General features: G+C 69.8%; 45 protein-coding genes and 2 pseudogenes. 27 read left to right on the top strand and 20 right to left on the bottom strand.

Features of this window, described 5'->3' with window-relative positions; all coding sequences use genetic code 11:
- Nucleotides 1-340: 340 nt before the first annotated feature.
- Complete coding sequence (locus ABZW11_RS39295) at nucleotides 341-1,468, top strand: hypothetical protein (RefSeq protein WP_355429177.1); 1,128 nt, start codon at nucleotides 341-343, stop codon at nucleotides 1,466-1,468.
- Nucleotides 1,469-2,454: 986 nt separating this feature from the next.
- Here ABZW11_RS39295 and ABZW11_RS39290 read toward each other — a convergent pair.
- The 4 genes from ABZW11_RS39290 to ABZW11_RS39275 all read right to left on the bottom strand — a co-directional run bounded on the left by ABZW11_RS39290 (nucleotide 2,455) and on the right by ABZW11_RS39275 (nucleotide 6,617).
- Entirely contained in the window at nucleotides 2,455-2,655 is a 201-nt protein-coding gene (locus ABZW11_RS39290; protein ID WP_355429174.1) for a hypothetical protein, read from the bottom strand.
- Between the two features lie 112 nt (nucleotides 2,656-2,767).
- The gene (locus tag ABZW11_RS39285; RefSeq protein ID WP_355429171.1) at nucleotides 2,768-3,238 is read right to left on the bottom strand and encodes a phospholipase; all 471 of its coding nucleotides are present in this window, start codon (nucleotides 3,236-3,238) and stop codon (nucleotides 2,768-2,770) included.
- A gap of 228 nt (nucleotides 3,239-3,466) precedes the next feature.
- Nucleotides 3,467-5,365 (bottom strand): alpha/beta fold hydrolase, encoded by a 1,899-nt coding sequence (locus ABZW11_RS39280; protein ID WP_355429168.1) that lies wholly within the window; start codon nucleotides 5,363-5,365, stop codon nucleotides 3,467-3,469.
- Between the two features lie 91 nt (nucleotides 5,366-5,456).
- Nucleotides 5,457-6,617, bottom strand: a complete 1,161-nt coding sequence (locus ABZW11_RS39275; RefSeq protein ID WP_355429165.1) for a serine hydrolase domain-containing protein — start codon at nucleotides 6,615-6,617, stop codon at nucleotides 5,457-5,459.
- A gap of 204 nt (nucleotides 6,618-6,821) precedes the next feature.
- On the opposite strand from ABZW11_RS39275, the pseudogene ABZW11_RS39270 reads away from it, so the two are divergent.
- Nucleotides 6,822-6,965 (top strand): annotated as a pseudogene (locus ABZW11_RS39270) (transposase); the annotation flags it as partial.
- 22 nt (nucleotides 6,966-6,987) lie between these two features.
- On the opposite strand, the pseudogene ABZW11_RS39265 reads toward ABZW11_RS39270, so the two are convergent.
- The 3 genes and pseudogenes from ABZW11_RS39265 to ABZW11_RS39255 all read right to left on the bottom strand — a co-directional run.
- A pseudogene (locus tag ABZW11_RS39265) lies at nucleotides 6,988-7,476 on the bottom strand (sugar ABC transporter permease); the annotation flags it as partial.
- A 411-nt stretch (nucleotides 7,477-7,887) separates the two neighbouring features.
- Complete coding sequence (locus ABZW11_RS39260; RefSeq protein ID WP_355429162.1) at nucleotides 7,888-8,556, bottom strand: response regulator transcription factor; 669 nt, start codon at nucleotides 8,554-8,556, stop codon at nucleotides 7,888-7,890.
- Complete coding sequence (locus tag ABZW11_RS39255; RefSeq protein ID WP_355429159.1) at nucleotides 8,553-9,587, bottom strand: histidine kinase; 1,035 nt, start codon at nucleotides 9,585-9,587, stop codon at nucleotides 8,553-8,555. The genes ABZW11_RS39260 and ABZW11_RS39255 overlap by 4 nt, the downstream gene beginning before the upstream one ends.
- Before the next feature lie 111 nt (nucleotides 9,588-9,698).
- Between ABZW11_RS39255 and ABZW11_RS39250 the strand changes: the two genes are divergently transcribed.
- On the top strand, nucleotides 9,699-10,319 hold the full coding sequence (locus tag ABZW11_RS39250; protein ID WP_355429157.1) for a hypothetical protein: 621 nt from the start codon (nucleotides 9,699-9,701) through the stop codon (nucleotides 10,317-10,319).
- Nucleotides 10,320-10,787: 468 nt separating this feature from the next.
- On the opposite strand, the gene ABZW11_RS39245 is transcribed toward ABZW11_RS39250, so the two are convergent.
- The 3 genes from ABZW11_RS39245 to ABZW11_RS39235 form a co-directional block, all read right to left on the bottom strand.
- Nucleotides 10,788-11,159, bottom strand: a complete 372-nt coding sequence (locus tag ABZW11_RS39245; protein ID WP_355429154.1) for a hypothetical protein — start codon at nucleotides 11,157-11,159, stop codon at nucleotides 10,788-10,790.
- A 375-nt stretch (nucleotides 11,160-11,534) separates the two neighbouring features.
- Nucleotides 11,535-11,906 carry a beta/gamma crystallin domain-containing protein gene (locus tag ABZW11_RS39240; protein WP_355429151.1) on the bottom strand — a complete coding sequence of 124 codons (372 nt, stop codon included), beginning with the start codon at nucleotides 11,904-11,906 and terminating at the stop codon, nucleotides 11,535-11,537.
- 164 nt (nucleotides 11,907-12,070) lie between these two features.
- Nucleotides 12,071-12,769: an SDR family NAD(P)-dependent oxidoreductase gene (locus tag ABZW11_RS39235; RefSeq protein ID WP_355429148.1), complete on the bottom strand. Its 699-nt coding sequence runs from the start codon at nucleotides 12,767-12,769 to the stop codon at nucleotides 12,071-12,073.
- Between the two features lie 245 nt (nucleotides 12,770-13,014).
- On the opposite strand from ABZW11_RS39235, the gene ABZW11_RS39230 reads away from it, so the two are divergent.
- The 17 genes from ABZW11_RS39230 (at nucleotide 13,015) to ABZW11_RS39150 (ending at nucleotide 31,396) form a co-directional block, all read left to right on the top strand.
- The gene (locus ABZW11_RS39230) at nucleotides 13,015-13,944 is read left to right on the top strand and encodes a helix-turn-helix transcriptional regulator (protein ID WP_355429145.1); all 930 of its coding nucleotides are present in this window, start codon (nucleotides 13,015-13,017) and stop codon (nucleotides 13,942-13,944) included.
- A 790-nt stretch (nucleotides 13,945-14,734) separates the two neighbouring features.
- Nucleotides 14,735-16,813, top strand: coding sequence for an alpha-amylase family protein (locus ABZW11_RS39225; protein ID WP_355429142.1), 2,079 nt, complete (start codon nucleotides 14,735-14,737; stop codon nucleotides 16,811-16,813).
- Entirely contained in the window at nucleotides 16,810-18,693 is a 1,884-nt protein-coding gene (locus ABZW11_RS39220; protein ID WP_355429139.1) for an alpha-amylase family protein, read from the top strand. The genes ABZW11_RS39225 and ABZW11_RS39220 overlap by 4 nt, the downstream gene beginning before the upstream one ends.
- 86 nt (nucleotides 18,694-18,779) lie before the next feature.
- Complete coding sequence (locus ABZW11_RS39215) at nucleotides 18,780-20,069, top strand: ABC transporter substrate-binding protein (protein ID WP_355429136.1); 1,290 nt, start codon at nucleotides 18,780-18,782, stop codon at nucleotides 20,067-20,069.
- 8 nt (nucleotides 20,070-20,077) lie between these two features.
- Entirely contained in the window at nucleotides 20,078-20,962 is an 885-nt protein-coding gene (locus ABZW11_RS39210; protein ID WP_355429133.1) for a sugar ABC transporter permease, read from the top strand.
- Nucleotides 20,962-21,849, top strand: a complete 888-nt coding sequence (locus ABZW11_RS39205) for a carbohydrate ABC transporter permease (protein WP_355429130.1) — start codon at nucleotides 20,962-20,964, stop codon at nucleotides 21,847-21,849. Before ABZW11_RS39210 ends, ABZW11_RS39205 begins: the two co-directional genes overlap by 1 nt.
- On the top strand, nucleotides 21,846-22,772 hold the full coding sequence (locus ABZW11_RS39200) for a D-2-hydroxyacid dehydrogenase (protein WP_355429127.1): 927 nt from the start codon (nucleotides 21,846-21,848) through the stop codon (nucleotides 22,770-22,772). The genes ABZW11_RS39205 and ABZW11_RS39200 overlap by 4 nt, the downstream gene beginning before the upstream one ends.
- Nucleotides 22,773-22,822: 50 nt before the next feature.
- Entirely contained in the window at nucleotides 22,823-23,545 is a 723-nt protein-coding gene (locus ABZW11_RS39195; RefSeq protein ID WP_106249426.1) for a GntR family transcriptional regulator, read from the top strand.
- The gene (locus tag ABZW11_RS39190) at nucleotides 23,542-24,351 is read left to right on the top strand and encodes a TIM barrel protein (RefSeq protein WP_355429123.1); all 810 of its coding nucleotides are present in this window, start codon (nucleotides 23,542-23,544) and stop codon (nucleotides 24,349-24,351) included. Before ABZW11_RS39195 ends, ABZW11_RS39190 begins: the two co-directional genes overlap by 4 nt.
- A 79-nt stretch (nucleotides 24,352-24,430) precedes the next feature.
- The gene (locus ABZW11_RS39185; RefSeq protein WP_355429120.1) at nucleotides 24,431-25,309 is read left to right on the top strand and encodes a 2-hydroxy-3-oxopropionate reductase; all 879 of its coding nucleotides are present in this window, start codon (nucleotides 24,431-24,433) and stop codon (nucleotides 25,307-25,309) included.
- Between the two features lie 515 nt (nucleotides 25,310-25,824).
- Complete coding sequence (locus ABZW11_RS39180; RefSeq protein WP_355429117.1) at nucleotides 25,825-26,109, top strand: hypothetical protein; 285 nt, start codon at nucleotides 25,825-25,827, stop codon at nucleotides 26,107-26,109.
- Nucleotides 26,110-26,757: 648 nt separating this feature from the next.
- Complete coding sequence (locus ABZW11_RS39175; RefSeq protein WP_355429114.1) at nucleotides 26,758-28,458, top strand: discoidin domain-containing protein; 1,701 nt, start codon at nucleotides 26,758-26,760, stop codon at nucleotides 28,456-28,458.
- 20 nt (nucleotides 28,459-28,478) lie between these two features.
- The gene (locus ABZW11_RS39170) at nucleotides 28,479-29,315 is read left to right on the top strand and encodes a DUF1996 domain-containing protein (protein WP_355429111.1); all 837 of its coding nucleotides are present in this window, start codon (nucleotides 28,479-28,481) and stop codon (nucleotides 29,313-29,315) included.
- Between the two features lie 68 nt (nucleotides 29,316-29,383).
- Nucleotides 29,384-29,959 carry a DUF305 domain-containing protein gene (locus ABZW11_RS39165; protein ID WP_355429107.1) on the top strand — a complete coding sequence of 192 codons (576 nt, stop codon included), beginning with the start codon at nucleotides 29,384-29,386 and terminating at the stop codon, nucleotides 29,957-29,959.
- Between the two features lie 9 nt (nucleotides 29,960-29,968).
- Entirely contained in the window at nucleotides 29,969-30,646 is a 678-nt protein-coding gene (locus tag ABZW11_RS39160) for a phosphotransferase (RefSeq protein ID WP_355429104.1), read from the top strand.
- 224 nt (nucleotides 30,647-30,870) lie between these two features.
- On the top strand, nucleotides 30,871-30,999 hold the full coding sequence (locus ABZW11_RS39155) for a hypothetical protein (RefSeq protein WP_355429101.1): 129 nt from the start codon (nucleotides 30,871-30,873) through the stop codon (nucleotides 30,997-30,999).
- 28 nt (nucleotides 31,000-31,027) lie between these two features.
- Nucleotides 31,028-31,396, top strand: a complete 369-nt coding sequence (locus tag ABZW11_RS39150) for a DUF1622 domain-containing protein (RefSeq protein WP_355429099.1) — start codon at nucleotides 31,028-31,030, stop codon at nucleotides 31,394-31,396.
- A gap of 104 nt (nucleotides 31,397-31,500) precedes the next feature.
- Here the strand turns inward: ABZW11_RS39150 and ABZW11_RS39145 are convergent, their stop codons facing one another.
- Together ABZW11_RS39145 and ABZW11_RS39140 are read right to left on the bottom strand one after the other, a co-directional pair.
- Nucleotides 31,501-33,117, bottom strand: a complete 1,617-nt coding sequence (locus ABZW11_RS39145; RefSeq protein WP_355429096.1) for a thiamine pyrophosphate-dependent enzyme — start codon at nucleotides 33,115-33,117, stop codon at nucleotides 31,501-31,503.
- A 39-nt stretch (nucleotides 33,118-33,156) separates the two neighbouring features.
- Entirely contained in the window at nucleotides 33,157-34,254 is a 1,098-nt protein-coding gene (locus ABZW11_RS39140) for an FAD-binding oxidoreductase (protein WP_355429094.1), read from the bottom strand.
- Nucleotides 34,255-34,424: 170 nt separating this feature from the next.
- On the opposite strand from ABZW11_RS39140, the gene ABZW11_RS39135 reads away from it, so the two are divergent.
- Entirely contained in the window at nucleotides 34,425-34,715 is a 291-nt protein-coding gene (locus ABZW11_RS39135) for a hypothetical protein (protein ID WP_355429091.1), read from the top strand.
- A gap of 141 nt (nucleotides 34,716-34,856) precedes the next feature.
- Here the strand turns inward: ABZW11_RS39135 and ABZW11_RS39130 are convergent, their stop codons facing one another.
- The gene (locus ABZW11_RS39130; RefSeq protein ID WP_355429088.1) at nucleotides 34,857-35,036 is read right to left on the bottom strand and encodes a hypothetical protein; all 180 of its coding nucleotides are present in this window, start codon (nucleotides 35,034-35,036) and stop codon (nucleotides 34,857-34,859) included.
- 94 nt (nucleotides 35,037-35,130) lie between these two features.
- On the bottom strand, nucleotides 35,131-36,102 hold the full coding sequence (locus tag ABZW11_RS39125; RefSeq protein ID WP_355429085.1) for an aldo/keto reductase: 972 nt from the start codon (nucleotides 36,100-36,102) through the stop codon (nucleotides 35,131-35,133).
- A 141-nt stretch (nucleotides 36,103-36,243) separates the two neighbouring features.
- On the opposite strand from ABZW11_RS39125, the gene ABZW11_RS39120 reads away from it, so the two are divergent.
- From ABZW11_RS39120 to ABZW11_RS39105, 4 genes are all read left to right on the top strand, one after another.
- On the top strand, nucleotides 36,244-36,849 hold the full coding sequence (locus ABZW11_RS39120) for a TetR/AcrR family transcriptional regulator (RefSeq protein WP_355429082.1): 606 nt from the start codon (nucleotides 36,244-36,246) through the stop codon (nucleotides 36,847-36,849).
- Nucleotides 36,850-37,019: 170 nt separating this feature from the next.
- Nucleotides 37,020-37,343, top strand: coding sequence for an ester cyclase (locus ABZW11_RS39115; protein ID WP_355429080.1), 324 nt, complete (start codon nucleotides 37,020-37,022; stop codon nucleotides 37,341-37,343).
- 162 nt (nucleotides 37,344-37,505) lie between these two features.
- Nucleotides 37,506-38,303 carry a maleylpyruvate isomerase family mycothiol-dependent enzyme gene (locus tag ABZW11_RS39110; RefSeq protein WP_355429077.1) on the top strand — a complete coding sequence of 266 codons (798 nt, stop codon included), beginning with the start codon at nucleotides 37,506-37,508 and terminating at the stop codon, nucleotides 38,301-38,303.
- Between the two features lie 111 nt (nucleotides 38,304-38,414).
- Nucleotides 38,415-38,699, top strand: coding sequence for a hypothetical protein (locus ABZW11_RS39105; protein ID WP_355429074.1), 285 nt, complete (start codon nucleotides 38,415-38,417; stop codon nucleotides 38,697-38,699).
- A gap of 3 nt (nucleotides 38,700-38,702) precedes the next feature.
- Here ABZW11_RS39105 and ABZW11_RS39100 read toward each other — a convergent pair whose 3' ends face one another.
- Complete coding sequence (locus tag ABZW11_RS39100; RefSeq protein WP_355429071.1) at nucleotides 38,703-39,068, bottom strand: nuclear transport factor 2 family protein; 366 nt, start codon at nucleotides 39,066-39,068, stop codon at nucleotides 38,703-38,705.
- Between the two features lie 152 nt (nucleotides 39,069-39,220).
- Between ABZW11_RS39100 and ABZW11_RS39095 the strand changes: the two genes are divergently transcribed.
- Complete coding sequence (locus ABZW11_RS39095; protein WP_355429068.1) at nucleotides 39,221-40,480, top strand: hypothetical protein; 1,260 nt, start codon at nucleotides 39,221-39,223, stop codon at nucleotides 40,478-40,480.
- 328 nt (nucleotides 40,481-40,808) lie between these two features.
- On the opposite strand, the gene ABZW11_RS39090 is transcribed toward ABZW11_RS39095, so the two are convergent.
- Together ABZW11_RS39090 and ABZW11_RS39085 are read right to left on the bottom strand one after the other, a co-directional pair.
- On the bottom strand, nucleotides 40,809-41,585 hold the full coding sequence (locus ABZW11_RS39090) for an SDR family oxidoreductase (RefSeq protein WP_355429064.1): 777 nt from the start codon (nucleotides 41,583-41,585) through the stop codon (nucleotides 40,809-40,811).
- Nucleotides 41,586-41,689: 104 nt separating this feature from the next.
- On the bottom strand, nucleotides 41,690-42,343 hold the full coding sequence (locus ABZW11_RS39085) for an SDR family oxidoreductase (RefSeq protein ID WP_355429061.1): 654 nt from the start codon (nucleotides 42,341-42,343) through the stop codon (nucleotides 41,690-41,692).
- A 360-nt stretch (nucleotides 42,344-42,703) separates the two neighbouring features.
- On the opposite strand from ABZW11_RS39085, the gene ABZW11_RS39080 reads away from it, so the two are divergent.
- Entirely contained in the window at nucleotides 42,704-43,546 is an 843-nt protein-coding gene (locus tag ABZW11_RS39080; RefSeq protein ID WP_355429058.1) for a helix-turn-helix transcriptional regulator, read from the top strand.
- Between the two features lie 25 nt (nucleotides 43,547-43,571).
- Here the strand turns inward: ABZW11_RS39080 and ABZW11_RS39075 are convergent, their stop codons facing one another.
- The 3 genes from ABZW11_RS39075 to ABZW11_RS39065 all read right to left on the bottom strand — a co-directional run.
- Complete coding sequence (locus ABZW11_RS39075; RefSeq protein ID WP_355429056.1) at nucleotides 43,572-43,754, bottom strand: hypothetical protein; 183 nt, start codon at nucleotides 43,752-43,754, stop codon at nucleotides 43,572-43,574.
- Nucleotides 43,755-44,238: 484 nt separating this feature from the next.
- Nucleotides 44,239-45,027 carry a potassium channel family protein gene (locus ABZW11_RS39070; RefSeq protein WP_355429053.1) on the bottom strand — a complete coding sequence of 263 codons (789 nt, stop codon included), beginning with the start codon at nucleotides 45,025-45,027 and terminating at the stop codon, nucleotides 44,239-44,241.
- A gap of 31 nt (nucleotides 45,028-45,058) precedes the next feature.
- Nucleotides 45,059-45,409 (bottom strand): glycine betaine ABC transporter substrate-binding protein (locus ABZW11_RS39065; protein ID WP_355429050.1); only part of this gene is annotated, 351 nt, incomplete at its 5' end.

The following is a 45,409-nucleotide window of genomic DNA, read 5'->3' as shown; positions in this document are numbered from 1 at the left end:
GGCGGTGCCGCATCTCGATCATGTCGCCGGGGCGCAGCGCGTCCCACACCGAGTGGCGGCCCTCCGACCAGGCCATCCCCCGGTAGGCCACGGTGCTATCGCAGGCCGCGGGTTCACCCCACAGGAATGGCGGCGATACGTTCCTGGCGAGTCATACCGGCCTGCCCAGCATCTCAGTAGGAGGGCCAGGCGTTCTCGTCTGACGGGACACGCACGGGCTCGGGGCAGTTGAGGGCGCCGCCGGGGACGCCGCTAGGGCTCGTCCCGCTGCCGGCGTCATGTCTGCTCGCCGTGCTGCGCACGTTGTGTGATTCTTAGCCGGATGCGAAAGGCTCCGAGCGTGCTCGCCGTCCTGGTCCTTGCCGGTATGTGTGTGCTGGCCGCTGACACGGCCCTGAGCGGTTCTGGGCGGACGGCTGACGACGCCGTCGAGTCGGCGTCGCGCTGGGCGGTGAGATATACCGCCCGAGGCGGGGTGCAGATGGTGGCGACGGCGGACGGCGGGGCATTGCTGTTCGCCGCGGAGGGTCGACGGGGTGGCTGGTCGATGCTGCGCTGGGACGGGGGCTCCTGGAAGCGTGCCGGGCTGCCCGAACAGTTCGGCAAGGTCGGGCGCCTTGATGTGGCCAGTTCCGCATCTGGGAAGACGATCTGGGCGGTTGCGGCTGTCTACGGCGCGTACGACAGCGTGACAGAGCATCTTTGGCGATGGTCCGAGGGGCGCTGGACGCGACACCTTTCCCGAAGCGCGGAGTGGAATCAGGTCGTCGGCATGGCCGTGGACTCCCAAGACAACGCGTGGCTCGTCACCGGCATGGATCCCGACGGCGGCTCCTCGAAGGTTCTGCATCGCAGGGGGAAGACATGGCGGGACGACACGCCCCCGGCGCGTTCCCTGGCCGGGGTCGCCGCGGCTCGCCCTGACGATGTCTGGGTGGTGACCGACCAGCAGATGAGCAACGAGGTGGCTATCACGCTGCACTGGAACGGCACAGATTGGAAGAAGGTCGATCACCCGTGCGAAGTGGGGTCGGCTCGGTCGCTGTGTCGTGGGCGGCGTTACCTCGGGCAGATGAGCCTGGCCGCACAGCCAGATGGCCGTGCGTGGGCGGTCGGCCCCGCCTGGGCGGACGGTGGCAGCCCGGTCGTGCTGCGCTGGGACCGCACCCAATGGAAGCAGGTGAGTCTGAACGTGGTGCAGACAGCTTTGACCGCGGTGCGCACCGACCCGGCGAGTGGTCTGTGGATCGCCGCCAACCCTGCCTCGGGCGCCCCCTATGTGCTCAACCTTCGCGACGGCAGATGGATCAGATCAACCCTGCCCGGGGGCAGTCAGGCCGACCGCATCATCGGCATCGCTCCGGCGCCGGGCACGGCTCGGCTTTGGGTCCACATCGAGCGCCACGATCTCGTCGGCAACCAGCGCGGACACGAGAAGACATCGCTGATATACGAGCTGGTTGAGTAAGGGATCTAGCAGCCGTGGAGGTCAGCGATGCCATCGTCATGTCAGCCGTACGGATGGTTCGCGTCGGTGTCCTGCGGCTGGGGCCGGTCGGGAGTGGTGGCGGCCCAGCTGGCGAGCAGGCGCAGGGCACCTGAGGAAGGGGTGTCGGGGCGGCGGTGCAGACGGTGAGGTGCAGGCCTGGGTCGGCGTGCAGGTCCCCAAAAAGTCCGGTTACTGCCCTGGCTGCCGCAAGAGCGACGAAGTTACCTTTCTCGCAACAGCCGCTCATCGACAGAAGAAAAGTCGTAGACCGGCAGAAAATCACAGGCGCGAGAGAGGGACAATGAAGAAAACGACCTGGACATCCGCGATCGCCCTGACCACCGGGCTCCTGACCCTGGCCCCGTACGCGGCGCACGCCGATGCAACAGAGATTCGCAATACCGGCACGGTCGACATCGGCGCCGTCCGGTACAGGGACGGTGATTACGCAGTTGACGATAGATACGATGCCCTGATTCCAGGAGGGCGCTTTTCGGGCTACCCAAGCACTGCGGGCATCTGGGTGGGGCCGGGGTACTGCGTAAGAATCCGCGGCTGGCGCTGGGGGACTGAGCAGAACCCCCCGCCTTCGGAAGGCCTGACGGATCCCGTTGTCCTCACAGGGAACAGGCACGTCTGGTTCGGATCGGGTAGTTACGACGTGAGGGCCTTGCGGTCCACCGATCCCCTCTGCGCCAACGCGACACGGAGCGCCGATCCTGGGCTCGATCTTCAGGCTGAGTGATTCGGCTGACGAACCTGAAAGCGCTGAACACGCCAGAAAGCACCTTTCTGCTCGCTGAAAGCCACTTATTTCTCGATCTCTTCGCGGGATGAGCGGCACTCCAAAGGCACGGCTGTTTCCCCTGCATGAGATCCTCCTCTGGGCTCGACGCCCGCCTACAGATTCACCCCGGAGCCCGCCGCGATGCCGGCGGGCTCCGCCATGCTCCGGAGATCGTGGGCTACGCCTCGGGCGGCTCGGGTGCGGGCCGCGTCAGGAAGCGCAGGCCCTCCAGCAGGTCCTGCGAAGACGGCGTAGCGTCCGGGTCCACCAGCCACTGTGACGCCAGGCCGGCCACCAGCGTCTGGACCACCGCCCCCACCCTCTCGGAGTCGGAGCCGAACAGCTCCGCCAGCCCCAGCCTGGCCTGCGGAGGCTCCACGCTTGTCTCCGGCCTTCGGCGACTACTCCCGAATTCCCGGTACGTGACTGCGGACGTCACAAAGATCCCCATTCATCCGAATCATTCCTCTCAGATCACCGCACTCTGCTCGTCACAGATTCCCGGTGGCTCGGACGATGTTGTAGTAAGCGTCTGCTTCACGCCGGCATAAAACGCCGGCTGCGGACTGCCATCCGTCGAACTTGTCGCAGACGTCGTACATATCGCGCCTGAACTTCTTGTCGATCCTGTGGCGGTTGTCTTCGGTGAAGCGGTTCTGCTTCTTGTAGTTGCGGTAGCCGAAGTCGTGCCGCTGGCACGAAGGCTTGAAGTTGAACCCGCTGGGTCTGTCGGGCGACTTGGAGCAGGCGTCACTGCTCCAGTCGATGCCCTGGCCGGCGTACGGCCGCTCAACGCGGAGCTTCTGGAATGCCGACATCGAGATCTCGTAGAGCCACATGTCGGTGAACTTCCGCTTCTGCTTCGCCGTCAGTTTGAGTGACGCGCTCGACTGCTGGTCCGGCGCCTGTGATGCGGCAGCGGACGTCGGGGCCGCCGTCCCCACACCTGTGACGGTGACCACCGTTACGACGATGGTCGCGAGTGAACCTCTCAACATGCTGTCGAATCCACCTTTCCATTCATTTCGAAGAGCGGCATCGCCGTCTCGGGATGCCGGGAGTGTCAGCGCCGGCGCAGCTCGCCGGTGCCGCCGGAGATCGCTGTCGATGCCCAGGGAGAACGTGCCGAATGTGCACAAAGGGAGCCGGTGAGTCGTTCACTGACAGGGAGGACGCTGTGCCGGCCGGCTTCAGCTTTGTCCGGACCGGGCCGGCACCGGTTTACCTGGGCAGGTGGTGGTGCGCTTGCCGGTCTCGAAGTAGTCGATGATCTTCGCGGCGCAACCGGGCACCTGGGCCGCGGAGCCGTGGACGTCGTCGTTGACGGTCACCAGGGTTCCACCGATGACCGCGCGCATGGCAGGCGTCCATTCGTACGGTGTCTGGGTCTCGTAGCGATGGCCGGACAACACCAGCGAGCCGCTGACGGGCCGCACCGTCGGCGGCTTCGCCGGCAGCGGCCATCCTGCGCACATGTGCACGAAGGGGCTCGTCCGGCCGGTCACCGGATAGTTCTTGAGACGCTGCTGGTAGTCCTTCCAGTTCGACGCGAACGTGGTCGGGCTGGAATCCTCGTTGCAGTGGAACGCGCGGCCCGCTGTCTTGTCGGTCTGCGTTTCGTCCCCGGCGGGCGGCTCACCGAACGCCTTCTTGACCGTCGGTGGCGCGGCCGGGCCCTTGGCGTCGGTGAGTTCTTTGAGTACTTGGGCCATCATGGGCCATCGGGTGCTGGGACGACCTGCGGCCTGGGCGATGAGCGCCCCGTCCACGGTGAGGTCGACGTCCGTGAAGGTCAGCGGTGCGGCGTCGTACGAGGCGACCATGTCCTCCACCGCCGAGACCACCTGCCGCTTCGATGTGCCCAGCCCGTAGGTGTCGTCGCGCTCGGCCATCCATGCGGCCATCCGCTGGAAGTTGCGGTCGATGGCGTCTGTGTGGGTTGTCGTCCAGAAACCCTTCCAGATATCGGGCGGGGTGGAGCTGTCCAGCCACATCCGGTCGACATTGCCGGGGAACATGGTGCGCATGACCGCGCCGAGCCACGTGCCCCAGGAGACGCCGAAGAAGCTGATTTTCCGATCGCCCAGCGCGGCGCGGATCCGGTCGATGTCACGGGCCACGTTCGGGGTGGTGAGCTGCCCGATGAATGCGAGGTCCTGCTGAGTGCACTGCTTGCTCCACGCGACCATGTCGGCGTAGGTTTTCCTGGCCTGTTCCTCGGTGATCGGCCCTGGAGAGGGCTTGCCCCGCGGGGCATCGGGGCAGGTGACCTTGGTGCTGCGGCCGACGCCGCGCGGGTCGATCCCGATCAGGTCGTAACGATCGTCGAGCCCCGCCGCGCCCCTCATGACGAGGCTGACAGGCATCAGGTAGCCGGAGCCGCCAGGCCCGCCCGGGTTGAGCGCCAAGCTGCCCAGGCGGTTCTTCTGGTCGGCGGCCTTCAACCTTGTCAGGGCTACGATGATCTGCTTTCCGCCCGGGTCTTCATAGTCCTGGGGCACGCTGATCGTCCCGCAGTCCATACGGCCGAGCACTTTCCTGACCGTGGCGAACTGATCCTCCTTGTAACCCATCTTGCGCAGATCCTCGTCGGAGGATTCCGGGCATTTCCCCCACACGATGGCGGGAATTCTGACCCGGGAGTCGGCTGCGGCGGCGGGGGTGCCGACCGTCAGGGAACTCATCAGCAAAGCTCCTGAGATCAAGCAACCACTCGCGCGGACCGCTGTCGCACCATTCACTGATCGAGCCTTTCCTCGAAGAGAACGACCTGGCCGGACAAGAGGGCCTCCCACCACGGTGCCGGTCGCCGGCGATTCGCTTCCTTTATCCACCAGAGGTTGTTTCGTGGCCGTTTCCGGGGAGGCTTTCGCCCTCTCATTCGGGGCGACCTTGTGCAGCAGAATGAGCGCTTCGGCCAGGGCCGGATCGCGGCCTGCGGCCGGATCGGCCGGGGTCGTCGGGGCCTGGTAGCCGGTGGGGACGCCGATGGTGTCGATCAGTTCCCGATGAGGGCCGAAGTGGTGGAGGGACGGCAGTTGCGGCACGCTGCCGTCGTGCAGTGGATACGTGATCCCGTCGCCGGCCACCCAGCCCGCGGTCCGAGTGCCGACGAGCGGGACGAGGCGTGGGCGGAGCGTCCCTCCGCGCGGCAGGCGAGCTGCCTGCCGCAGGAGAGCGCTACTTCGAGGGGCAGAGGACGGCTTCGGCGGCCTTCTCCATGAGGGGGTCCAGATCGGGATCGAGGTTGGAAGCGCCCAGAGTGGTGGAGAGGGCGAACTGCACGCGTCCGTCCGCGGTGTTGTAGGTGATGGACTTGCCCCCGGGTCCACCGCCCGTGACGCTGAAGTAGCCGCCCTGGCCGTCGCAGATCGGGCCCTTGGCCGCCGGCCTCGCTGTGCTCCTGGCCGATTGCTCCTTGGGAAGCAGGCGGCCCAGCAGCACCTCGGTCAGCTCCTTGGGCAGCAACTCGTTCTTGACCAGGGCGCGGTGGAAGGCGCTGAGGTCCTCGGTGGTGGAGATGACGCCTGCGGCGGCGTAGCCGTGGCTCATGCTCTGGCGGTCGACGTCGCGTAGCCTGCCGTCCTTGTCAGGGTAGTAGCCGTGGCCGTGCGGGCCCTTGATACCGCCGGGCGGTTGGGTGGGCAGGTAGGTCCTGTCCATGTCGAGCTTGTCGAACAGGCGCCGTTCGAACTCCGCCGACACGGTGTGCTTGGTGTACCTCTCGATGATCAGACCGAGAAGGAAATAGTTGGTGTTGGAGTAGTTGAACTGGGCGCCGGGCTCTCCCGTACGCTTCAGGTCGCTGGTCCGTTTCACCATCTCCAGCGGCGTGTGGTAGGTCATGTCGAAGACGTCCGCGGCCGGCAGGTTGGGGATGCCGGAGGTGTGCTGCAGCAGCTGCTGGAGGGTGATCTGGTCGGCCAGCTTCACCAGGTCCTGTTCGACGACGATGGGCAGCAGGTCGCTCAGCTTGTCGTCCAGGGCGAGCTTCTTCTCCTTGACCAGCTGGAGGATCACCGTACCGGTCATGAGCTTGGTCTGGGAGCCGATCCGGTAGCGGGCGCTGGGCGGGATCTTGCCGCCCTTGTCGTCCAGCAGGCGGGTGCCGCCCGTACCATGGGCGACCCGCTTGCCGTCGACGTAGACGGCGCCGATCGCGCCCACGATCTTGGAGCTGGCGGCCAGCTCGGTGAGCGCTTTCTGTACCTCACCGAACTTGGGACGATCCGTGCCGGTGCCGGTGCCGGTGGCGGCGGTGGCGGTGGCGGGTGCTGTGGTGCCGAGCGTCAGCATCGCGCATGCCACACCGGCCAGGCCGGCCGCTTTCGCACGCTTCACGATTAGCGTTCCCTTCTGTTGAGACGCGCCGGTGTGGAGTGGTCATATCGGTCTCGGCGCGTGGTTGCTTCCGTGTCTAGTCCTGGCGAAGTTTCCTGGCCGTTTCCGCCGACGCGGCCTGCAACTCTCGCGCAGGAGCCTTCACCCTGAAGGGTGGACACCTTGAGTACCGGATGATGGAGATCGGGAGACAAGGAGTTCCACGTGGCGATGAAGTCGTATCCGCCGGAGTTCAAGGCGGACGCCGTCGCGTTGTACCTGTCTGATCCGGCGCGGATGTACGCGTCGGTGGCCCGGGCCTTGGGCATCAACCGCGAGACGCTGCGCCTGTGGGTGAAGGAGGAACGCGCCAACGGCACGGCCGGGGCCGTAGCGTGCCGAGTACGGTGTCGGGGTCGGCGACCCATCCCACGCCTTCAACACCGAACAGCGCTAGGAGGGCGTTGACCAGGCCGTCCGGTTCGAACACCAGCCGCCACAGCACCGCGATGGCCACGCTTCCGCCGAGCAGCGACGGCAGGTAGAGGATCGAGCGGTAGAACGCCAGCCCGCGCAGTCCGCGGTCGAGCAGCAACGCGAGGGCCAGCGCGACGATGAGCTGGAGCGGGACGGAGACGAGCACGTAGACGAATGTCACCGCCAGTGCCTTGCCGAGGCGTTCGTCGCCGAGCATGCGTCGGATGTTCGCCAAGCCGGTGAAGTTCGGGTCTTGCAAGAGGTCGTGGTCGGTGAATGCGAGATGAAGGGAGGCGAGCACCGGACCGATCGTGATGGCGAGCAATCCGACCAGCCACGGTGCCAGGAAGACTGCTGCGGTCTTGGTGTCGCGTTTCTGCTCGAGTTTCTCGGCAGGGCTCAGGCGACCGCGCGGGTCTCGTCGACGCTCTCCCTGCGGCGTTCGGCATCGGCCGGAACCGAGGGGGGCGGCCCAGTGCTTCTTGGTCTGGCACCGGGACAGCCAGGAGGTGACGGCGGCGCGGTTGCGGTTCCAGGTGGCCGGCGCGCATCGGCCTGTGAACGCGGCGCCGATCTCGGCGTCGGTGACGTCGGCGAGCGGCCGGTCGCGGCCCAGCCGCTCGATGGTGCGGTCGATGGCCGAGGCGTAGGCGCGGTGGGTGTGGGGGGTTGGCGGTGCGCGAGGTGGCGAGGAAGGCGTCGGCAGCCGCGGCGAGCGTGACGTCTCCACCGCACAGGACGGTGACCTTCGGGGCGGCGGCCCCCAACGAAGTCGTCCGCAACACTCAACCCGGTCGACGACGTGGCTGCCGTGCTATGACCACCCGCCCGCCTCAGGGATCCCCCTTTGGGCACCGGCGAAGACCAGGCCGAGTTCGTAGGCCAGGACGGCCGCCTGGGTGCGGTCGCGGGCGCCGAGCTTGCCCAGGACATTGCCGACGTGCGTTTTGACCGTCTCCCTGGTGACGTGCAGGGCGGCCGCGATTTCCGCGTTGTTCTGCCCGAGCGCGATGTGCCGCAGGACGTCCAGTTCGCGAGGGGTCAGCTCGACCGGCACGCGAGGCGTGGCCGTACCGACGTGCGGGGAGGCGATGCGGCGCAGCGCGTCGGGGAAGAGCAGCGCGTCGCGTGAGTGCACCAGTCGAATGGCCTCCACCAGTTCGTCGGCGGGCGCGCGTTTGAGCACGTAGCCCGCGGCGCCGGCGCGCAGGGCGCCCCAGACCAGCTGGTCGTTCTCGAACGTGGTGACCACGATGACGCGCGTCGCCGGGGAGCGGCGGACGAGCTCCTGGGTCGCGGCCAGGCCGTCCATGCGGGGCATGCGGATGTCCATCAGCACGACGTCCGCGCCAGTGCCCGCGTCGACGGCTTCACGGCCGTCGCCCGCCTCGCCCACCACCGCGATGTCGTCGTGCAGGGACAGCATGGTCGTCCAGCCCGAACGGATCAGCTTCTCGTCGTCAGCCAGAACGACCCGGATCACAGCGGCAGCCTCGCCTGAACGCGCCACGTCCCGCCCGCCTCCTCCCAGGTACACGTGCCGCCGGCCAGGCGGGCCCGCATGCGCATGCCGGTCAAACCGCGCCCCTGTCCGCCGGGGCTGCCCGCGACCGCGTTGTCCACCGTCAGCACCAGGTCGGCGCCGACGGCGACGTTCAGCGTGACCGGGCCGCGCCCGTGACGCAGGGCGTTGGTGAGCGCCTCCCGCGCGAGGGCGAAGGCCGTGTGTGAAGCTGCGGCCGGAACCTTGTCGAGGTGTTCGACAATGTTCATGTGCACGTCGAGGCCGCGGGTGAGGGTGTGGAGAGCCTCCAGGGTGGGGGTCTCGGCGGTGACGTCGTCGTCGAGCACGCTCAACAGCACGTCCAGGTCCTGCTGAGCGTGGCGGGCGGTAGCCGTGAGGTGCTCCAGCGACTGTACGGCGAGGGCAGGCTTGGTCCGCTGCAACGCCGCCTGGGCGGCCATGGCCTGCACAAGGACGACGCTGAGGGCGTGGCCGACGGAGTCGTGCAGTTCAAGGGCGAGGCTCTGGCGGCGGCCGAGTTCGTCGATGACACGTGATGGCTCGGTACGCAGCAGCCGGCGCGCCGCCCAGCGCTGACCGAGTCCCGCGGCGACCATCGCGGTCAGTACGATGGCGGCGATCAAGAGCACTTCTGCAGGCTCGCCGAGCCCCGCCCGCGCCAGTTCAGGCAGCGACACCAGGCCGGGGGTCAACGCCAACAGGCCCGCGCTCAGCGTCCCACCCCCGTACAGGTGCAGGCTGGTCAGCACCACCAGGTAGAGGCGGTCGGCCTGTTTGGGCACCTCGACATCGAGCAGTTCCGACAACGCGGCCGCCTCCAGACGTCGCATCAGGGGCGTCAGGGCGAGCAGCACGGAGGCGGGCAGGCAGGCCGCCCATAATGCCAGCACGCGTTCCGGCGTCCACTCGGTCAGGATGGGCAGGCCGAGCACTACGGCGACCGGAGTCAGCAGCGCGGCGCCCAGCAGTTGGTAGATTCCGGCCCGCACGGCTCGAACAATGTGGTGCTTCACGACGATCGACGTTAGCCGATGGCCCGTCCGGCGCACTCCCTCGCCAGGGGGAGGCGGCCGGGTCCGATCATTCCTAGCGTGTTCGGCATGACGAGAACTGATCGGATCCTCGGCACGCCGCTGCCGGCCGCGATGAACGCCGCAACAGCCGAATCGACCACGAACGCGCCGGTGGCCACGGGACGAGTGCGTAACGCGTGGAGGGCCGCCCATGCCCCGGTGGCCGGGGTGCCCCGATGGGCTCGGATCGCCGCCTACGCCATCCCATTCACCGTGCTGCCGTCCGGCCTCTGGCGGCTGCCGTTCGCGTTCGGCGATGGGCTGCCGCTCGGCGAGCGGGCCTACATCGTCCTGCTGTCTGTCGTGTCGGAGCTGGCGGCGTTCGCGGCCGTCGGACTGGTCGCCGCCTGGGGCGAGCGCTTCCCGCGCTGGGTTCCTGGGCTGGGTGGCCGCAGAGTGCCGACGTCGGTCGCCGTCATCCCCGCCGGTCTCGGCGCCATGGTTTTGACGATCTTGTGGACAGCCGCCGTCGTTACCGAGCTCTTCGGGGTGAACCTGCGAGGCGAGCCGACTCCCGCCAACTTCCCCACCCAAGCAGGCGGCTGGGAGGCGGCGATCTACTACCTTTGCTACCTCCCGCTGCTGCTGTGGGGACCCCTGCTTGCCGCCGTCACCTACGCCTACTACCGGCGCCGCCGGAACAGCTGACCCGATCGGCACGGCGCAGGCGCACATCTGTTCCCGTCGCTCAAGATGGTGATCCAGGAAGCCTCTGAGTCATTTCCACGCCGGTGTTGGAGATCTGCCAGGAGCGAGGGGCTCGGCCGCCGGCGTGCCGGTCCAGGACGTTCAGGAACTCCTCGGGCACGCCTCCCCGGTCACCACCCAGCGCTATGATCGCGGCTGGCCGGGCATGCCGCCTACCGGCTCGCCGGCCTGCTCACCCCCGTCCGAGGACGGGCCTGCCGCCGATGAGGCCGGGTTCGCCCGGCCTGACGTTGCCGCCCAGGTTGCGCCTCGCCCCGGGAGCAACGCCGGCCGGGCAACCACGTGGTCCTCGACCTGAGCGAAGTACCGCTGCTGGGCCAGGCCGGCCTGCGCGTGCTGCGACACCACTGAGACATCCCAGGAGCTTAGGCGTCAAGCTGCGAGCTTCCCGAGATCCTGGGATGTCTCTCAGGCGCCTGCCGACGCCGCCACGTGCTCGGCATACACCTCAGGCGGGCTGGCCACATACACCATCTCGGTGTCCTCCTCGGCCCACGAGGCGTTCGACGTGCCGCCGGGGAGGTAGATCGCCTCTCCGGGGCCGGCGGTCAAGGTCTCACCGCCAGCGGTGCGCACGGTGTAGGAGCCCTTGGTCACAATGAGCACCTCGTCGTAGGGGAAGGAGATGTCCATCGACTCTCCCTTGTCGAGGCGGGCGAACCCCACGGTCATTTTCGCGTCGGGCCGGGAGGCCGCGTCGATGAGGTCGTTGACGTAAATCCGGTGGTCGCCGACGGCGGTCCAGGAGCCGTCAGCGGTGGTGATCTTCTGTACGTTCATGGCTTCGACGGTAGAACCTCAAGTCAGCTTGAGATCAAGTCACCGCCTATCGCTCAGCTCAGTGATCCGAGTCTGAATCTTGGAGATCTTAAGCACCGACGCACCGAGAGCGATGCCCTGCTCTCACCGTCTTGCCGTCGCCCCTCCAGGCCTCCCACGTCTGGCGGGCCGCCGCCGAAGCGCTCCTTGCCCGCATCGACGATGCCCTCTGAGGGGTCGGCAGACGCACCCCGACTGACTTCCGAGAATGTCAGTGGCGGCGACGCGAGCTCGCGACCTCAATGTGGGGGCCCGGCTTTCCCGGGGCTGTGCCCCGGGGCCTTGCCGGCCGGAGCGGCGATCGGGCAGGACCGCCGCCCCGATATCGCCGGCAGTTCAGAGGATCCTGATCCCCTGGATGCGGACCCCACCGGGATGGTTCGGCCAGGTGAACACGGTCCACTTCGGGATCGGCTGAGCCGGCTGCCATCTTCCGTCCCCGTACCACTGGACGCGGTTGTTACCGGTAGAGATCCGGGTGACCCACCAGATGTTCAGGTCGTACCTGTCCTCTCCGGCGTTGGCGTAACAGTAGTCGACTGACGAGCTGATGTTTGAGTGGATTGTGGCGCGTACGAGGTCGGTCCGGTCGCCGCACGGGACCTCATTGATCGCGTACGCCGCCGTCGGGAGGGCGACGGCAAGTGAGGCCGTCACCGCGACGGACGCCAGAGCGGCCAGGGCCGCGCGTTTGGTGATGCATTTCATGGACTTCTCCTTTGCAGGTGATATTCATGCGGTGGAAATGGAGCCGGACTATCCGCAGACTCGACCAGGAGATCTCTGGCCGCCTGCCGGGGTGGCTGTCTCGCTTCCGATAGGAACACCACGGCTCACGACCGGCTGCGATGCCACAGGGTGTCGGATCTGCCTCAGACGGGCTGGCCGACCGGCCGGATGGTCAGGGTGCTGAGGTCGACGTCGGCCGGCTGGCCGAGGGCGAAGCAGATGGCCTTGGCGACGGGCTCGGGGGACAGGGCGAAGGGTGGGACGCCGGCCGGCCAGAAGGCGGTGTCGGTCATGCCGGGGTTGACGAGCGTGACGCCGACGCCGCGGCTGGTGGCGTACATCCGCAGGTTCTCGGCCATGCCGGTGACGGCCCACTTGGTGGCGGAGTAGAGGTTGGCGGGGCTGTTCTTCAGGCCGGCGACGCTGCCGATGAGCACCAGCCGCCCGCCCGTGGTCTCGAGGTGAGGCAGGGCGGCGTTGGCCAGCAGGGCGGGGCCGAGGACGTTGGTGAGGACCATGGGCGCCCACAGTTCCGGGTCGCCGTCGGCGATGGTGCGCGGGTGGTCGGCCGGGATGAAGCCGGCGTTGGCCACCGCGGCGTGCAGGGCGCCGAAGTGTGCCACGGTCTGGGTCACGGCGGCCTGGGTGGCCGGCCAGTCGGCGGCGTCGGCGATGATGCCGAGCAGGCGGTCGGAGTGGCCGGTCTCGTCGAGGAAGGACTTGAGTTTGGTCTCGTCGCGGCCGGTGACGGCCACGCGGTGGCCGCGGTCGAGGAGCAGCCGTGCGGTGTGGGCGCCGATGCCGCTGGTCGCGCCGGTGATCAGTACGGTCTTGCCCGTCATGGTCACTCCCGGGTTCTGGAGGTCCTGGTGGTGCGTGACAGCAGGGCGTCGACGGTGATGGGCGGCCCGATCACCACTGCAAAAGCTGGCCGGACAGGGTCCATCTCCGTGTCGCAGGTCGCGTTCGATTCGCTGATCCCAGGGAACCCGCCTGGCCGGGCGCGAGACAGAGCGCATTTATAGGGGGATAAGCTCAACCCCCTTACCGTCGGCGCCTGCGCGGACCCTGCGGTTACCGTGGGAGCATGGACGACCGGTCCGACAACCGCGACCAGATCCGGGATTTCCTCACCATCCGGCGCGCGAAGCTCACTCCGGAGCAGGTCGGGCTGCCCACCGGCGGTCGGCGCCGGGTCCCCGGGCTGCGCCGCGAGGAGGTCGCGGTGCTGGCCGGTGTGAGCACCGAGTGGTACACCCGGCTGGAGAAGGGCCACATCAACGGCGTATCGGAAGAGGTACTCGACGCGGTCGCCCAGGCCCTTCGCCTGGACCAGGACGAACGCACCTACTTGTTCGACCTGGCCCAGGCCGCCCGGCCCGCCCGCCGCGCACCTTCGCGCCGCAAGGACGTCCAGGTCCCGCCGCGCGTCCAGTGGCTGCTGGACTCCATGACGATATCGGCGGCGTTCGTACGCAACGGCCGCCAGGACATCGTCGCCCATAATGCGCTGGCTCGGGCCCTGCTCGCGCCGGTCTTCGACAGCCCTGCCACCACACGTCACGGCCGCGCCAACCTCGCCCGCTACATCTTCCTCGACCCGGGCTCCCAGCGGTTCTTCGTCGACTGGGACGCGGCCACCGCCGTCAGCGCCGCGCTGCTGCGCGCCGAGGCCGGACGCGAGCCCCACGACCGGGCGCTACGCGACCTCGTCGGCGAGCTGTCCACGCTCAGCACCGCGTTTCGCGGCCAGTGGGCCGCCCACGACGTGCGCATCCGCCACGCCGGCGGCAAGCGGCTGTGGCACCCGCAGGTCGGCGACCTGGAGCTGACCTACCAGTCCCTTGACCTGCCCATCTCCAGCCGGACAGTGTACGACCTCACCATCTACACCGCGGAGCCGGGCAGCACCTCCGAAGAGCGGTTCAAGCTCCTGACCAGCCTGGCAGCCACCCAGCCGGCACACCCCACCAGCCAGCCGCGGCCACGGCGCGGCCGGGCACCGCGCGAGTTGTAGCGACGCGCTTCGGAAACGCGCCTTGGGGCCGGATGTGATGAGGCCCCTGTCCGTGTCTGCGGAGAGCATGGTCCGGGGTGCGCTGAAAGCGGTCGGGGTGGTGCATCGGGAGAGTTTCACGCTGGCCACGTTCGATCCTGAGACCGGTCAGCGGAGCGGTTCGGTCGATGCGCACGAGGTCGCGGCGGAAGTGGTCAAGCGGCTCCGACCTGCTCACCCGCCGGCCCGCTCCCGGCCCCACCGAGACGGGCCCGCCCCCCGGCAGCAGACGCCGGGCACGGTGCTCCGCCTCGATCACCAGCTGATCGAGGCGGAGCACGTGGGCGGGATCGTCGTCGGGCTCTGCGTACAGCAGGCACATGCCCTCCGGGCTGAACTGAGCGAGGTCAACGAGTTCGCCGGCGATGACGGGCTTCCGTCGACACCTGGTCGTCCGCCGGCGGCACCATCACTGAGCCAAGCGAGTCGGGTGAGATGGCCTTGCCGGATTGGCCGGGCGAACGCGCTCGCTACTAAGGCGGACGTGAGCTGCGGGTGAGAAGCCGCGCCGTGCTCTATGACCCCAGCGGTGCAGACCCAGAGGCCTCGCGCGCCGTCGGGGATGGCATCGGCGGCGCTCGGCTTGTGAGGGCCGCCGCCCTTGGCTCCCTTTGCTGGTGCGCAGGCGCTCGAAGCCGTCGAATCGGTACATGTCGCCCGCGCGTCACACCTTCCCCCTTGTACGTCTTGCATTCTTGTATGACAATATTCCGCGTCTAACAAGTGAGCTTGACGAGAGGTGCGCTGCCGCATGCGAACACCCGACTGGCCCCTGACGGCGACCCGCTGGACGCAACTGACGCTGGCCGAGGACGACCCGGCGCACCTCGACGTCGACTTCTGGACCTCGGTCATGCGGGACAGCAGGTCGAACGCGGTCTGCGTCAGCGCGGGCGGCTACATCGCCTACTACCCGACCCGCATCCCGTACCACCACCGCAGCACCTTCATGGGCGACACCGACCCGTTCGGCGCGCTCGTGGAGGCGGCCAGGGGGCTCGGCATGCACGTCATGGCCAGGGTGGACCCCCACGCCGTGCACGCCGACGCGGCCACGGCCCATCCCGAGTGGCTGGCGTGCGACCAGGAGGGGGCGCCGATCGAGCACTGGTCACATCCCGGCATCTGGCTGACCTGCGCCTTCACCGGCTACCACCGCGAGTTCGTCACCGAGGTGGCCAGGGAGATCGTGCGCGAGTACGACGTGGACGCGATCTTCGCCAACCGGTGGGAGGGCTACTACGGCATCTCCTACAGCGAGGCCGCGCGGCGCTCGTTCCGCGACGACACGGGGTTCGAGCTGCCGAAGCGCGAGCACGACACGACCGACCCGGCCTGGACCGCGTACGTGGCCTGGCGACGGCGCCGGCTCAGCGAGCTGATCTCCATCTGGGACGCGGCGGTCAAGGACCTGCGGCCGCACGCCCGCTTCATCCCCAACCTGGGCGCCTTCGCCGCCCGCGACCTGGAGCCCGAGCTGGTCAAGCGGGTCTACCCGCTGTTCGTGGTGGACAAGCAGGGACGCTCGGGCATCGAGGCGCCGTGGGCGGCCGGCCGGGTGGCCAAGCGCAGCAGAGGCCTGTTCCCCGACCGGCCGGTCGGGCTCATCACCTCGGTCGGGCCCGAGTACCACCAGCACCGGTGGAAGGACTCGGTGGCCCCGCCGGAGGAGGTCCGGACGTGGATCGTGGACGGGTTCGCGCAAGGCGCGTTCCCCTGGTTCACCAAGTTCAACGCCACCGTCTCCGACCCGCGCTGGGTGCCGGCCGTGGTGGACGCGTTCGGGCTGCACGCGAAGCTGGAGCCGGTGCTGGCGCCGATGCCGGTCACGGCCGAGGTGGCGCTGGTCGACCCGAGCAGGGCGGGCCGGATCAGGAGCGGGGCGGCGCACTCCTTCCCCGACGAGGACGGCTTCTACCAGGCCCTGGTCGAGGCGCGGATCCCGTTCGACCTGCTGGCCGACCAGGTGCTGTCGGCCGAGCGGCTGCGGCCGTACAAGGTGCTGGTGCTGGCCAACGCCGAGCAGCTCAGCGACGAGCAGTGCGCGGCCGTCCGCGACTACGTGGCCGCCGGCGGCGGCCTGGTCGCCGCGCACCAGTCCTCCCTGTACGACGAGCACGGCGAGCCCCGGGCGAACTTCGGCCTGGCCGACGTCTTCGGCGCGGACCTGGTCAGCCCGCTCAGAGGCCCGATCAAGAACAACTACATCGCCCTGACCGGCGAGCACCCGGTCAGCGGCGGCTTCGGCCCGGCCAGGCGGATCATCGGCGGCACCCGGCTGCTCGGCGTCGAGGCCAGGCCGGGCACGCAGGTGCCGTTCCGGTTCGTGCCGGACTTTCCCGATCTGCCGATGGAGGAGCTGTACGCCAGGAAGGACCCCGACGCCCCGGCCGTGATCACCAGGGAAGGGCCGGGCCGGGTGGTCTACATCCCGTTCGACCTCGGGGCGATCTTCTGGGAGACGCTCCAGGCCGATCACGGCCGGCTGATCGCCAACGCGGTGCGCTGGGCGCTCGGCGGCGAGCCCGAGGCCACCGTACGCGGGCCTGGGCTGGTCGACCTGGCCGTGCGCCGCGACGAGCACAGTCTCGCGGTCACCGTGGTCAACCTGACCAACCCGATGGCGATGCGCGGCGCGATCAGGGAGACCATCCCGCTGCCGCCGCAGACGGTCTCCGTCGCGCTGCCGCCGGACGCGGCGGGGGCCACGGCCCGGCTGCTGGTGGACGGGAGCGAGGTCCCCGTCGCCGTCCGCGACGGCCGGGCCGAGGTGGAGCTGACCGGTGCCGGGCTCATCGAGGTCGTGCACCTGACCTGGGAGCCGAGGTGAGCCGGGTCTGGTGGCGCGAGCCGTTCCGGATGTTCCAGACCAACCTCCGCGAGGTGGACGCCGGGCTGGACGTCGAGCGGGTGCTGGACCGGCTGGAGGAGTTCGGCGCGAACGCCTGGCTGATCAGCGTCGGCGGCATCCTGTCGAACTATCCGACCGGCCTGGACTTCCAGACGCGCAACCCGCACCTGGCCGGGCGCCCGTCCGGCGACCTGATCGGCGACGCGGTGGCGGCGGCCCGGCGCAGGGGCGTGCGCGTGCTGGCCAGGATGGACTTCTCCAAGATCGACCACCCGCGGGCCGAGCGGCATCCCGAGTGGTGCTTCGTCTCGCCCGCCGGCGAGCGGCAGGTCTACAACGGCCTCACCAGCGTGTGCCCGAGCGGCGACTACTACCAGGTCAAGCTGTTCGAGGTGATCGGGGAGGTGCTCGACCGCTACGAGATCGACGGCTTCTTCCTCAACTGGATGTCGTTCAACGAAGTGGACTACAGCCGCAGATACTGGGGTGTCTGCCACTGCCTGGCCTGCGCCCGCCGCTACGACGGTGAGCTGCCGGAACGGGCGGACGCCCGGTGGCGCGCGTTCACGCGTGCGACGCTGGACGACCTGCACGCCAGGATCCGGGCCGAGATCGCCGGGCGCAGGCCCGAGGCGGCGCTCATCCTGGGCGAGCACGCCGACATCGTCTTCCACGAGGCGAACAACGCCGTCGGCCGGCCCCTCTGGCACCACCGGACCAGCGAGCACGTCAGCGCGGCCAAGTCGTATCGGCCCGAGGTGCCGGTGCTGGTCAACTCGGTGGGGTTCGTGGACATGCCGTACCGGATGGCGGGGGAGGAGCCTCACCATTTCGCCCAGTATCTGCTGCAGGCGATCTCGCGGGGGGCGATCCCGTCCACGTACATCATGGGGACGCCGGACGACAGCCCGTACGAGTGCCTGGAGATCGCCGGCGAGCTGACCCGGTTCCACCGCGACCGCGCCGAGGTCTACCGGGACCTGGTCTCCGAGGCGCGCACGCTGCTGGTCCGCCCCGAAGGGGAGCGGGCCGAGTTCGAGGGGCTCTACCTGGCGCTGCTGGAGCGGCACGTGCCCTTCGACGTGCTGCCCGAGGAGAAGCTGGCGGCGAGCGACCTGTCCAGGTACGAGCTGGTCGTGCTGCCCGACACCGGCGCGCTGAGCCGTCCCGGCGTGCTGGACGCGTACGCCGAGGCGGGCGGCACCGTGCTGGCGACCGGGTCGAGCGACGCCGGGCTCGCCTGCCTGCCCGTCGCCCGCCGACTGGCCGCGTACACGACGGAGGAGTCCGTCCGCTCGCTGCACCTGCGCGGTGACCGCGGGATGGTGCCGGTGATCGGCGCCTTCCACGTGGTCGAGCCCGCGCCGGGAGCGGAGACGGGCCTGCCCGCGCTCTCCAGGGCCAGGTACGGCCCGCCGGAGAAGTGTCACGGTCATCTGGAGACCGGCCATCCCGGCTGGCTGAGCGCCCCCTACGGCCGGGGGAGGGGCGTGCTGATGCCGTGGACGGTCGGGCGCGGTTACCGGGAGGCCGGGCTGAGCGCCCTTCGCGACCTGTTCGCCGACCGCCTGCCCGCCGGCCTCGCCGTCGGGACGGGGCTGCCCGAGCAAGCGGAGATCGTGCCCGCCCGCGCCGGGAACCTCCGGGTGATCCATCTGCTGAACCGCTCGGGCGACGCCGACCAGCGCTTCCGCCGCCCGCTGCCGATCGCGGAATCGTGGCTCGACCTGCCCTGGCCGGGCGAGTGGGAGGCGCACGCGCTGCGCGCGGACCGCCCCCTGGAGGTGGACGGCGGCCGGGTGCGGCTGCCGGAGATCGGCCTCTTTGAAGTCGTGAAATTGTCAAACAAGTATTCATGACCTATTGACGGTCTCGTTAGACAAATGAACACTGGACCATCACCGGGGTAGCCGGTCCCCTGTGAGAACGACGGGAGAACAACGTGATGAGCGGACTAGATCGGCGGGGGTTTCTGAAGCTGGCGGCGGCCGGGGCACTGGGGGCCGGCCTGACGGCGTGCGGCGCCGGCGACTCGGGCGGCGGTGACGGCGCCACGCTGCGCTACGCGTGGTGGGGCAACAACGTCCGGCAGCAGAACTACACGAAGGCACTCAAGGAGTTCATGGCCAAGAACCCGGGCATCCAGGTCGAACCGGAGTTCGCCGACTACACCGCCTTCCAGGAGCGCATGACCACCCAGATGGCCGCCCGCGACGTGGCCGACATCTTCTGGGTCGCCTCGGCGCAGGTCATGACGTACCACAAGAGCAACATCTACCGGCGCCTCGACGAGGTGCCCAGCGTCGACCTGGCCGACTACTCCAAGGAGGAGCTGGAGTCGTTCAAGCTGGGCGGGCAGCTCAACACCATGCCGATCGGCAGCTTCGTCCCCGTCTTGCGTTACAACGAGACGTTCGCCGAGGAGGACGGCGTCAAGCTGCCGCCGGCCGACGCCGACTGGGACGCCTGGTCGGAGTTCCTCATCGACTACTCCAAGGACAACCCGAAGCAGCGCAAGGGCATGCCGTACGAGGCCGACGCCGACATGGTGTTCGAGGCCTGGCTGCGCCAGCGCGGCGAACTGCTCTGGAGCGAGGACGGCAGGCCCGGCTTCACCGCCGACAGCGTCCGGGCCTGGTTCGACTGGTGGGACAAGATGCAGAAGGCCGGCGCGGTGCTGACGCTGAGCGAGCAGGAGGGCATGGGCCCCGACTGGGCCCTGATCGGCAAGAAGGTGCTGGCCAAGGTGGGCAACTCCAACCACATCATCGACGACGCCAAGCTGTTCCCCGACTACTCCTTCAAGCTGCGCAGCGTTCCCGTGGCCAAGGACGCGCAGGCCGGGCACCCGTTCCTCTACTACCCCCGGATGGCCATCTACCAGGGCATCGACGACGACAAGCTGGAGGCCGCCGGCAAGCTCATCAGCTACAACACCAACGACCCCGCGATGATCAAGACCGTCGGCCTCACCATGGGCGCGCCGGTCAACCCCAAGGTCTTCGAGCAGACGCTGGCCGCCGCTCAGGGTGACGACAAGGAGTCGCTCGACGCCGTACAGGTCGTCCGCAAGGCCGAGCGCCGCCCCCGCTTCGAGGCGCCCCCCGGCACCAGCACCTGGCGCACCGCCATGGCCAGGGTCGCCGAGGAGATCTCACTCGGCCGCCTGAGCACCGCCGACGGCGCCCAACGACTGCTCGACGAGATCTCGGCCGGCATCGCCCGCGCCAAGTAGGAACCCCCATGCCGAAGCTCCATCGTCAGGGCGGCGCCGCACACGTCTTCCTGATCCCCTGGTGGCTGGGCCTCGTCCTGGTCACGGCCGTACCTCTGATCGCCTCCCTCTACCTGGCCTTCACCGACTACAACATCCTCAGCTCGCCGAAGTTCAACGGCCTGGAGAACTTCGAGCGCATGTTCCAGGACGACTACTTCTGGGCCGCCGTCCGCGTGACCGCGGTCTACGTCGTCGTCTCCATCCCGCTGCAACTCGGCTTCGCGCTGCTGCTCGCCCTGATCCTCGACCGCGGCCTGCGCGGCCTGGCCTTCTACCGCAGCGCCTTCTACCTGCCCTCGCTGCTCGGCACCAGCGTCGCCGTGGCCATCCTGTGGCGGCAGATCTTCGGCGACAACGGCCTGGTCGACCGGGCGCTGTCACTCTTCGGCCTCGAACTCGGGAGCTGGCTGCAGAACCCCAGCCTCTCGCTGTCCACCCTGATCGTGCTGAACGTCTGGACCTTCGGCTCACCCATGGTGATCTTCCTGGCCGGACTGCGCCAGATCCCCGAGGAGCTGTACGAGGCCGTCAAGGTGGACGGCGCCGGAATCGTGCGCCAGTTCACCGCGGTCACGATCCCCCTGCTCACCCCGATCATCTTCTTCAACCTGATCCTGCAGACGATCGGCGCGTTCCAGACCTTCACCCAGGCCCACGTCGTCAGCGGCGGCACCGGAGGTCCCGCCAACTCGACGCTGTTCTACACGCTCTACATCTATCAGCAGGGATTCACGAACTTCGACATGGGCTACGCCTCCGCGCTGGCCTGGGTGCTGATGGCGGCCATCGGCCTGGTGACCGCCGTGCACTTCGTCCTGTCGAGGTACTGGGTCTTCTACGGAGACGACTGATGACGACCGCGACGACCTCGCTCGACTCCTCGCGCGCCCGCACCACGGCGGTCCTGCGCCGGCGCGGGCGCCGGGACCTGCTCAAGCACCTCGGCCTGGGCGTCTTCGTGCTGCTGATGCTCTATCCGCTGATCTGGATGATCGTCAGCTCGCTCAAGCCCGACCACCTCATCCTGACCGAGCCGGGGCTCATCCCCAGCGAGGTCACCTTCGACAACTTCGTCGCGGGCTGGAACGCGCTCAACCGGCCGTTCAGCGTCTTCTTCCTCAACTCGCTGCTGGTCACCGTCGGCTCGATCATCGGCAACCTGTTCTCCTGCTCCCTGACCGCGTACGCGCTGGCCCGGCTGGAGTTCAGGATGCGCGGGGTCTATCTGGCCATCACGCTGCTGTCGGTGATGCTGCCGATGCACGTGCTGGTGATCCCGCAGTACATCTTCTTCTCACAGCTCGACCTGGTGAACACCTACTATCCGCTGCTCATCCCGAAGTTCCTGGCCACCGACGCGTTCTTCATCTACCTGATGGTCCAGTTCATCAGGACGATCCCGCGTGACCTGGACCGCGCGGCCTGGATCGACGGCTCGGGCCCGTTCCGCACCTTCTGGTACGTGGTCCTCCCGCTGATGCGGCCCGCCCTGGTCACCACCACGATCTTCACCTTCATCTGGACCTGGAACGACTTCTTCGTCCCGCTGATCTATCTCACCTCGCCGAAGATGTTCACGGTGCCGGTGGCGCTGAACTCCATGGTCGACTCCGAGACGCAGGGCGGCGTGGGCATGTTGTTCGCGATGTCGCTGGTGTCGCTGCTGCCGGTGCTCATCTTCTTCGCCATCGCCCAGAAACAGCTCATCCGCGGCATCGCCACCACGGGGCTCAAATGAGAATCATCATCACCGGCGACCACGACGAGCTCGCCCGCCGCCGCATCCGCAGGGCGGCCGGTGCCGCGCACGTCGAGTTCGCCGCCGACCCGGGCGACGGCATCGAGCTGGCCGACGCCGTCGTCGGGAAGGTGCCCGAGCCGCTGCTGGCCAAGGCGGGCCGGCTGCGCTGGGTGCACAGCCCTGCGGCGGGCGTGGACGGCGTCCTGTCCGAGGGGCTGCTGGCGAGCGAGGTCACGCTCACCTCCGCCACCGGCAACGGCGCGATCCCGCTGGCCGAGCACGCGATGCTGCTGCTCCTCATGCTCGACAGGGACGTGCCGCGCTGGCTGCGCGCCCAGTCCGAGCGCCGCTGGGAGCGCTACACGCACGGCGAGCTGGCCGGCAAGACCATCGGCCTGTACGGGCTGGGCCACGCGGGGCTCGACCTGGCCGCCAAGGCGAAGGCGTTCCACATGCGGGTGCTGGGCGTGCGCAGGAAGGACGCCCCCGCGCCCGGCGTGGACGAGCTGCTCGGCCAGGACGAGTTCCCGCGCTTGCTGGCCGAGTCGGACTACGTGGTGGTCACCGCGCCGCTCACCCCCGTCACCGCGGGACGGTTCGGCCGGGCGGAGTTCGCCGCGATGAAGCCCACGGCCTGCTTCGTCTGCGTCTCACGCGGCGGCATCGCCGACGACGACGCCCTGCTGGACGCGCTGCGCCGGGGTGAGATCGCCGGCGCGGGCCTGGACGCACACGGCGTCGAGCCGCTGCCGCCGGCCAGCCCGTTCTGGTCGCTGCCGAACGTCATCGTCACCCCGCACAACGGCGCCACCACCCGCGAGACCGCGGGCCGCGGCCTGGACATCCTGCTGGACAACCTGGGCCGTTTCGTCAGGGGCGAGCCGCTGCGCAACGTCGTCGACAAGGCCGCCGGCTACTGAGGTTCTGAGTATACTTGTCTGACGATTTTGCCTTTTCTGGGAGGAGTTCCATGGACGGTAAGCCCAGCTTTCCTCTCGGACCATCATCACTGACGGAAGCGCTCTACGAGTCGGTCCGCAAACGCATCGTCAACGGCGACATCGCCCCGGGGGAGAAGCTCACCGAGATCCGGATCGCCAACGAGTACAGCGTCGCACGCCCCACCGCGAAGGCCTGCCTCGAACGGCTGACCGCGCTCGGGCTGCTGCGCCGTACCACGCACAAGACCGCCGTCGTCCCCAAGCTGGACGAGGCGGAGATCCGCGACCTCTACTTCAGCCGCGAGACCGTCGAACGGGCGGCGGTCGTGGCGCTGGCCCGCGCCGGCACGGTGCCGCCCGAGGCGGTGCGCGCCCAGGCGGCGATGAGGGCGGCGGCCGGCGACGCCGCCCAGCACGGCTCCGACCAGGGATCCCATGCCGGGGCGTTCGCCACTCAGGTCGAGGCCGACATCGCCTTCCACTCCGCGCTGGTGGCCGCCGTCGGCAGCCGCCGCCTGGCGCGGATGCACGAGGTCATCCTCGGCGAGGTGCACCTGACCATGGGCCAGTTCCAGGCCCACCGCACCACGGACCCGATGAACGTGGCGCACGAGCACGACGACATCCTCAAGGCCATCGGCGACGGCGACCCCGAGCGGGCGCAGCAGTGCCTGGCCCACCATCTCGACCAGGCCCAGGGGCGGCTGCTCGGCCAGCTGCGCCGCGAACGATCGGAAGAGGCCCACGCGTGACCAGGTGGAGCGTCAACTGTTCCCTCCTCTACACGGATCTGCCGCTGCTGGAGCGGCCCGCCGCGGCGGCGGCCGACGGGTTCACCGCCGTCGAGTTCTGGTGGCCGTGGCCGGTGGCGGTGCCGGACGACCGTGAGGTGGACGCGTTCGTCGCCGCGGTCGAGAACGCGGGCGTGCGGCTCACCGGGCTCAACTTCTTCGCCGGCGACATGCCGGGCGGTGACCGCGGCGTCGTGTCGTGGCCGGGCCGCTCGCGCGAGCTGCTCGACAACATCCCCGTGGTCGCCGCGATCGGCGAGCGGCTCGGCTGCCGCGCGTTCAACGCCCTCTACGGCAACCGGATCGACGGCGCCGGCGCCGCCGAGCAGGACGACCTGGCCGCCGAGCTGCTGACCGCCTGCGCCAAGGGCGTCTCGGGCACGGTGCTGCTTGAGCCGGTCAGCGGCGCGCCGCGCTACCCGTTGCTGACGGCCGTCGACGCCGTGGCCGTGCTCGACCGGCTGGCCGACGTGCCCAACCTCGGGCTGCTCGCCGACTTCTACCACCTGGCCGTCAACGGCGACGACGTGGCCGCCGTCATCGACCGGCACGCCGCGCGCATCGCCCACGTGCAGATCGCCGACGCCCCTGGCCGAGGTGCGCCCGGCTCGGGTGAGTTGCCGCTGCGGCAGTGGATCGACGACGTGTACGCCGCCGGATATGACGGATATATCGGCCTGGAATACCGCGCGGAAGGGCCCGGCGCCTTCGCCTGGCTGCCCCGCGAGCAACGCGGCGCCGACCCGGCCCCCGGCACGCGGCCATGAACGCGACCCCGCACACGGCCCGCGACGCCGCCCTGAACGCGACCCGCGACGCCGTACCTGACACGGAAGGATCTTTCACGTGAGCGCCATCGCCTTCATCGGCCTCGGCATCATGGGCTCGCCCATGGCCGTCCACCTGGTCAAGGCCGGGCATGCCGTGGCCGGGTACAACCGGTCGCCGGACAAGGCGAAGCCGCTGGCGGAGGCCGGCGGGCGGGTGGCCGGGTCGGTCGCCGACGCCGTGACGGGCGCCGAGGTCGTCGCGCTCATGGTGCCCGACTCGCCCGACGTCCAGGACGTGCTGACCGGCGACGACGGCGTGTTCGCGCACGCCGCCCCCGGCACGCTGATCATCGACTTCTCCTCCATCCGCCCCGACGTCACCCGCGAGCTGGCCGAGGAGGCGGACCGCAGGGGCCTGCGCTACCTCGACGCCCCCGTCTCCGGCGGCGAGGCCGGCGCCAGGAACGCCGCCCTGTCGATCATGGTCGGCGGCGCGGCCGGCGACTTCGAGGCCGCGCGGCCGATCTTCGAGGCGGTCGGCAAGACCATCGTCCACGTCGGGCCGAGCGGCGCCGGCCAGACGGTCAAGGCCGCCAACCAGCTCATCGTGGCGGCCAACATCGAGGCGCTGGCCGAGGCCGTGGTGTTCCTGCGGGCGTACGGGGTGGACCTGGAGGCCGCGATGGACGTGCTCGGCGGCGGCCTGGCCGGCTCCGCCGTACTGACGCAGAAGCGGGCCAACATGACCGGGCACTCCTTCGAACCCGGCTTCCGCATCGCGCTGCACCACAAGGACATGGGCATCGTCACCTCTGCGGCCCGCGAGGCCGGCGTGGTGCTGCCGCTCGGGGCGCTCGTGGCCCAGCTCGTGGCCTCCGCGAACGCGAGCGGCGACGGCGGGCTCGACCACTCGGCGCTGCTGCGCGGCGTGGAGCGCCTCTCCGGCACCGCGTAGCTGGAACTCCCTGACCCTGGTTCCGCCGACCGTCGCCGCCTCGGTGCCGGTGCTCTCGTCCGCGGCGGCCGGTACGCCGCCGGCCCGGCCGAGCTGCCGCCACCCCTGTCCGCCGCGGCCGCGTACGCGCAGCTCGCCCGGCTCGACGTCGCGGAACCCGGCTCGATGTCCGGCTACAGCCGCGCCCGCTTCCCGCAACTAGCCCATCGTGGCGCGTGGGTAGGACAGGCGGCCGCGGCCGGTGGCCGGGCAGACGTCGGCGGCCGCGGGGGCGGCACCCGGAGGTGGCAGCGCGTCAGTCGGTGACACCGACTATCTGTCGCAGGTCAGAGGGCTCTTACCTTCACGATCTATTGCTGAGAGTAATCAGGCAAATACTTCGAGTGGCAATGGTTCTGGTGGTCGGCGTCTCTGCCGGCAGCCGATGCGGCGCAGACTCCCTGCTCTGCCCTGCCCCGGCGCCACGTCGCGGTGATCGGCGCACCCCGAGCCGCCCCCAAGAAGAGTAGCCTCTCATGCACACCGGCAACTTCACCCGGCTGCTGGCCGCGACGGCCGTCAGCGCGGCCACGCTGGCCCTGACAGCCGCGTCCGCATCGGCGGCCATCCGAGGTGGCGCGCAGGCCGCGCTCCAGGCACAGGTCCAGGGCGTGTGCCTGGACGCGACCAACAGCCGGGCCGACAACACGAACGTCCGGTTGTGGTCGTGTCTGGACCATCCGAACCAGCGGTGGGTCCTCCAGGAAGGCCACATCATCCAGGAAGGCCACATCATCGTCGAGGACTCCCTGAGGCCCTGACCTGAGCAAGCGGTCGGCGCATCCGGCCGCGCACAGCAGGCCGAGCCCGGGTTCGACGCCGCCCGCCTGCGAATGACCGTGCTGCCCGGCCCCTGCCGTCACCGGCCGGGCAGCACGTCATGAGCCGACTTCCTGCGATCGAGCCGGTCCTCCACCCGGTTCGATCTCCGCAGGCTGGAGGGTGACGCCTGGGCGGCCGAGGCCGCCAGGAAAGGTCGCGATGGAGTGACCGCCCCTCCCCGGCACGGTCGTGACGGATGACGCTGCCGAGTCGGCCCCGCCGGGAGGCGGGGGTGAGCTGAGCGCCTGCGGTTCGACGGCGCCATACGTCAGCGGCCTCGCATCGCCTCCATCACCGCCATTCGGATCCCTGGCCCAGTGGTGACTGACACCCCAATCTTCGTCCGACGGTCTGGGAGAGCGCTCCCTGAAGTTGGCGCGTCCGGGGCGGATGAACGGTCAAGCCGAGGCAGTCCGGGACTTTCCTGAGTGGGGCATGTCGTCGGAACATCGCAGGTTGAAGTCGGTATAACGCGCGTCGCGACTTGCTGGGAAGTTAACTCCCACCTTGACAGGAGCCCAGGGCACGAGCACCCTCCTCTCAGGGAGCGCTCCCTCAAATCCTTCCGCCAGTTTGACGGAGACGTTGTGAACCCACTCTTACGCCGTCTCGCGGCGTCCCTCGCCCTCGTCATCACCGTCTCGCCGCTCTCGGCGACGCCCGCTCACGCCGCCGACCCGCTGCTGTCCCAGGGCAGGCCCGTCACCGCCTCCTCCACCGAGAGCGCCGCCGCCTTCCCCGCCTCCGCCGCCGTGGACGGCGACCCCGGCACCCGCTGGTCCAGCGCGTTCTCCGACCCGCAGTGGATCCAGGTGGACCTCGGCTCGACCGCCACCATCAGCCAGGTCGAGCTGAGCTGGGAAACCGCGTACGCCACCGCCTTCCAGGTGCAGGCGTCCACCGACGGCCTCACCTGGAGCACCCTCCATTCCACCGCCGCCGGCGCCGGCGGCAACCAGACCCTCTCCGTGTCCGGCACCGGCCGGTACGTCCGCGTCCACGGCACCCAGCGCGCCACCCCATGGGGTTACAGCCTCTGGGAGTTCAAGGTGTACGGGACCGGGGGCGGCTCGGGCGCCGAGCGGCTGCTGTCGTACGGCAAGCCCGCCGCCGCCTCCAGCTCCCAGCACGACGGGAACTGCTGGGAGTGCACCCCGGCCAGGGCGTTCGACCTCGACCCGGCCAGCAGGTGGGCCACGTCGGCGTGGTCGGACCCGGGCTGGATCCAGGTGGACCTGGGGGCGACCGCCCGGATCAGCAAGGTCGTGCTGCAGTGGGACCCGGCCTACGCCAGGTCGTTCCAGCTCCAGACCTCCCCTGACGCGAGCACCTGGACCACGATCTACAGCACGACCACCGGCACCGGCTTCAAGCAGACGCTGAACGTCACGGGCACCGGCCGGTACGTCCGCATGTACGGCACCCAACGGGCCGGCCCCTATGGCTACAGCCTGTGGGAGTTCCAGGTGTACGGCACCGGCGGCGACCCCACCGACCCGCCTGACCCGCCCAGCGACCCGGCCGACCCGCCGGCCCTGGTGTGGAGCGACGAGTTCAACGGCGCCGCCGGCGCCAAGCCCGACGCCGCCAAGTGGCGCGCCGACCCCGGCACCGGCCCGAACAACGAGCTGGAGTACTACACCGACCACGCCAACGCCGCCATGGACGGCCAGGGCCACCTCGTCATGGAGGCCCGCAAGCAGGCCACCCCGGGCTCCGCCTGCCCGCCCGACCCGCTCACCGGCAGCACCACCTGCCAGTACACCTCCGCCAGGATGAACACCGGGACCAAGTTCCACTTCACCTACGGCCGCGTCGAGGCCCGGATCAAAGTGCCCAAGGGCAACGGGCTCTGGCCGGCGTTCTGGATGATGGGCGCCGACTTCCTGACCGGGCGGCCGTGGCCGTACAACGGCGAGATCGACATCATGGAGGTCCTCGGCAAGGACGTGAAGACGTCCTACTCGACCGTGCACGCGCCCGCGTACAACGGGGGCGGCGGCGTCGGGTCGCCGTACACGCTGCCGGACGGCGCCGACTTCTCCGACGCCTTCCACGTCTGGGCCGCCGACTGGGACAGCAAGGGCATCGTCTACACGCTCGACGGGCGGACGGTGTTCACGATCAGCAAGGACCAGGTGGAGCAGACGCGTGGCCCCTGGATCTTCGACCACCCCTTCTACATCATCCTCAACCTCGCCGTGGGCGGCGACTGGCCGGGGCCGCCGAACGCCGCCACGCCCTTCCCGTCAAGGATGCTCGTCGACTACGTGCGGGTCTACCAGTGACCCGCGTCAAAGGAGCCGCCATGCGGATCTTAGCCCTGCTGTCCCTGCTGCTCGGCACGTTCGTGGTGGCCGCCCCGCGGCCCGCCGCGGCCGAGCCCGTACGGGTGGCGGAGTTCCTCGCCGACTGCCCGTTCAGCCACCGGCTGCCCGACGACCCGATCGTCTTCCCCGGCCTGCCGGGCGCCTCGCACATGCACAGCTTCTTCGGCAGCCGCGTCACCAACGCCCACACCCAGCTCTCCGACCTGCTGAACGGCGCCACCAACTGCAACCCGGCCGTGGACAAGTCGTCGTACTGGGTGCCGACCCTCTACCGGGACGGCGCCCCGGTGGAGCCGGCCATCGTCACGTTCTACTACCTCGGCGAGGGGGTCCGGGACGACATCATCGCCAGGATCCAGCCGCTCCCGCTGGGGCTGCGGATCGTGGCGGGCAACGCCAGGGCGACCGGGCCCGACAGCACGACCATCTCCCGGTGGTCGTGCCTGCACGCCGGGCACGTGGGAGCGTCCAAGGACTTCGTGAACTGCCCGTCGGGCACGATGCTGGAGTCGTACCTGGACTTCCCGCAGTGCTGGAACGGACGGGACCTGGACTCCGCCGACCACAAGAGCCACATGGCCTACCCGGTGGCGGGGGCGTGCCCCAGCACGCACCCGGTGCCGGTGCCGAAGCTGCGGCAGGTCATCCGGTACCCGGTGAGCGGGGACCCGTCGCGCTTCCGGTTGTCGTCGGGCGGCGGGTTCACGATGCACGGCGACTTCTTCAACGCCTGGCCGGTGGCCGAGATGGAGCGGCGGGTGCGTGACTGCATCCGGCCGATCATCAAGTGCGGCGCCGACGGGCGTCCCTCGTAGGCGGTCGTCAGGTCCGGGCGGGCGTGCGCGCCCGCCCGGACGTCTCTCCTCGTGAAAGGCGGTGGCGGGTGCGGTGGTTCGTGGTCTGCTTGGTGGTCGCCGTGCTGGCGGGATGCTCCTCCGCCGAACGGGACACCGGAACGCCGGTTTCCTCCGCCGAACGGGACGCCGGAACGCCGGCCTCCTCCGCCGAGGCGTTCACGACGACCGATGTGGCGTGGTTGCAGCTCACCGACGCCCTGCACGCGCGGGCCCGGCCCCTGCTGGAGCTCGCGCCGCGGCGTGCCGCCGGCCGGTCGCTGGCCGCCCTGGCCGTACGGCTCGGCAAGGAGCACGAGGCGGGCCGCGGCCGGTTGCGGGCGCTGCTCGCCGAAGCGGGGATCACCGGTGAGAACCCGCACCTCCAGCACGACATGCCCGGCATGCCCACGGCGGCGGACCTGAAGACCCTGGCCCGGCTGCGCGACGGCGCCTTCGACCGGCGTTTCGCCGAGCTGCTGCGGGCGCATCTGAGGCAGCTCGTGCTGGTCTCGAACGGTGAACGGGACTCGGGCGGCGCGGCGGCGGCACGGGAGCTGGCGGGGACGATGGCCCGCGAGCACAGCGAGAATCTCGCCGAGCTGGACCGGGCGGTCGCCGCGTAGGTTGAGGGCATGGAGGCCGGGGAGCTGGTGGGCCGGGGACGCAGCGCCGACGTGTACGCCTGCGGCGACGGACGGGTGCTGCGCCGCTACCGGGTGAACGCCGACACCCGGAGTGAGCTGGAGATCATGGCGCACGTGGCCGCGCACGGGTTCCCCGTGCCGGAGGTCTTCCCCGGCGAGAGCACCGCCACGGACCTGGTGATGGCGCGGCTGTCCGGCCCGACGATGCTGCACGCCCTGCTGGCGGGGCAGGTCGGGGCCGAGGAGACGGGGCGGACTCTCGCCGCGCTGCTGCGCCGGCTCCACCTGATCCCGGCCCGGCTGTCCCGCGACCCCCGTGACCGGATCCTGCACCTGGACCTGCATCCGGACAACGTGATGCTGACGCCGGACGGGCCCGTGGTGATCGACTGGTGCAACGCCCGTGAGGGGCGGCCCGCGCTGGACTGCGCCCTGTCGGCACTGATCATCGCGCAGGCGGCGGTGGACGGTGAAAGCGAGCTGGCGCGGGCGGCGCGGGCCTTGCTCGCCGTCCTGGCGGGGGAGCTGGGCGAGGACCTGGACGCGGGCGGCCCGCTGGACGACGCCAAGGCCCGGCGCGCCGCCGACCGGGGGCTCACCGCGCACGAGGTGAGCCTGCTGGACGAGGCGGTGGCGCTGGTCAGGCGGCTGGCAGGGCCGAGCTGAGAAGGCTGGAGCCGTCGTGGCGTACGGGGACGTAGAGGGAGCGGTGGCGGCCTGCCAGCAGGCGGTCGCCCGCACGCCGGGCGACGCTGCGGTGCTTCCTCCACGTCGCCCCTGACGGTCACCCGGCGCGTGCCCAGGTCCACCGGATCCTCGGCCGGTGAATCCTTGACCGGTCACTGGCGTAAACATCCTTAGAAGTCGGGCATCGCGTATCAGGGGTGGCGATGCCGACGAAGGAACAGGTGCTGCGGCTGCTGTCGCAGGGACACGACTCCACGGAGATCGCCGTGGCGCTCGTCATCCCCGCCGGGCAGGCGCGGCTCGCTCGCGAGAAGAACCCACAAGGACGGTGAGCTCCGTCGAGCCGGTCGAGGACCCGCGATGGATCTGAAGCCCGTCATCGAGATGGCCGGACAGGCGGTCGACCTGGCCGGTGTCGCCGCCATCGTGGTGGGGGCGCTGGCGGCGACCTGCCGGTTCGGTTACCGGCTGCTGCTGCGGCAGCCCGCTCACGACGCCTACCAGAGGTACCGCAAGGGGCTTGGGCGTGCCATCCTGCTGGGGCTCGAGTTTCTCGTCGCCGCGGACATCATCCGGACGGTCGCGATCTCCCCGACGTTCGCGAGCGTCGGCGTCCTCGCCGTGATCGTCCTGGTGCGCACGTTTCTCAGCTTCTCCCTGGAGGTGGAGCTGGAGGGCCGCTGGCCGTGGCAGCAGCGGCCTGCGGGCGCGCGGACGAGGCAACCGTGAGGTGGAGATCCTGGCGCCGTGCTCCCCGTCCAGCCCATCGCCAGCGCCCTGGACGCTTTCCCTGTCGCGTCCAGCTGCCGGGCCGTGGCTGGAGGCGATCAGTGTCAGGCGAGTTCCGCGGGCAGGTCGCGTGAGTCGATCTTCGCGACGATGAGGGCAGGCGCGTTGGACGCCTTCGCCGTGGCGAGCGCCTCGTCGAGGGCTGCCGCGGTGGTGACGGACTGGGCGGTCTGGACGCCGAGGCCGCTGGCGAACTTGACGAAGTCCCAGCGGTTCAGGACGACGTACGGCTTCGGCCGGGTGGCGGGGTCGCTGAAGTAGCCGGCGTCGAGCAGGAACTGCTCGAAGGCGTAGATGCCGTTGTCGATCACGACCACGACCGGGTTGCGTTCGTAGCGGACCATGGTGGACAGCGCCTGGGCGGTCATGTGGAAGCCGCCGTCGCCGCAGATGACCAGCGGGCGGCGGGCCGAGGCGAACGACGCCCCGACCGCCGCGGCCACCGAGTGCCCGATCGAGGCCCACACGGCCCCGGACAGGAAGCCGTCCCGGCCCTTGATGGGCAGGTGGGCGGCCGAGTGGATGCCGAGGAAGGTGTCGGGGATCACCAGCCAGGACGGGTCCAGCGCGGCGCCGATGCGCTCGAACACGCGGCGATAGGTCAGCGGGCTCGCGGCCGTGGGCGTGACCGGGTCGACGCCGGCCGGCACCGGTCGCGGCGCCTCCGTCGCGGCCTCGGCGGCGAGTGCGGTGACCAGGGCGTCGAGCTGCGCGCTCTGCTTGGCGCCGGTCTTGATCTTCACCTTGCCGTCGTAGGCGGTGATGATGCGGTTCGTGCCGGTACGAATCAGCGTGGCGTAGCTGCTCGGGAACACGCAGCCGAGCATCACGAGCAGGTCGGCCTGCGCGACGGCGTTCACGGCGGGCTGCGAGTGCGGCGGGGCGTAGACGCCGACCCAGCCGGCGCCCTGCTCGGGCAGCACTCCCTTGGCCGGCAACTGGACGGACCAGCGCACACCGAGCTTGGCGATCAGGTCGGCGACCTTGTCCGCGAGCCCGTGGCGCTGGACCTCGATGCCGACCAGGATCAGCGGCTTCGCCGCGGCGCGTACCAGGCCGGCGATCGTGGCGGCGAGCTGCTCCTCGGTGCCCGCCGGCGGCTCGGTGACCGGCAGGGACCCGGACGGGGCCGGGCAGGACGCCGTCCAGATGTCCCTGTTGATCTCGATGTAGACCGGCCGCTTGCGCTTGACGGCGGTGGCGATCGCGGCGTCGACCACGCCCGGCACCGCGGCGGCCGTCCCGGCGCGCGCCGCGCTCGCGGTGACCGTCCGGTACGTGCTCAGGTCGTGGTCGGGCTGCCCGGTCGAGTGCGAGAACAGGACGTCGAAGTCCTTGAGGTTGGCGAGGTTCGTCGCGTTGGGGCCGCCGTTGACGACGACGACCGGGCTGCGCTCGACGAAGGCGCCGGCGATGGCGTTGACCATGCTGAGCATGCCGACGCCGTTGGCCACTGCGACCACGCCGAGCCCCTTGGCCCGGGCGTAGCCGTCGGCGGCGTAGCCGGCCTCGAGGTCGCTCGCGGTGACGATCGGCTTGACGCCGTTACGGCCGGCCGCGTCGAACAGCCCCGCGCCGTAGGCGGCGGGCACGCCGAACAGCGTGTCGACGCGCTGCTGGGTCAGCCTCTTGAGCACGTAGTCGGCGACGGTGAAAGCCACGATGGCGCTCCAGTGCAGGCCCGCCGGGGCGGGGATCGGTCAGTCGGAGACAGAGAGCCTGGGGTCGACCAGCCGCCTGTTGCACGGGTGGTCGATGTGGTTCATGGGCATCGGCACGGGCGCCGCTCGGCCGAATGCGGCGGCGATGATGTTCACCAGCTTCTTGCACTCGGCCGGGTTGAGGTCCTCGTCCTCCTTGTCCCAGTCGGGCGTGGTGCCCATGACGACGTGGTCGGAGCGCGGGAACATGTAGCCGTTACGGCTGTAGAGGTATTCCAGGTCCGGCTGCGCCGGCAACATCGCGAGGTAGCCTCTGACGCCGACCATCTTCGTGTCGTTCCACAGCTTCTTCGCGCCCATCCCGGTGCAGTTGATGATGATCTTCTGTGGCGCCGTCGAGAAGATGTCGGCCTTGCTGGTGAACGTCTTGTCCACGAACGTGACGTCGCGCGCCCTCAGGTCGCACTCCAGCCGAGGGAGAAAGATGGGCGGCTCGACCAGCAGCGTCTGATACAGAAATCCCGGCTGGGTGTGGTTCTGGAACGGCAGGCGGCTCAGTCTCTGGCGGGCCGGCAGCAGGCCGGGCAGGAGCTCCAGCACCATGTCCAGGCCCTCGGCCGGCTTGGGGCAGTAGTTGGGCCGCTCGGAGACGCCGAAACCCTTGCCGATGCTGTCCTTGAAGGTCGTGTAGGACGTCTTGATGATCGCCTTCAGGTCCTGCTGGTTCATGGCGGTTTCGACGACGGAGACCGCCCACTGGCCGCCTGCCTTGAACGACGTGGTCTTCACCGGCTTGCGATCCGCGTAGATCGTGACCTTGAGCCCCAGGTCGAGCAGCATCGTGGCGGCGGTCAGGCCCATGACGCCGGCGCCTAGCACCGCGGCCTCCGTTTGGGGCGAGCCGGCCAGGAACTGGCGCACCATGTCCTTCACCTTGGCCGCGCAACCCCAGCTCAACGAGATGCCCGCGCCGCCGTGGCCGTAGTTGTGCACGACGAACCGGCCGGAGACCTGCTCGGAGTTCAGCCGGAAGGTTCCCTTGCGATACGGCCGCACGCCGGTGACGCACGCCCCGGGGACGCTCGGATCGTAGGTGAAGTCCGGTGTCGGCAGGTTGGTGAGCTCCCGCACGTCCATCGCGCCAGCCCCTGAGTGATCGTGTCCGTTAGCGATCGGGGGCCCGCCGGCACTCGTACCCGGCGTCGGAGCCGCCCAGCCCTCTGGAACCAAGGCTTGACCCGGCCCAGAGCCGTTGTTTTCTGCGGCTGCGCGAGGGGAGGCGGTGGCCGAAGTGCCTATGAGCATGGGTGCTCAAGCGGTCACAGGTACTCCAGGGCTTCGGCGAGGGCCTTCCTGTCAGGAGTTCCGGTCTTGTCGTAGACGGCGTAGAGGGTGTTGGCGACCGTGCGTACGGACAGGACGAGGCGCGCGGCGATCTCTCCAGCCGGACAGTGTACGACCTCACCATCTACACCGCGGAGCCGGGCAGCACCTCCGAAGAGCGGTTCAAGCTCCTGACCATCCTGCCGGCCACCCAGCCGGCACACCCCACCAGCCAGCCGCGGCCGCGGCGCGGCCGGGCACCGCGCGAGTTGTAACGACGCGCTTCGGAAACGCGCCTTGGGGCCAAATGATGAGGCCCCTGTCTGTGTCTGCGGAGAGCATGGTCCGGGGTGCGCTGAAGGCGGTCGGGGTGGCCTGCGCTCGTAGAACCGCACCGGCCTGCGGTAGCGGGTCAGTCAGGCGAAGGTTCGTGCTGCCTCCCACCTCCGGGGCGGTACGACGAAGGCACGCCGGGCCTGGGGCCGGGACGCCGGGCCGTGTTCGGAGTCGGGAGCCGCGGCGTACGCGCTGAGCATGGGCAGGCCGAGCACGTTGGCGACCGAGGTGGTGAGCACGACGCCGCCGCCCTCGGTCATCAGCGGGGCGAGCTTTTGCGGCGTGAAGTACGGCCCTTCGACGAGGTGATGGCCATCCCCTCGTCGAACAGTTCTTCGTTGCGGCAAGCTCGGATCAGCGGTCGATGGCGGCCATGTTGTCCGCGTCGTAGCGTTCGCCGGTGGCCGGGGGGAGGGCGTTCAGGCGGGCGAGGTGGTCGGCGGTGAGGTTGATGTGGTCGGCGGCGGTGTTCTCCTCCAGTCGGGCGACTCGCTTGGTGCCGGGGATGGGCGCGATGTCGTCGCCCTGGGCGAGTAGCCATGCCAAGGCGACCTGTGCGGGCGTGGCGTCGATCTCGGCGGCCACAGCCCGGACCTCGTCGACGATGCGCAGGTTGCGTTCCAGGTTGCCGTCGGCGAAGCGCTGGTTGGTGCGGCGCCAGTCGCCGGTGTCGAGGTCGTTCAGGGAGCGGATGCCGCCGGTCAGGAAGCCGCGGCCGAGCGGGGAGTACGGTACGAAGCCGATGCCTAGTTCGCGCAGGACGGGCAGGATGTCGGCCTCGGGGTCGCGGGTCCACAGGGAGTACTCGGATTGGATCGCGGTGATCGGATGCACGGCGTGAGCGCGGCGGATCGTGGCGGGGCCGGCCTCCGACAGGCCGATGTGGCGGATCTTGCCTTCGGCGACCAGTTCGGCCAGGGCGCCGATGGTCTCTTCGATGGGGGTGCCGGGGTCCACCCGGTGCTGGTAGTAGAGGTCGATGTAGTCGGTACGCAGGCGCTTGAGTGATCCCTCCACGGCCAGGCGGATGGTGGCCGGCGTGCTGTCCGGAGCCGTGCCACCGGTGTGGGAGATCAGTCCGAACTTGGTCGCCAGCACGACCTCGTCTCGGCGCCCTTGTACGGCCCGGCCGACCAGCTCCTCGTTGGTGAAGGGGCCGTACGCCTCGGCGGTGTCGATATGGGTGACCCCGAGGTCCAGGGCGCGGTGGATGGTGCGGATGGACTCGTCGTCGAACTGGCCGGCTCCGGTGTAGAACGCTGACATCCCCATGGCTCCGAGGCCGATGCGCGAGACCTCGAGGCTGCCGAGCGAAACGGTTCTCATGGCGCGGACTTCCCTTCCCGTCAGTTAAGTACTAATCGGTTCAGAACTCTACCGCACATCAAGACTGATCGGTACTTAACTGCCCTCGTCGAAGAGAACCGCTGGTCGGCGTAGATCTATACCGACAGGTACGCTTATGGCATGGGTGACTCCAGCAGGGCCGTCATGGGCCGGCCTCGGGAATTCGACGTCGACCAGGCGCTGGAACGCGCGATGCGGGTGTTCTGGGCTAGAGGGTACGAAGGCGCAAGCCTTGCCGAACTGACCCGCGCCATGGGGATCACCAAGACGAGCATGTACGCGGCCTACGGCAACAAGGAGCAGTTGTTCCGCAAGGCCCTCCAGCGCTACGGCGCGGGACCGGCCGCCTATGTCACGCGCGCCCTGAAGGAGCCCACCGCACGGGCCGTGGCCGTGGCGTTCCTGCGCGGAGCGGTCTGCACCACGACCTCTCCCGACGGCCCCTCCGGATGCCTGGCCGTACAGGGTGCGCTGGCGTCGAGCGACGAGAGCCGGGCCGTCCACGACCTGCTCGTCGACTGGCGCAACGACGCGGGCGTCCGCCTTGAGGAGCGCTTCCGGCGTGCCGTCGACGAAGGTGATCTTCCGCGGGACGCCGACCCTCGGCGTCTTGCCCGGTTCATGATGACGGTGGGTTTCGGCATCGCCGTGCAGGCCGCCAACGGCCTCGGTCCTGCTGAGCTCGATGAGATCGTCGACGCGGCGATGCTCGGCTGGCCCGCATAGCCCCTTCGCTAGGCGAGTGGTGACGGTACGGCGAAAACCCCGGTACCGTCTGGAACAGAAGTGGCGGAGCAGCGGTTCCTCCGCCTGCCGACGTATCGCGGCAAAAGAGTCGAGAGCCGTCGCGAAACACCGAGCCCGACCTCCGCTCCAGGAGGCTGAAGAAGGAGATCATGTCCGACACCGGCCTGCGCGCGTTCTACCTGCGCTACGTCGGGGCGCTCAACGCACACGAGATCTCCCGCATGGACGGGTCCATCAACGACGAGACCACCCTGAACAGCGAGCCCGGCGCGCGCGACCAGGTCATCGCTGTGCTGAACGACGCCATCGACGCGGTACCGGACTTCCACTGCCAACCCCAGGAGATGGCGGTCGACGATGATCGCCTGGCCGCCCGTCTGACCAACACCGGCACACCTGCCAAGGAGTGGCTCGGCGCCTGCCGGCCTACGCGCCCGAACTCAACCCGGTGGAGATGGTGTGGTCACACCTAAACGCGCCCTGGGACATCGTGATGGGGAGCGCCGGACTCACCCCCGAACGCCCGGACCGAAACTCGCGTCGGACAACGCAGCCACCACCCGCTGTGGTCGGCGGCAACGCTCTCCTTCGGGGCTCATCCTCGATCACCGGAGCACGAATGATGAGTATGCGGCGTGGAGAAGAATCTTGAGTTCCCTGACCTGCTGCGACTGATCGATGAACGGTCGACCGCCTTCCGCGACGCGGTCGCCGCCGCGCCCAGTCTCGACGCACAGGTGCCGACCTGCCCCCAGTGGACGCTGTTCGATCTGGTGAAGCACCTGAGTGGGGGAGACCGTTATTGGGCCGCCATCGTCGGCGCGGGACCTGCCGACGCTCCCCCGGCCGAGGCCACCGCTGCGCGCGCCGCTCTGGAAGTGCCGCAGGAGCGTGAGGCCCTGCTGGCCTGGCTGGCCGCGTCGACGCAGCTTCTGCTGAGCGCGCTGCGGGAGGCGGGCCCGGACGCTGGCTGCTGGGCGTGGTGGAGTGCCCTGCAGACGCCGCGGACCTCTGGCGGAGTCGCCCGGCACCGGGTCCAGGAGAGCGCGGTGCACACCTACGACGCCCAGCTCGCCGCGGGCGCCGCGCAGCCGCTGCCGACCGAGGTCGCACTCGACGGTGTCGAGGAGTTCCTGTTCACCTGCGTCGCGACGCTCAGCGCCTGGCCGCACAAGCCCACGGCCTTCGACTTCCACACCGCCGAGGGCCGCTCCTGGCGCCTCACGGTCGACGGCGACGGCGCACGCTCCACCCGCATCCCCGCCCCCACTGCTGCGACCGGCGAGGACTTGGACGCAGCCGGCGCCTCCATCCATGGCACGGCCAGTGAGGTGGTCCTCTACTTGTACGACCGTATCCAGGCCGGCTCCTTGCACGTTGACGGAGACGCGGGGCTGCTCGACCTGCTCCGCGCCTGGGAGCCGGGGGAGTAGGACGTAGGGGGCAATTGGCCGCGCCTCGTCGAAGAGGTCCCTCCCGTCTTATCGCGGTGTGGCGTCTCGGGGCTCCGACAGGCGAGGCAGTAGCGGTAGAGGTTCACTCGGGTGAGCGTGCCGGCCGCCGCAGGGCGACCGCCGGGCTCGACCGGCTCATTGCGGCGCTCCCGCCGGTCAGGACCGCAGGCGACCGTGCCAAGCGCGGCGGCCGCACCGAGCATGACGACCGGCCACCCTGGCCTCGCGGCCAAGGGCGTCACGGCCGAGCCGCCGTCGGAACTGGGGGAGCGGTTGTGGACGTCGTGGCTGACCGACCCCGACGGCTACCGGATCGAACTCGTCCAGTGGCCGCCCGGGCATCCCCCCGGCATGACGGCGGCGGACTTCGCGTGAGCGTCAGGCCGGCGCGTACGCGGGAGCCACGTCGACGAAGATGCGATAGTCCGAGATCAGGCCGTCGTCGCGGGTACGCCAGATCGACACGGCGACCACGCGGGCGTCCCGGCCGTCGAGCCGGCGGTAGGTGACCTCGGTCTCGGCGATGGTGTCGGCGCCGACCCGCCAATGCCTGACGATCCGGTGCCGCAGGCTCGCGATGGTGGTGAAGAACGCGCGCAGCCCGTCGGCGACGGCCTGGCGGCCCACCATCGGCTCGGCGTTGCCGAACACCATCGTGCCGTCCTCGGCCATCAACTCCGCGATGCCGTCCGGGTCGAACGCGTCGATGATCTGAAAAACGTGACGTACCTCGTCGTCGGACATGCCCACCAGTCCCTGTCGGTGAAGATCGACGCCTCCACCTTGCGCGCCGAACCGCCGCCGGGCAAGCCCGAAGCGGCGGGGCGGGCGTTCTCATGATCTGTAGAGTGAGCGACTGCCCGCCCCCGACCGGCTCACCGCGAAGGACTCCCGCCATGTTCATCCGCCGCGCGTCGATCGTCGCCGCCCTCACCCTCGTCGCGTCCTGCCTCGCCCTCCCTCCCGCGTACGCCTGGGCCCCCGCCGTCAGCTCGTCGGGCGTCCCCTTACCCGGAGGGATATATCCGGGCTCGGCCCGCTATCAGAGTGCCGGTTTCTACCAGTACGCGCCGTCCGTCGTGCAGACGTCCGACACCCAGCGGATCATCTACTACTGCGCCAACACCGTCGAGTACGACAGGAGCGGCGGCAACGCGCTCGCCGCCACCCACGACCACGTCCTGTTCAACGTCGGCACCCGCCGGCAGGACGGGTCGTACAGCTGGGGCCCCACCCAGGTGGCGCTGCGGCCCCGCCTTGAGCCGGGGGACGCCCAGTACCATCCGGCCACACCGAGCTGGGCGGCGTACCACATCTGCGACCCCGACGTGATCAAGGGACGGTTCACCTACACGGCGCCCGGCGCCGATGCGAAGACCTACACCTGGGCGATGTTCTTCACCGGCGCGGACGACGACGACCACGGCGCCGACGGCCGGTTCAACGTCATCGGCGTCGCCCTCGCCGCCTCCCCGCTCGGACCGTGGACCATCGTCGCGGAGCCCGTCGTCGACATCGACGAACCCGACTACAACGCCGCCGGCTACGGCGTGGGCCAGCCCAGCGTGACCAGCGTCGACCAGCAGGGGAACCTGCTGCTGTTCTACAGCGGCCTGGACTGCGCGGCCCTGGACGCACCGGACCCGTCCTGCGACGTCGCCGACCGCGGCACCGCCGTGCGCACGCTCGACCTCGGCGACGCCGGCGCACCGGTGCTCGGCGAGAGGCGCTTCGTCACCACCGCCGGGCTGACGCCGGAACCGTTCCTCCCCAATTCCGGACGCTTCCTGCACAACGCGTCGTGGGCCTACGACCCCAGCCGGGCCTCGTTCGTCGTCTCCCGCGACACCGGGCCGCTCGACGGCAACGAGATCCAGGCGAACGTGGAGGTCGACCGGCTCGCGGGATCGAGCGTCTGGGAGGGCGGGGGCACCTGGACGGTCGTCGGCCAGATCACCGCCGGCCAGTCGGGCCACCGCTGGAACCACAACTCCGGCCTGGTCCGCGACTCCTACGGCGGCCTGGCCTTCCAGCGGCCGCTGGACTACTCGGGGGTGGACGTGTACTTCGCCACCGAGCCCGGCTCCGCGGGCACCGTGCCGCCCTGGGACGGCTACTTCACCTACCGCCTCCAGCACGGCACCGCCGCGCTGTGACGTGACCAGGCGGCGGCGCCGGCGCCACGCTGGACGTCCCGTTGAGCGGCGGTCCGGCCTGACAGGCCCCGCCCGAGAGCACCGCGTTCTCCGCGCGACGAGGCCGGGGTTTCCGTCGCCGGGAAGCCGGGATGCTGGAGTTCCTCAAGTGCCGGGGGCCGGCCACGATGCACAGCGGCCGGCGCGCAGAGCCGGGCCGGACGGAGACTCACAGAACGATCCACGGGAGAGGGGAGATCAGCCTCTGCGGCGATCAGAACCGGCTCTGCGGAGCCGTGGACCTCAACCCGAGCGTCCACGAACTGTGGCCGCCGGCGCTGACTGATTCTCACATCGCGGTGAAGCCGCCATCGGCGGCGACCACGGCACCGGTGATGAAGCCGGCGCGTGGTGAGGCGAGGAAGCAGAGCACCTCGGCGATCTCCTCGGGCTGGGCCACCCGCCCGAGCGGCTGGGCGCCGGCGAAGGAGGCCAAGTATGCGCGGCTGTCGGTGCGGAAGGTGTCGAGGAAGTCGGTCTCGATGACGCCCGCGGCCACGAGGTTGGCCCGGATGCCCAGCGGGCCGCCCTCGACGGCCAGGACCTTGGTGAGCTGGGCCAAGGCGCCCTTGGACGCCGCGTAGGCGACACCCTCCGGCATGCCGACGGTGCAGACGTAGGAGCCCGTGCTCACGATGGCGCCGCCGCCGCGCTCGCGCATCACGCGGAAGGCTTCGCGGGCGAAGAAGAACGAGCCGCGCGCGTTGACCGCCATCAGCGCGTCCCAGTCCTGCGCCGTCGTGTCCGTGACCGGCTTGTTCAAGGTGCGGCCCGCGTTGTTGACCAGGATGTCCAGAGCGCCGAACAGCTCGACGGCTTCCTGCACGGCCCGCGCGGCCACCGCCTCGTCCGCGACGTCCCCGATCAGAGGATGCACGCCGGGAAACTCCGCAGGCAGCTCTGCCACCTCCTGACGCTGATCGAGGGCGACGATCCGGGCGCCGCGGCGGTGCAGCAGCCGGACGGTGTGCCTGCCCACGCCGCGCGCGGCCCCTGTGACGAGGGCTGCCTTTCCGGCGAACTCGGTGGACTCTGTGGTCTGGGCGGACGCATGCGTGGAGGTCATCATCCCTTTCCTTCCTGCCTCGGCGGCCAGGCGCCGCAGGCGTAGCCGGCCGGTTCGCGGCGCGACGACGCGCCGGCGGCCCTGTCCGTTCGGTGTTCGGCTGCTCAGTACGCGGTGAGCCCGCCGTCGATCACGAACTCCGCTCCGGTGACGAAGGAGGAGTCGTCGCCGGCGAGGAAGAGGTAGGCGGGGGCGACCTCATCGGCGTGCCCGGCCCGGCGCATCGGGGTGCGCTGGATGTCCGGCTGCTGGTCACCCTGCTCGTCCAGGAGTTCCTGGATCATCGGCGTGGCGATGACGCCGGGGTGCACGGAGTTGACCCGCACGCCCTGGCGCGCGTACTCGACCGCGGCGGTCTTGCTCAGCAGGCGCACCGCGCCCTTGGACGCCTGGTAAGCCGCAGCGGAGCCGCTGCCGACGAGCCCGAGCACCGACGAGGTGTTGATCACCGAGGCGTTGCCGCTCGCGCGCAGCAGCGGCAACGCGGCCTTCATGCCGAGCCAGGTGCCTTTCTGGTTGACGTCGATGACGCGGTCCCAGGCATCCTCCGCCGTGTCCTCGACGCCGGGCCAGTCCACGATGCCGGCCAGGTTCACCAGCACGTTCAGCGTGCCGAAACGCTCGCGTACGAGGTCGATCACCTGCGCCCACTCCCGCGCGGAGGAGACGTCGAGGCGGGCGGCGGCCACCTCCACGCCAAGGTCCTCGATCTTGGCGGTCAGCTCCCGCAGAGGTCCTTCGGCGATATCGGTGATCATCAGCCGGGCGCCTTTCGCGGGCGAAGAGTTCGGCGGTAGCCGCGCCGATGCCGCCGGTCGCGCCGGTGATCAGCGCGACCTTGCCGGCGAGTCGTTGTCCTGTCATGGGAACTTCCTTTGATGCGTCGTTGATGTGGTCTGTTCGGTCAGGTCTTGTCGCGTCGCGGGCGCCGCTGACGGGGCGAGCTGGGCGGCGCTGGCGCAGCCGGCCCAGGGTGGCGTTCAAAGGGCTCCCCTCCGAGGATGAGGGGCGTGGTACTCCGTTGAGTCTGCGCAGGTCAGAGGGCGTTAACCAGGCCGTGTGCTGCCTGGGTGCGCCGCACCCAGGCAGCACACGGGGCCGCCGGATAGCGTGGTCGTATGGATGGCAACCACCTCGGAGAGTTCCTGCGCGCACGCCGCGCCGCCCTGCGGCCGGAGGACGTCGGCATGGCGAGCTACGGGGCCCGCAGAGTCGCCGGGCTGCGCCGTGAGGAGGTCGCCGTCCTGGCCGGGGTGAACGCTGACTACTACACCCGCCTGGAACAAGGGCGTGAGCGCAACCCCTCAGGTCAGGTGCTCGACGCCCTGGGCCGCGCGCTGCGTCTCGACGCGGAGGCCCGGGCGCACCTGTACCGGCTGGCCGGGACCATCCCTGACGACCGGCCCTTCAGGCAGGCCGCCGAGCGGGTCAGCCCGGCGCTGCGCCAGTTGATGGACGGCTACCCGCACACGCCGGCGTTCGTGATGAACCGGACCCTGGACATTCTGGCCACCAACGCCCTGGCCGATGCCCTCTACAGCCCCTTCGAGCCGGCGGACAACCTGGCCCGCATGACCTTCATCGACCCTGCCGGCCGGCGCTTCTACACCGACTGGGACCGGGCGGCCCAGGCCACCGTGGCCAACCTGCGCCAGGCGGCCGGCTTCGCCCCGGACGACCCGCGGCTGGCCGAGCTCGTCCGCGATCTCGCCGGGCGGAGCGCGGACTTCGCCCGGCTCTGGAACGCCCACACCGTGCAGGGTAAGACCCAGGACGCCAAGCAATTCCTGCACCCCGACGTCGGCCCGCTCACGCTCACCTACCAGGCCTTCGACGTCCGCGACGCCCCCGGCCAGCAGCTCGTGATCTACCATGCCGAGCCGGGCAGCGCCAGCGCCCAGGCCCTCGGCCTTCTCGGCTCCATCCACGCCACCCGGCGCCAGAGCGAACCGCGAAGGTGAAGGGCCGGCTCGCCCTGTCCGGCGTTCATCGGTGGGCGTGGAAGGACTCGGTGAGGTCGCGGGCGACGGTGGTGGCCGGCCGGAACGCCCGCACCTGGGCCGGGATGAGGCCCTGTTCGCGCATCAGGGCACGTACAGTTCGGCCGAGCATGCTCGCCGCGGCGGGCCAGGCGGCGTGCACGCGCCGGTACTCCTCCACCACCTGCACGTCGGCGTCCGGGCTCAGCCACGCGGGGGAGGCGGAGCAGGACGAAGGCGGAGCCGCACAGATCGAGGGTGGAACGGCCGCCGGCGAGCGGCACGTGTGGCGCGCGCGTGCCGGGCGTGCCGTCGAGCAGTCGCGGCAGCACGGGCTCGCCGGGCCGCTCCCCGTCCACGGGGTAGCGATATCCCATGGAGACCGCTCTATAGTCGATGACCTGAGGCCCCGCCGCACGCTACCGTAGACCGACCCGAAGCTCGGCCCCAGGGTGAGCAGGGGAAGAAAGCCAAGTGCCGGCCCGGCCATGAGGTCCATGAGCGCCACCGGCGCCATCACCATGAACGGCAGCCAGCGCAGCGTCCACTGTGAGCTCATGCAGCGCCCTCGAACCCCATCTGCCCTCCCGTGGTAGGCCGCCGCCTCTCATCCTTGCATAGTGCAACAGCCTGCGGGAGGCCGCGGCGCAGACCTTCGGCTGCCTCGCCCCGGCTCACCGGTCCGGGGCCGTGGCTCCGCTCCCGTCGTCCTGCCGTCGGGTGATCTCGTCCAGCCGGTCGCGCACTTCCCGCAGCTCGGCCAGGACGAGCCGGAGGTCGGCCTCGTTGCGCGTCTCAGCGGCCGAGGTCTGCTGGAAGCGTTCGACGAACCAGGCGGCGATCGAGGCGGTGACGACGCCGAGCAGCGCGATGCCGGAAAGCATCAACGTCGCCGCGATCAGCCGGCCCTCCAGCGTCGTCGGATACAGATCTCCGTAGCCCACCGTCGTCATCGTCGTCAGTGACCACCACAGGGCGTCGGACAGGGTGACGATCGTCGGCTCGGCGGAGCGGCGTTCGGCGTCCAGCACCGCGATGGCGCCGACCAGGGCCAGGAAGCAGGCCCAGCCGCTGACGTACACGGTCACCCGCATGCGTAGCGGCAGCGTGACCCGGCGCATCAGCGCGGTGAGCAGCAGCAGCGAGCGCAGCACGGCCAGCGGCCGTAGCAGCGGCAGCAGGACGACCAGCAACGCGGGGATGTGGGTGGCGATGAAGTGCCCGCGCCGGTCGGACAGCCACACCCTGATGGCGTAGTCGGCGGCGAACAGCGCCCAGGCCGTCTGCTGGGCGCGTTCCAGCCATCGGTCGGCGTTCTCCGGCAGCTGGGGCAGCACGATGGGAAGCGCCCAGCTGGCCAGGAACAGCAGGCCGACGCCGAGCAGCACGGGATCGGTCCGGCGTTCCCAGGCGTGCAGGCGCCGTGATGGCGGGGGTGCTGGTGCTGTGCGGGGCTGTTCCATTCTCGTCCTCAGGGTGCGGGCAGGCAGACGGTCAGGCGGGCGAGCCCAGGAAGCCCTCCTTGCTCAGCCACTCCTCGCTGACCTTGTCCGGCTCCCTGCCCTCGACGTCCACCTGCGCGTTGAGCTGCTGCATGGTGGCGTCGTCGAGCTTGTCGATGACCGGCTGGAGCACCTTCTCCAGCGCCGGGTACTTCTCGAACGTCTCCTGCCGCACGGTCACCGCGGCGTTGTAGATCGGGAAGAACTTCTTGTCGTCCTCCAGCACGGTGAGCCCGAGCGCGGCAATGCGGCCGTCGGTGGTGAACACCTCGCCGAAGTTGCAGGTCTGGCCCTTGTCGGTCTCGGTGTAGACGACGCCGGTGTCGAGCAGCTTGACCTGGTT

This window comes from Nonomuraea sp. NPDC004580, assembly GCF_040609855.1.
Taxonomy (GTDB): domain Bacteria; phylum Actinomycetota; class Actinomycetes; order Streptosporangiales; family Streptosporangiaceae; genus Nonomuraea; species Nonomuraea salmonea.
This window is presented reverse-complemented; position numbering and strand designations above follow the sequence as displayed.

Coding starts and splice junctions, on each gene's coding strand:
- ABZW11_RS39090 (WP_355429064.1), bottom strand. CDS start 41,585: ATGACCTCCACGCATGCGTCCGCCCAGACCACAGAGTCCACCGAGTTC.
- ABZW11_RS39125 (WP_355429085.1), bottom strand. CDS start 36,102: ATGAGAACCGTTTCGCTCGGCAGCCTCGAGGTCTCGCGCATCGGCCTC.
- ABZW11_RS39155 (WP_355429101.1), top strand. CDS start 30,871: ATGCCGACGAAGGAACAGGTGCTGCGGCTGCTGTCGCAGGGACACGAC.
- ABZW11_RS39195 (WP_106249426.1), top strand. CDS start 22,823: ATGGACGGTAAGCCCAGCTTTCCTCTCGGACCATCATCACTGACGGAA.
- ABZW11_RS39120 (WP_355429082.1), top strand. CDS start 36,244: ATGGGTGACTCCAGCAGGGCCGTCATGGGCCGGCCTCGGGAATTCGAC.
- ABZW11_RS39230 (WP_355429145.1), top strand. CDS start 13,015: ATGGACGACCGGTCCGACAACCGCGACCAGATCCGGGATTTCCTCACC.
- ABZW11_RS39095 (WP_355429068.1), top strand. CDS start 39,221: ATGTTCATCCGCCGCGCGTCGATCGTCGCCGCCCTCACCCTCGTCGCG.
- ABZW11_RS39150 (WP_355429099.1), top strand. CDS start 31,028: ATGGATCTGAAGCCCGTCATCGAGATGGCCGGACAGGCGGTCGACCTG.
- ABZW11_RS39130 (WP_355429088.1), bottom strand. CDS start 35,036: ATGACCGAGGGCGGCGGCGTCGTGCTCACCACCTCGGTCGCCAACGTG.
- ABZW11_RS39210 (WP_355429133.1), top strand. CDS start 20,078: ATGCCGAAGCTCCATCGTCAGGGCGGCGCCGCACACGTCTTCCTGATC.
- ABZW11_RS39200 (WP_355429127.1), top strand. CDS start 21,846: ATGAGAATCATCATCACCGGCGACCACGACGAGCTCGCCCGCCGCCGC.
- ABZW11_RS39245 (WP_355429154.1), bottom strand. CDS start 11,159: ATGAACGTACAGAAGATCACCACCGCTGACGGCTCCTGGACCGCCGTC.
- ABZW11_RS39250 (WP_355429157.1), top strand. CDS start 9,699: ATGACGAGAACTGATCGGATCCTCGGCACGCCGCTGCCGGCCGCGATG.
- ABZW11_RS39070 (WP_355429053.1), bottom strand. CDS start 45,027: ATGGAACAGCCCCGCACAGCACCAGCACCCCCGCCATCACGGCGCCTG.
- ABZW11_RS39160 (WP_355429104.1), top strand. CDS start 29,969: ATGGAGGCCGGGGAGCTGGTGGGCCGGGGACGCAGCGCCGACGTGTAC.
- ABZW11_RS39170 (WP_355429111.1), top strand. CDS start 28,479: ATGCGGATCTTAGCCCTGCTGTCCCTGCTGCTCGGCACGTTCGTGGTG.
- ABZW11_RS39235 (WP_355429148.1), bottom strand. CDS start 12,769: ATGACGGGCAAGACCGTACTGATCACCGGCGCGACCAGCGGCATCGGC.
- ABZW11_RS39140 (WP_355429094.1), bottom strand. CDS start 34,254: ATGGACGTGCGGGAGCTCACCAACCTGCCGACACCGGACTTCACCTAC.
- ABZW11_RS39085 (WP_355429061.1), bottom strand. CDS start 42,343: ATGATCACCGATATCGCCGAAGGACCTCTGCGGGAGCTGACCGCCAAG.
- ABZW11_RS39080 (WP_355429058.1), top strand. CDS start 42,704: ATGGATGGCAACCACCTCGGAGAGTTCCTGCGCGCACGCCGCGCCGCC.
- ABZW11_RS39215 (WP_355429136.1), top strand. CDS start 18,780: ATGAGCGGACTAGATCGGCGGGGGTTTCTGAAGCTGGCGGCGGCCGGG.
- ABZW11_RS39100 (WP_355429071.1), bottom strand. CDS start 39,068: ATGTCCGACGACGAGGTACGTCACGTTTTTCAGATCATCGACGCGTTC.
- ABZW11_RS39115 (WP_355429080.1), top strand. CDS start 37,020: ATGTCCGACACCGGCCTGCGCGCGTTCTACCTGCGCTACGTCGGGGCG.
- ABZW11_RS39240 (WP_355429151.1), bottom strand. CDS start 11,906: ATGAAATGCATCACCAAACGCGCGGCCCTGGCCGCTCTGGCGTCCGTC.
- ABZW11_RS39225 (WP_355429142.1), top strand. CDS start 14,735: ATGCGAACACCCGACTGGCCCCTGACGGCGACCCGCTGGACGCAACTG.
- ABZW11_RS39180 (WP_355429117.1), top strand. CDS start 25,825: ATGCACACCGGCAACTTCACCCGGCTGCTGGCCGCGACGGCCGTCAGC.
- ABZW11_RS39205 (WP_355429130.1), top strand. CDS start 20,962: ATGACGACCGCGACGACCTCGCTCGACTCCTCGCGCGCCCGCACCACG.